We start from the raw sequence: 55,529 nt of genomic DNA on the forward strand, positions 1-55,529 counted from the left end.
CGCCGATGGTACTGCACTCGGGAGGGTGTGGGAGAGTAGGTCGCCGCCGGACATCTTTGTGGGAGTGGGAGTGAGCTTGAGATCCTTGCGGGTTTCGCTCCTCCCACTCCCTTTTTTCATGCCCGAAAACAGGCCTTGGTGACTGGCGGACGCTGCATCGAACCGAACCGGGGCCGTGACTGACCCCGGCTGGAGTGGGCCTGCGTCGCTCATGCCAGTGGGAGCGGAGTCCGACCGGAGCGAGGACAGGAGGCGGCCGGCACGCAGCGCATGCTGCCCGCGCTGAGTCAGTGCCGGCGGGTCCACGCCATCGAGTAGGTCCATGCCAGGAGATGCCGCAGAGGCGTGTGCAGCGCTGCCCTCACGGCGGTGGCGCGGAGGACTGCGAGGGGAGCGGAGGTCGGTCGACCGAGCACGGTGTTCGCTGCCGCGATCAGGCCGGCCGTCCGTGCCCGGCGCTGCACGGACCTCTCGAAACGGAGCCACCCACTCACCGTTCGCAGGTCTCGTGCATCGGTCACGACGTCGATACGTGCAGCGAGGGGCGCGAGGTCCAGAGCGTCCAACCAGGCCAGCGTCATCCCCTGCCCGCCGATCGGGCTGATCTCATGCGCGGCGTCCCCGATCAGCACGCATCGTCGGGTCACGAGACGGTCCGCAGCGCGCCGGCGCACGGTGAAGGAGCTCAGCATGCTGACGGTGTCCGGATCAGGTGCGTTCCCTGTACGCTCGCGCACCAGCTCGACGAGCTCGTCCGGGGAGTTCCCGCGGAGAACGCTGTTCCCGGTGTGCACGACCCAGCGGCGGCGTCGACTGGGCAAGGGGAAGGACTCGACCACACCCTCCTGCTCGAGATGCACTGCCGCGTCCCGATCCTGCCGGGCCGCTGTCGGATCGACGAAGTCGCCCATCAGGTACGAATCGGGATAGTGACGCCCGCGCGTGCAGAGATGGAGCATCTCGCGCACCCCCGAGCGTGCCCCGTCGGCGCCGACCACCAGCTCCGCCTGGACGCTCAGGCTGCTGCTGCGGCTGCCGGGGGATGCGGCCCGTAGAGGTTCAGGAGAGTCACTCGGAGCATTCTCCGAGGTATTGCGCACGCCGTCGTCGTCGGTGCTGCGCGTTCTTTCGTCGCCGGTGCGGCGCGGTGCGATGCGGCGCGCCGTGACGACGACTCCGTGCGCCGACTCCTGGAGTCCGGTCACCTCCCACCCTCGTCGCAGCGCTGACGGCGAGAGGGCAGCCAGACGTGCTTCCAGCAGGGCCTCGGTGGATGACTGCGGCAACGCGAGGACGAAACCGTCGGACGATGCCCGTGCGAAACGGAGCGCGCCGAGTCCCCGGCCCCGGAACCGCGCCTCTCCACCGCGAATCGGCTGCCCGGCGTCTGCTGCCTGTTGCGCGATGCCCACCTCGCCCAGCGCGTGCAGCGCCGACGGGTGCAGCCCGATGGCCCGGGAATCGGACGAGGGAGCGGTGCGACGCTCCAGCACCGCGACGTCCACTCCGTGCTGGGCCAGGAGCGCGGCCAGGAACAGTCCTGCCGGCCCACCGCCGACGATCAGCACCTCGCATCTGAGGGCAGGCTGCTCCGTCATGGCGGGGTGATGCTGCGCGGATCCAGGGTGAGCAGGAGCCGGAACTTCCCCCGCGTCCTCACGTCCCAGCGCGGTGGAACCTGTTCTCGTAGCTCGGAGGCCGTGTAGCTGCGCCGGATCGAGGTCAGGCCGTCCTCGCGGATGAAGGACCCGCGGAAGAACGGCCAGGTGCCTGCGGAGAACAGGGAATAGGCGAGACGTCCGCGCTGGATGTCGCTGTGCACCGCGGCATGTCGCGCGAGGCGCTCGGAATCGTCGAGCAGCCCCTGCAGCTGGTCGGCATCGAGATGGTGGAGCAGATGGTTGGAGACGACGAGATCGAATCGGGCACCCTCGGAGACCAGCTCCTCCGAACGGACGCGGCGGTAGCGGACGCCGTCGACGGGCGGCTGGCGGGATGCCCAGGCGTGTGCTCGTGGATCGGGATCGATACCGGTGACCGAGAGGGTGAAACCGTCACCGCGGGCCCATCGCGCGAGCGCCCGGGAGATGTCGCCGCCTCCGCAGCCCACGTCCAGCAGGGTGTTCACGCCCTCGCGCCGCAGATGCGGCCTGAGCACATGGCGATATGTGCTGCGCCATCCGGCGACCAGGGCGTTGACGGTGCGGAACGAGGCATAGGTCCGTGCCAGCCGCTGTGGGTCGCAACCGGGATCGTCCATCTCCTCGGTCGCGCCCACGTCCCTGGTTCCCAGCGGTGGGAGGATCACTGGCGCTCCGCGGAGGCGTCCTCCGGGAGGGGAGCCCCGATCGCGGTGAGCAGGGCGGTCTCCACGGTGAGGCCGGGTCCGAAGGCCATGGAGCACACCCGTTCGCGTCGGTCGGGTGTCGCCGAGCGCAGGATCTTCTGGAGGACGAACATGACGGTGGCGCTGGACATGTTCCCGTAGTCGCGGAGCGTCTCCCGGGCGGGGAGGAGCTGCGCTGCGGTGAGGTCGAGCTTCGCCTCCACCTTGTCCAGGATGCTCCTGCCACCGGGGTGGATGGCCCAGTGCTCGATATCGCGGTACGGCAGGCCCTCGAGGTCGGGATCGTGGGCGAGCAGCGGGGCGAGGGCCCCGGTGATGTGCTCGTCGATGATGTGGGGAACATACGTCCCCAGCACCATCTCGAAGCCGTTGTCGCCGATGTTCCATGCCATCGCCTCTTCGCCCACCGGGGTGAGGACCGTCTCGAACTCGTCCAGCTGGAGCAGGGGAGTGCTGGCAGGAAAGTCCCGTCCGGTGATGATCGCGGCGGCGGCACCGTCGGCGAAGAGGGAGGAGCCGACGATGGTGTCGGGGTCGTTCGAGGTGCGCACGTGCAGCGTGCAGAGCTCGACGGTGGCCACGAGCACCACGGCCTCGGGGTTGGCGCGGCAGATGGTCTGGGCTTGGCGCAGCGCCGGCAGCGCCGCATAGCAGCCCATGAAACCGAGGTGATAGCGCTGCACCGCCGGGTCCAGGCTCAGAGCGCGGACGATGCGATAGTCGGGGCCGGGGGCGAAGAAGCCCGTGCAGGAGACGGTGATGACATGGGTGACGTCGGCCGCGGCGATTCCCTCCGCAGCGTCGAGAGCGGCGGCGGCGACCCGGGTGTACAGCTCCGTGGCCTCGCGCGCGAAGACCCGGTTCCGGGCTCCGGTGGTCGGATTCAGGAAACGACCCGTCCCCGCTTCGAAGAACACCGGCTCCCCGTCGTCGGGCGGACCCTCCCATTCCGCGAGGGCGCTAAAGCGGCGCTCGATGCCGGAGGCATCGAATGCCGTCGCGACCAGGCGCTTGCCCAGTCGGTTGAGGTCCGGCTGAGCGGCGAGGAGATCACGGACCTCTTCCTGCCGCAGCTCAGTGGCAGGGACTGCGACCTCGAGGGAACGGAGCGTGACGGTCACGACTGCCCCTCCCGCTCCGTCTCGCCGGGCACCGAGCCGTCGGGGCCGTCGGCCGAAGACGTCGGGGGGCCGAGGTCCTGCACTCCGGGGATCGGCGTCGTCCCCGTGAAGTGGTGCTTCAAGGCGTCCACCCCTCGTTGCGGTGCGGCCCGGTCCAGCAGCTCCTGGCGCCGTCGTCGCACCTCGGCGGGATCGATGCCGAATGCCGCGGCGCGATGCGACTCCAGGGCCGGGTCGCCTTCACCATCGCGGTTGAAGGACCACATGAGCATCGGCGCCCCCAGCGGGAGCTCGTCCCCGCCACCGGTGTCGTGACGCCCGGTGTGCCAGGTGTGCCAGGTCTTCCCGTAGGAGTTGACCAGCTCGGTCATCAGCTGCTGCTCGGCGACGGCGGGGAGCCCGGGTGCGATCAGCTGCCCCGAGAAGACCTCATAGTTGTGCGGGTGCCAGAGGTCCTTCTCCTCTTCCGGCAACGTGGCGAAAAGGTCTCCGGAGACGATGTACTCGATGCCGATCAGGTTGGCCTCCGCGGTGTTGCCGTCGAAGAGAACGCACTGGATGAGATCGTCGTTGACGACCTTGCAGTAGTGATGGGCCTCCATCTGCATGTCCGGCTCGTCCTTCGCAGGATGGAACCCCACCAGGTAGGCGTCGAATCCGCGCAGCGGTGGGGTGGACTGCAGAACTTTCGCCCCGAGCGTCAGCGCCGTGAACCGGGGCCCTTCGGGTCTCCCGGCGGGACGCAGCGGGGCGGGCCGTGACGGGATTCCGAGTCCCATGATCTCTCCTGTCCAGGACGGCCGTCGCGGCAGGATCACGTGCTCTCGCCGCGGTCGCCGTCTCCTTGTCGTGCTCCCAACCTACGTCGGGGGAACGGTCACTGCTGCTGGTTGACCGATCGGGTTGCTCGGCACCGAGCTCGCGTCGGCCCGATCATCGGTCTGGTCGGGGTTCGTTCGCACGGTGCTCGACCGGTCGGACCGGTTCCTTGGCGGATGCTCCGGGCAGGGTCTAGCGTCGAGAGCACGAGCAGATGGATCTGTCGCTGACACAGGAGCCCGCAATGTCCTTCGCCCCCACTCGCGCCATCGTCGTCGGTTCCGACTCCGGGATCGGGAGAGCCACAGCTGTCGCTCTGGCCGAAGCCGGTATGGACGTCGGTATCACCTTCAACACCGATCAGGAAGGCGCCGAGGCCACCGCCGCCGAGGTCCGCAGCCATGGCCGCAGTGCATCTGTGGCACACCTGGACACCACCGATCTCCACGGCGCCGGCGGCGTGGTCGACGCCCTGGTGGACCAGCTGGGCGGGCTCGACGTGTTCGTGCAGTGCTCCGGTGCCGGGCACAGCACCCTGTTCCTCGAGACGACCCTCGAGACCTGGCGGGACGTGATGGCGGTCGATCTCGACGGTGCCTTCGTCTGTCTCCAGGCAGCGGCCCGGCACCTGGTGGATGCCGGCAATGGTGGTCGCCTGATCGGCGTCACCAGCGTTCATGAGCACCAGCCGAAGGTCGGCTCCTCCGCCTATGACGCGGCGAAGCATGGCCTCGGCGGTCTGCTGAAGACCATCGCCCTCGAGCTCGGCGAGCACGGCATCACCGCCAACTCTGTCGCACCCGGCGAGATCGCCACCCCGATGACCGGGCAGACCGATCAGGACCCGCGGGCCCCGCAGGCCGAGGAGCGGCCCGGGGTGCCGCTGCGGCGTCCGGGCGACGCGCGCGAGGTCGCGGCCGTGATCGCCTTCCTCGCCTCTCCGCAGGCCTCCTATGTCACCGGCGCCTCCTGGGTGGTGGACGGCGGCATGCTGCAGATGGGACCGCAGGGAGCCTCGGCGACGGCCGACGACTCCTGGCGCCGGCCCTGACCGCGCTGGACTCCGATCGACCGGGAGAGATCCGGACCCACTGAGAGAGGAAGCACCGACATGACACACCACGTCCGCCCGATGATGGAGACCCACCCGGACAGCGGCGGCATCACCGACCTCCAGACCTTGAGCGCCTGCATCGAGGCCTGCCTGGATTGCGCCCAGAGCTGCACCGCCTGCGCCGATGCCTGTCTTGCCGAGGACATGGTCGCCGAGCTGCGGTCGTGCATCCGTCGCAACCTCGACTGTGCCGATCTGTGCGCGACGACGGCCCGCGTGCTCGCGCGGCGCACCCCCGATCTCGCGGTCGAGCGCACGTTGCTCGAGGCGTGTCGGGCGGCCTGTGCGGCGTGCGCCGAGGACTGCGAGCGGCACGCCGACATGCATGAGCACTGCCGCGTCTGCGCGGAAGCCTGCAGGGCATGTGAGACGGCATGCGCAGAGCTGCTCGCGGTGCTCGCCTGAGCCACCCGGGCACGTCGGCGTCCCGGGCTGCCTCGGGCCGCTCGGAATTTCGGGGCGCCGGGCTGCTAGGACGCGCCCGGCGTGACGCCCCTACCGGGGCTCAACGGTCCGTCGGGCGCTGATCCCGCAGGTCGGGGCGTCCGCCCAGTCGCTGCACGGTCGCGGTGGCCGCGGCGCTGGCGCGGTGCGCGGCTCGTTCGGGGGATTCTCCGCGGCGCAGGCCGATGACGAGCCCGGCGAGGAAGGCGTCGCCGGCTCCGGTGGGGTCGATAACCTGTTCAGTGCCATGCGGCACCAGCTCCTCACCCCCTGGCCACGCCACGAGATCGCCGTCGGGGACCGAGAGCGCGACGAGTCCCGCCCCGACCTCGAGGAGGTGCCGGGCCGCGCGCCGGCCGGACGCGTGATCCGTCACCTCGAGCCCGGTCATCAGGCGGGTCTCGGCGGCGTCCATCCGCACCACATCGGCCGCCGCGACCAGCCGGTCGCGCGCCTCGTCCTCGACGGCGCCGTCCAGGACGAGCCGTAGCCCTCGGTCCATGGCCAGCTCCGCACCGGCGAGCAGGACCGGGACCGGCTGCTGCAACTGCAGGCACACCGTGTCGACCCGGTCCGCGGCGGTCGCCGCTCCGCGCACATCCTCGACGGTGAGCAACGACTGCTCGGACACGTGCTCGACCAGTCGCCGCGTTCCCTCCCCGTCCACGATGTCCATCAGCAGCGCGGTCACCCCACGGCGGACGACGACGGAGAGGTCCAGGTGATCGGCACGGGCCTGCGCCAGCACCGCCTCTCCCGCCGCGTCGGTCCCTGCGACGCCGAGCAGGATCACCGGGGCTCCGAGCTGTCGCAGCGCGACCGCCTGATTGGCACCCTTGCCGCCGAGCATCTCGCGCCGTTCGACGGCTCTGGCGCTGCCCCCGGCCGACGGCCAGTCCTCGACGCGGAGCACCAGATCGCGGGCGATCTGGCCGATGACGAGAACGCCGCGGTCGAGGGCGGAGGTGGAGGTGGAGGCGGAGTCAGGCGCAGGTGCGGGCGCAGGGGCAGCATCAGGCGTGGCGTCAGGGACTGTCATGGCATCGTCGTACCACGGGGAGACGGTGCAGGGAAAGCCGCGGACCGCTCGAGGCTGAGGCGAGCGCCCAAGCGTGCGCCCAGGCGTGAGCCCAGCAGTGCGCCCAGGCGTGCTGGCAGGGTCGGCCGTGCTGTGCACCTGCCGTGGCTCACCTCCCGTCGAACTCCGGGGCCCGCTTGCCGAGGAATGCCGCAGCCCCCTCGGCCTTGTCCTCCGTGGTGTAGAGCAGGGTCTGCGCGAGCTGCTCCAGCAGCAGGCCCGTCCGCTGGTCTGCGTCCGCTCCCGGCCCGACGACCAGCTTGGCGAGCCGGATCGCGAGCGGACCCTTGGCGAGGATGCTCGCCATGATCTCCGCCGCGGTCTCCAGCAGCTCCGCGGCGGGTACCACCGTGGTCACCAGGCCATATCGTTCCGCCTGCTCAGCGCTCAGGGCCCGGCCGGTGAGGATCATCTCGAGCGCTCGGCCGGCGCCCACCAGGCGGGAGAGGCGCTGGGTGCCGCCCGCGCCGGGCAGCACCCCGAGCCCCACTTCGGGCAGGCCCATGCTCGCGGTCTCCGCAGCGATCCGGATGTCGCAGCTCATCGCGAGCTCCAACCCGCCGCCCATCGCGACGCCGTTCAGCGCCGCGAGCGTCGGCTTCGGGAAGTCCTGGATCCGGTCGAAGAGGCGCTGCATCACTGCGGCCAGCCCGTCGGCCACATCCCAGGCCGCGAGCTCGGAGATGTCGGCGCCGGCGGCGAAGGCCTTCGGGCCGCTGCCGGTGAGGATCACCCCGCGCACGGCGTCGTCGGTCGCCCAAAGATCCAGCGCCCGGGAGATATCGGCCTGCATGGTCGCGGTGAGGGCGTTGCGCTGGTCCGGGCGTTCGAGCGTGATCGTCCCGACCTGGGCCGCCACTTCGGTGCGGATCGTCTCGAAGGTCGGGGGCTGCTGCTCGGTCATGGTCGCCTGCTCTCTGCTCGGGTGGTGGGGGATCGGAGCCCGGCCTGTTGAGGTGCCTGCTGCTCAGGCCATGGTGAGTCCGCCGGAGACGGACAGGGTCTGGCCGGTGATGTAGCTCGAGGCGGGGGAGGCGAGGAAGGCGACGGCGTTCGCGAGATCCTCCGGCTGCGCGAGGCGACGCAGCGGGATCGCGCGCTCGAGCGATGCGCGCAGCGTCGGGCTGTCCTCAGAGATCGAGGCGAACAGCGGGGTGTCCGCCGGGCCGGGGCACACCACGTTCGCGGTGATGCCGGCGCGGGCGCTCTCACGGGCGAGGGTCTTCGTGAACGCGACGATCCCACCCTTGCAGGCCGAGTACACGGCCTCGCCGCTGGAGCCGACCCGCGCGGCGTCCGAGGCGATGTTCACGACGGTGCCGTGGCCCTGCTCGGTCATCACCCGCACCACCGACTGGCAGCAGTGCAGGGTGCCATAGAGGTTGATGCCGATGATGCGATCCCAGAGCACGGGATCCTGCTCGAGGAAGGGCCCTACCTTGTCCCAGCCGGCGTTGTTGACCAGCACATCGATACGGCCGAAGCGCCCTGTGACCTGGGCGGTCATCGCCTCCACGCTCGCGCGGTCGGAGATGTCGACCGTGACGGCGAGGGCGTCGCCGCCGAGCTCCGCGGCGACCTTGACGGCCGCGGCCTCGTCGCGATCGGCGACCACCACGATCGCTCCGTCGGCCGTGAGCCGGGTCGCAATGCCCTTGCCGATGCCGCTCGCGGCACCGGTGACGATGCAGATCCGTCCGGTGAGGTCCTGGTCGTTGGTGGCGGGGGCAGGGGTCCGGGCCATGGCAGGCCTCCTTGGGGTGATCCTCGGGTCGGTCCTCGGGGCAGGTGGTGCGCTCACGGCGCGACCTCGCGGTCCACGCTGTGGCGGGCGATGACGAGCTTCATGATCTGGGCGGTGCCGTCACCGATCTGCAGCCCGAGCACGTCGCGCAGGCGCTGCTCGATCGGCCGGTCGGTGAGATAGCCGTACTGGCCGTGGCTGAGCAGGCACTGGTGGATGACGTCGTACGCCGTCTTCGGCGCCCACAATTTGCACATCGCCGCCTCCTTCGTATGCGGCAGCCCGGAGTCCTTCAACCAGAGGGTCCTCTGGCAGAGCAGCCGGGCGGCCTCCAGCAGGGTCTCCGCCTCGGCCAACGGGAACGCCACCCCCTGGAAGGAGCTCAGCGGTCGGTCGAAGGCCATGCGCCCGCTGGTGTACTCCCAGGTCTCCTCGAGGGTGACCTGGGCGGCGCCGATCACCTGCAGACCGATCAGGGCGCGGGAGAAGTCGAATCCCTGCATCACCTGGGTGAACCCAGTGCCCAGCTCGCCCAGCAGGTTCTCCTCGGGGATCCAGGTGCCAGTGAACTCCACCAGCCCGCGGCCCACGGCTCTGGTGCCCACATCGGGGGCGACGCGGCGCTCGACCCCATCACGGTCCAGCTCCACCAGAAAGGCGCTGATGCCGTGGCCGCGGCGCCCCACCTCGGTGCGGGCGAACACCACGGCGGCGCTCGCGTGCATCGCGAAGGACATGGACTTGGTCCCGCTGAGCACCCAGCCGTCGGCCCGGGACCTGGCGGTCATCGACGGGTTGCCGGCGTCGGAGCCGGCACCTGGTTCCGAGAGTCCGATCGCCACGAGGTCCTCGCCTTTGGTGATGCGTGGGACCCAGCGCGCCGCCACCTCGGGGCGTGCGGTGCGCGCGAGGATCTGGCCGACGAGAGACCCGATGACCTGCACGTACGCGACGGTGAGGTCGCCCCGTGCGATCTGCTCGGTGAGCATGCCGGTGGTGAGCGCGCGCTCGCCGCGGCCGCCGAGCGCCGTCGGGAGCTCCGGGGCGATGAGCCCGCGTTCTCCCATGTGGAGGCGCAGCTCCGGCTCGATGCTCCGGTTCTTCTCGCGCTGCGGATAGTCGGGGGCGATCTGGGCGGCGACCTCGGCGGCCGCATCGATATAGCCCTGCATCGCGTCGTCGATGACGAAATCCATGAGGCCTCCTGAGGGTGCGGTGGGGGAGAGGGGAGCTGGAGTTACGTGAGTGCGCCGAGAAGATCGGGGTAGCGTCCGCGGTGCTCCGGGTGGATCGCGGTGGAGAGCAGGAGCGCTGTCTGGGCGCGGAGGAACTCCTCGAACGTCATGCGCGGCGCGAAGTACCAGTGCTTCAAGGCCCAGGAATGGGCCACCGTCAGCAGGTCGTAGGCGAACAGCTCAGCATGGATCGGCCGCAGCAGCCCCTGCTCGACGGCGGCATCCACGGCGCTGCGCAGCGGGTCGACGGTGCGGATCTCCAGCTCCTTGACGACCTGGCGACCCGCCTCGTCCAGAGTGTTCGACTCGCGATAGGTCAGCATCACCGCCTGGCGGTTCTCCCGGATGACGGTGCAGTAGGCGGCGAAGGCGCCGGCGATCTGGCGGACCGGGTCGTCCTCCGGCTCCAGCGCCTCGGAGAGGAGCCGTCCCATGTCATCGAGCACCCCTTCGGTCACGGCCTGCACGAGCTCCTGCTTGCTCGCGAAGTACCGGTAGATCAGGCCGACGGAGACTCCGGCCGCCGCCGCGATCGACTGCATGGAGACCGCCTGCGACCCGCTCCGCTCCATCAGGGGGACGGCCGCGTGCAGGATCTGCCGGCGGCGCGCATCGGACCTCGCAGCGCGGGCAGCCTCGTCGGGAGCGACCACTGTGTCGGCGCGGAGCATGCCCTTCCTCTCCTGAGGTGAACGTCGCTCACGAAAAGTGAACGGTGGTTCATTGTCGAGTGTGGCCCGGTGCGCGGGGGCGCGTCAAGGGGTGGGAATGTCGGTGCCGCGGGGCCGGGGCGGCTCCGCGCGCGTGCATCGACACCCGTGCATCGTCGGGAATCTGGGGCGATCGGGAATACGCGGGAGTCGGGATTCTGGAGTTGGGGAAGGCCGGGAGCGGCAGGATCTCGGCATCTCGTGGGTCATCGTGTCTTGGGTCATCGTGCGCGCTTCCCCCATGGCCTGGCTGACAGCAGTTCGGAGGCGACCGCCAAAGGGTCGTTCCTCCACAGTGCAGGTCTATCCACACTTCTTTCCACATTTTGTGAAGGGCCGACGGGGTTATCCACAGCATTCAAGGGCGCGTAGATCGGCGATTCGAATCTCCCTACGATCGAGGTATGGATGCGATGACGCCGAACAGTGACGGGGGCAGCCCCGGCGGGGATGAGCCCCGCCGTGACGCCGCCTCTCCGTCGGCGGATGCACTGACCGCCGTCGCCACCCAGTACGCCGACATCGACGCGAGCGGACCGGCTCGCATCCTGCTGGCGCAGGTCCTCGCCGCAGCTCTCATGGCCTTCACCGAAACCCGCGCGGTGCGCGATCCGTTGCCCGAGACCGCCCCCGGTTCCGCAGAGGAAGCATTGGCCGTCCTCGCCGGGCTCGACCACCTGCGCGCCTCCCTCGCCGCGGTCGATGCCACCTGGCAGGTCGCCGCGGAGCAGCGGATCCGCGCATCCGACCGAGACCGCGGCCTCCCCGCCTCGAAGCAGGGCAAGGGGGTGAACCACGAGCTCGGCCTCGCGCGTCGGATCTCGCCCTCCGCCTCGTCCTTCTCTCTCGCCTCGGCGCGCCGGCTCTCCCAGCACATGCCGGGCATGATCGACAGCATGTGGGAGGGCTCCGTCGCCGAGCAGCAGGCGTCCGTGGTCGCGGGAGCTCTCAACGGGGCGAGCCCGGAGACCTGCGCACGGATCGACGAGATGATCCGGCAGGATCCCAGCATCCTGGAGGGGAAGGGCCATAAGCGTCTCCGCTCAGACATCGACGAGCTGATCCAGCAGCTTGAGCCCGAGAACTCGCGCGCACGGGCAGAGCGTGCCGCCCGGGCCCGTCACGTGACGATGACGCCGCTGGCAGACGGGATGGCGCGCGTGACCGCGGTGCTGCGCGGGATCGATGCCGCCGGCATGATGCATGTGCTGGCCGTCCACGCCAGATCACTGAAGGCTGCGGGGGAGCGGGCCCCTATGCCGGCGCTCGAAGCGGATCTGATGGTCGATGCCATCCTCCATCCACCCCAGCCCCAGCCCCAGCCCTCGCCGCTCGCGCCGCAAGGGCGTGCTCCCACGGAGTTCCAGGAGCAGAGCGCCTCCGAATCCCAAGAACGCAGCGATGACCGGTCTCCAGAGCGGGCGCCTTCTGCGCCGCGTCGACCCCGCCCGACCCCGTCTCTCGACATCGGAATCGTCATCAGCGACACCGCGCTCCTGGGCCGCGATGATGATGCCGAGAGCGCGCATCTCGAGGGCTACGGGACGATCCCCGCCCACATCGTCTCGGACACCCTGCTCGGCAGGCCTCCCGGCCAGCTGCAATCGGTCGATGAGCTCCATCCCGACGATGAGGTCTCCGCGGTGTTCCGTCGCCTCTACACCAGCCCTCGCACCGGCGAGCTGATTGCGATGGAATCTCGATCGCGGGCGTTCCCCGTCGGCCTGGCCCGGATGATCCGATGGCGAGACACCACCTGCCGCACCCCCTGGTGCAACGCGAAGATCCGCCAGAGCGACCACGTCATCCCGCACCACCGCGGCGGGCTCACCAGCTACGCGAACGGCCAAGGGCTGTGCGTGCGCTGCAACCTGCTCAAAGAGCACGGGCTGTGGGTGCTCACGGCACTCGCGCCGACAAACAGCGACGTCGACCCGAACCTGATCGAGGCCAGCTCCGCCGAGTCGGACCCTCACCAGCCGGGCACCCGACTGACGGCGAAGACGCCAGCATCCACGGGGCACAGGACTCCGACCCCACAGCCCCCGCCGGCCGCCTGGATCTGGACCAGTCCGCATGGAGCTCAGGGCATCTCGACGACGCCGCCGATGCTGGCCCCGCGCACCTCGCTGACAGAGGACAGACCCTCCGATGGAGACGACTCGGACCCGACCGAGGGCCAGGCCACAGAACCACCGGAAGAACCCGACCCTGGGTCACCGGTGTGAGTGCACGATGTCGTGAGCCGTGCCCAGATCGACCAGGATGAGAGGTCCAGTTCTCGCGCATCCGGCTGACCGATTCCTGGCCGAACGCGCGGTGCTCTGCAGCGCCTTCCGGCACACCTACCCGCCGACGTTCACGACTCCCAGCTCGTACGCCCGGATGACCGCTTGGACCCGGCTGGGCAGGTTGAGCTTGACGAGGATCCGACCGAAATGCGCTTTGACGGTGGATTCGCTCAGGTGCAGCGTCTGCGCGATCTCCGCATTGGTGAGTCCGCGACCCACCAGCAGGAACACCTCCCGCTCCCGCTCGGACAGCAGCGAGAGCTGGTTCCCGGCCTCGCGGCCCGCCGGCCCGGGTAGGTGGGGCGCGGCGAGCTCGATCAGCTTCGCCGTCACCCGTGGCGAGACCACCGCATCACCGGTTCTCACCGTGCGCACCGCGGCCACCAGTTCGTCGGGCCGGGTGTTCTTCAGCAGGAACCCGGCCGCACCGGCCTGCAGCGCCCCGAAGGCGAACTCGTCGCGATCGTAGGTGGTCAGCACCAGGACACGGACGTTCGGCAGCGCGGCGGAGAGCTGCTTCGTGGCCTCGATGCCGTCCATCCCCGGCATGCGCACATCCATCAGCACCACATCGGGCTGGAGCTGACGGGCAGCGCGGAGCGCCTCCGCGCCGTCGGCCGCCTCGGCCACGACCTCGATATCGGGTTGGGCATCGAGCACCAGGCGCAGGCCGTACCGGATGAGCTCCTGGTCATCGACCAACAGCACACGAATGCTCTCCGCCACGGCGGTCTCCTCTCTCATCACGCCTTGCTCACCGCTCCGTGGCGGGCAGGCGCACCGCCACCCGCCAGCCGCCGCCGGCGCGGGGACCGGCCGTGACGTGCCCATCGTAGAAGGCGGCCCGCTCCTGGATGCCGACCAGCCCGCGACCCGGATCGGTGGCAGGCAGGGCTGGCGCGGAGGTGTCCTCGACCAGGATCGTCACCTCGTCCGCCCCGATCAGGACTCGCACCAGCACGCTGCGCACCCCACGCCCGTGCCGCAGCACGTTGGTCAGCGATTCCTGCACAATCCGATAGACCGTCAGGCCGATCACCGCGCCCGGATCCAGCTGCCCGCGCCGCTCCAGGCGCACCGGCAGCCCTGCGGCCCGGAACTCCTCCACCAGCGCGGGAAGCTCCCGGACCCCGAGGGTCGCCGGGAGCGAGGACTGCCTGGAATCCACCTCGCCGCGCACCGGTGCGAGCAGCCGGCGCACCTCGCCGAGGGTGCGGCGCCCGGTCTCGGCGACGCGACCGATCGCTCGCTGCGACTCCTCGGGATCCTGCGCGGCGGAGGCCTGGGCCCCGTCGCTCATGGCGATCATCACCGACAGGCTGTGCGCGATGACGTCATGCATCTCGCGGGCGATGCGCTCCCGCTCGAGGCCCGCGGCGATGCTCACCTGCTGGTCCCGCTCGCGCTTCATCTGCTCGGCGCGCTCGACCAGCCCGGCGATGTGCCGCCGACGGTGGCCGATGTTGAGGCCCAGCAGCGCGGTGATCAGTGTGACGGCGAGGAAGAGGACCGAGAGGCTCGCCCAGTCCAGCGGCCAGTCCTCGACGGCGAATCGTGGGGCCAGGCCCAGCAGCGGCGGACCGAGCCGGACGCGCAGGGCGAGGATCAGCGCCGCGACCACCGCCACCCCCGTGGTGAGGCCGAAGACGGCCCACGCCTGTCGAGCGCCACGGACGACCCCGGCTCGATACAGCGCGGACAGGGCCAGCACCGCCTCGGCCATGCTGCCGAGCGCCGCAGAGAGCGGCAGCAGCGCCAGCCCTGCGGCCAGGGCCGCGGTGGGATGCCTCGGCCTGATCAGCAGGGTGGCGACCCCGGCCAGGCCCAGCAGCACGATCGCCCAGGCGGGTGAGCGCAGGGACGACTCGAGGGAGAGGAATCCCAGCGCGACGGCGAGCAGCAGGTAGCCCAGCAGCAGCACGACGTCGGCCCGACCCCACCGCACCACGGAGGTGGGGTGGGGCCGGGCGGCGTCCGCGCGACTGCTCATGCGTCGCGATTCTGCAGGGCGATCGCCCCCGCCGCCAGCGCGAGCACCACCCAGAGCGACACGATCAGCCAGCCGGCGGCGGTGCTGATGTGCCCGCTCCAGATGTCGAGGAACGGACCGCCGGGGCTCTCGACCCGCGCCATGGTGTCCCCGGCGTTGCCGAGCAGGACCACCCGGGCGATGCGCGAGATGAGGCTGTAGGGGAGCGCGGAGGCGAGGATCGGGCCCAGCAGGGTCGCGGCGAAGATGAGGATCGCGCCGACGGTGGTGGACCGCACCAGCATCCCGATGCCCACGCCCACCACCGCACACATCCCCAGATATGCCGCCGCGCCGAGCAGCGCCACCAGCACCCCCGGGCCGCTCAGCGGAGCCTCCAGACCGTGCTTCGCGTAGAAGGGGTAGGTCGCGGCCCACGCTCCGAAGACGGTCACCAGCGCGGTGCCGGTCACGGCGAGGAACTGCACGATCGCCTTCGCCCACAGCACCCGCAGCCGCGTCGGCACCGCCATCAGGGTGGTCTGGATCGAGCCGGAGGAGTACTCCGCACCGACGGACATGACGCCGAGGATCCCGGCGACGATCTGACCCAGCACCACCATCGGGATGGTCACGTCGCCGATCGTGCGCTCGAGCGAGGGGGTTGACGGGACGCCGGAGGATTCCAGGGTGGCGCCGAGGAACAGGCTGCCGCCGAGCCCGACGACGAGGATCCCGACCAGTGCCAGGACCGCCGAGGGCAGGCTCGCCAGCTTGATCCACTCCGAACGCAGGACGTCGCCGAAGGTCGGCCGACGGGTGGGGACAGCGGGGCGCGCGGTCGGGCCGGTCGCCAGGGCGGGGGTTGTCATCGCGCTGCTCCCTTCACTGCGGCGGTCATCGCACGGTACTCGGCGGCGTCCGCCGTGAGGGACAGGTAGGCCTCCTCGAGGGACCCTTCGCGGGTGGTGAGCTCGAACAGGACCACCCCCGCGGCAGCGGCGGCGCCGGCCACCTGCTCGGCGGTCAGCCCCTCGATCTCGACGGCGCCGTCGGCCGCGGAGGAGACGACGACCTCGACAGGGGCGTCGGCGGCGACATCGGAGAAGAGCACCGCGGCGGACAGGCCGTTCACGTCACGGGTGCGAACCCGGACCACAGTACGGGTGGCACCGGAGATGACCTCATGCATCGGCCCGTCGGCGAGGATCGCGCCGCGCCCGATGACGATCAGATGGTCAGCGGTCTGGGTCATCTCGCTCATCAGGTGGGAGGAGAGCATCACCGTGCGGCTCTCGGCCGCGAGCTGGCGCAGCAGTGCGCGGATCCAGAGGATCCCCTCGGGGTCCAGGCCGTTGACCGGCTCGTCGAGGATGACGGTCTGCGGGTCGCCGAGCAGCGCTGCCGCGATGCCGAGCCGCTGTCCCATGCCCAGCGAGAATCCGCCGACGCGCTTGTGCGCCACGGACTCGAGCCCGGCCAGCCCGATCACCTCGTGCACCCGAGCGGTGGGGATGCGGTGGGTGGCCGCGAGTGCGAGCAGGTGCTTGTATGCGCTGCGGCCCCGATGGGCGGCGCGGGCGTCCAGCAGTGCACCCACCTCGTGCAGCGGTGCGGTGAGGTCGCGGTAGGCCCTGCCGTTGACCGTCGCCGTGCCGCTGGTGGGCCGGTCCAGGCCCATGATCATCCGCATCGTCGTCGACTTCCCGGCGCCGTTGGGGCCGAGGAACCCGGTCACCGTTCCCGGCGCGATGGTGAAGTCGATCCCGTCGACCGCGGTCTTCCTGCCGTACTGCTTCGTGAGGGTCTGGACCCGGATCATGTGAGCACCTTTCGTCCCGGCCGACGCTATGGGCGCCCCCACCCCTCGCGCATCGGCCTGCGGTGCGGACTCCGGGCGCCCACCAGTACCTGGGTACACATGCACGGCGGCCTGCTCAGCAGGGAGCAGACACCACGGCCGCCTCGGCCGCCTCTGATTCCGCCGCGGCACTCGACTGCTGCCGACGGTGCACCAGGAATGACCAGCCGGCGATCCCGAGCCCCAGCACCGCGAGCACCACACCGGTCCAGGCCGGGGCGAGCAGGCCCCAGCCGGCGGCGAGCACGCCCGCGCCGAGCGCCGCGCCGAGGGAGTTGCCGATGTTCAGCGCCGAGTGATGCAGGGCGGCGGCCAGGGAGGGCGCGTCGGGCGAGGCGTCCAGCAGGAACAGCTGCAGCGAGGGGCCCATCATCTGGGAGGTCACGGCGACGGCGAGCAGCAGGAGGATCCCGGCGATCGGGTTCTCGGCGACGAGCGCGAACACCGCGAGGCTCACCGCCATCCCGATCAGGCCGAGGAAGATGGTGCCGTAGACGCTGCGGTCGGCGAGGCGGCCGGCGAGGAGGTTCCCCAGCGTCATCCCGAGGCCGAACACGAACAGCGCCACCGGCACCGCGCGCTCGCCGAGGCCCATCACGCCGGGCACGATCTCGCCGATGTAGCTGTACACCGCGAACATGCCGCCGAAGCCGATCGCGCCGATGCCGAGCGCGAACCACACCTGGACCCGGCGCAGGGCGCCGAGTTCTGCGCGGATCGAACCGCTGGCCCCAGCAGCCCCGCCGGCACTCCCACCAGCTCTGGCAGGGTTCGCGGGCTCGGGGACCAGGCGCCAGACGGCGAAGGTGGTGGCAGCGGCGATCACCACCACGATCACGTAGGCGGAACGCCAGCCGACGCTCTGGCCGAGCGCCGTGGAGGCTGGGACGCCGAGCATGGTGGCGATGGTCAGGCCCAGCATCACCAGGGACACCGACCGGGCGCGCTGTCCCGCCGGTGAGAGCCGCGCTGCGACCAGTGAGGCGACACCGAAGTACGCGCCGTGGGGGAGCCCGGAGAGGAAGCGGGCCGCGGCCAGCATGGTGAAGTCGAGTGCCATCGCGGAGAGCAGGTTCCCGAGCCCGATCAGCGCGATCAGCAGCACCAGCAGGCGCGCCCGGGGTATCCGCACCGCGGCGATCGTCACCAGCGGCGCACCGACCACCACGCCGAGCGCGTACAGGGTGATGAGCATCCCGGCCTGGGGGATGGACACCTCGAGGTCGCGGGCGATCTGCGGCAGCAGGCCCATGCTCGCGAACTCGGTGGTGCCGATCGCGAAGGCGCCCAGCGACATCGCCAGGATCACAAGGCGCAGCCGGCCGGGGGCCAGCGGCGAGAGGGAATGCGAGGTCATGGCAGCTCCAGCGCGGGGGTCGGGTGGGACTCGCTGCCGACGCTGGAAGCGGGAAGTACCCCACGATCGTAGAGGCGGGGGTAGGGACAGGGCCAGGGATGGTGAGCGACGCCGTCATGGGGGCGCGCCGGACGCTTCCTGCCCTCGTGAGTTCCCCGGGCCCCTGGACCTGAAACGTTCTGCACTGCCACGCTGGCCCGGAGTGGCGCGAGCGGGCCCGCACCGCCGAGGGGCGGGTCGAGTCGATCACCACGCAGGGCGAGCCCGCGTACGTCGCCGAGCGCGAGCTCTCGGTCGAGGTCCCGGACCACGGGCGGGTGGGATTCGACCTGGTGTGGAGCGGCGCCTACTACGCGATGATCCCGTCCGGCGCGCACGGCTTCGAACTCACGGCCGACGAGGAGATCGCACTGATGGCTTTCGGGGACGCCTTCGTGCGCACCGCCCGGCCAGGGCTGCGTCAGGAGCACCCGTCCCTCGGCGATGTGGGTCCGCTGCCGTTCGTGCACTTCATGGGCCGGGTGCGCACGCTCGAGGACGGCACCGTCGAGTCCCGCTCGGCGACGTACGTGCATCCCGGTGCGATCTGCCGCAGCCCCACGGGCACTGGCACCTCCGCCCGTCTCGCGCTGCTGGCCGGGCAGGGGGACCTCGGGCCCGGGGACACGCTGGAGACGATCTCCCCGCGCGGCAACCGCTTCGTCGGCACCGTGCTCGGGGAGACCATGGTGGGCGACTTCCCCGCCTGGGACTCGACGACCACCGGCTCGGCGCGGCTGATGGCGCGTTCGACGCTCACCGTGGACCTGGACGATCCACTGGTGGATGCCTCGGATCTGGAGGGGCTGCTGGGGCCATGAGGCGATGCTCGCTTCGCGACCGGGTGACACCGCGTCGAAGCGGACACGAAGAGGTCAGCATGCACTGTATAGTCAGTGCATGCTGACCAGAGCCTCCCGTCTTGATGTGATGAACCGGCTGGGCCGGGCGATGGCCGATCCCACCCGGTCCCGGATCCTGCTGTCGCTGCTCGAGGCGCCCGGCTATCCGGCCGCCCTCGCCGCGGAGCTGGACCTGACCCGCACCAACGTCTCCAACCATTTGGCATGTCTGCGCGACTGCGGGATCGTCGTCGCCGCCCCTGAGGGCCGACGCACGCGCTACGAGATCGCCGACGCCCACCTCACCGCGACCCTGGGTGCCCTGGTGCAGACCGTGCTCGCCGTGGACGACGGTGCGCCCTGCGTCGATGAGCACTGCACGGTCCCGCTGTGCTGCGATGCCATCGCCGAGACGGCAGAACCCGTCGAGCCCGTCGTGACCGCAGTGCCCGTCGAGGTGGTCTGATGAGCGACGACTGCTGCGGCCCGGTCGCGACGAAGGCGCCGCCTGCGCCTGTCATCGAGGACCCCTGCTGTGGGACCACCGCCGCGGCTGCCCCCTCCGATGTGCTCGAGGTCGAGCAGCCCACCCCCTGGTGGCGAGACTCCTCCCTGGCCCTCCCGCTCTCCGCCGGCCTGCTCTGGGTGACTGGCCTGGTGCTGGGCTGGGTGGGACTCGAGGTCGTCGCGCTCATCGCGCACGTGCTGGCGCTCGCCGCCGGCGCCTGGACCTTCGTGCCCGGCACCCTCCGTCGCCTGGTGCAGGGCCAGGGGCGCGGCCGACTCGGCGTCGGCCTGCTGATGACCATCGCCGCGCTCGGCGCCGTGCTGCTGGGTCACGTCGGGGAAGCCGCCGCGCTCGCCTTCCTGTTCTCCCTGGCCGAAGCGCTCGAGGATCGCTCGATGGACCGCGCGAAACAGGGCCTGCGCTCCCTGCTCGCACTCATCCCCGAGACCGCCCGCGTCTCCCGGGCCGCTGGCCCCGAGATCATCCCCGCCGTCGAGCTGCGCGCCGATGACCTGCTCCTGCTCGGCGCCGGCGACCGGGTCGCGACCGACGGCGTGATCGTCTCCGGCCGCTCCTGGCTCGACACCTCCGCGATCACCGGAGAGTCGATCCCCGTCGAGGTGGGCCCCGGAGACGCAGTGCACGCCGGATCCCTGAACGGCTCCGGAGCGCTGACCCTGCGCGCCACCTCCGACGGCCGCGACAACTCGCTCACCCAGATCGTGCGCCTGGTCGATCAGGCCCACGCCGCGAAGGGGGAACGAGCGCGCCTGGCCGACCGGATCGCCCGCCCCTTGGTGCCCGTCGTGCTCGTGGTCTCCGCGCTGGTCGCGCTCTTCGGTGTGCTCACCGGTGACCCCGGCCTCTGGATCGAGCGAGCACTGGTGGTGCTGGTCGCGGCCTCGCCCTGCGCCATGGCGATCGCGGTGCCGGTCACCGTGATCTCCTCCATCGGCTCGGCCAGCAGGCTCGGCGTCGTGATCAAGTCCGGGGTCGCCGTCGAGCAGCTCGGCACGATCCGCACCGTCGCGCTCGACAAGACCGGGACCCTCACCCGCAACCAGCCGCGCGTGGTCGAGGTCATCACCGTCGACGGTCGCCGCCGCGAGGAGATCCTCGCGCTCGCCGCCGCCCTGGAAGCCACCAGCTCCCACCCGTTGGCCACCGCCGTGCTCGCCGCGGCCGAGGCCACGGAAGGGGCCGCTGCGGAAGCCGTGGAGGTGCAGGAAGCTCCAGGACACGGCATTACCGGCCTTGTCGCCGGCCGAGAGATCCGGGTGGGCAGCCCGCGCTGGGTCGCCCCTGGCGCGCTCACCGGTCGCACCGAGGCGATGGCCGCACGCGGGATGAGCCTCATCGTGGTGGAGGAGGACGGCCTCGTGATCGGCGCGCTCGGAGTGCGTGACGAGCTGCGCCTCGACGCCGCTGAGATGGTCGCGGCGCTGCATGCTCAGGGCATCCGCACCGTGATGCTCACCGGCGACAACGCCCTCACCGCTCGTGCCATCGCCGAGGAGGCGGGCATCGACGAGGTCCACGCCGAGCAGCTGCCCGGCGACAAGGCCGCCCATATCCGTCGGCTGTCCGCGGAGGCGCCGACGGCGATGGTCGGGGACGGCATCAATGACGCGCCGGCCCTCGCCTCGGCGACGGTGGGGATCGCCATCGGCGTCACGGGCGCGGCGGCCGCCGTGGAATCGGCCGACGTCGTCTTCACCGGCACCGAGCTCCGCCAGCTCCCCGCCGCTCTCGCGCATGCCCGGCGCGGCCGACGGATCATGACGGGGAACATCGCCCTCGCGCTCGCAATCATCGTCGTGCTCTTCCCCTTGGCATTGTTCGGGGTGCTGGGCCTGGCCGCCGTGGTGCTGATCCACGAGGTGGCGGAGATCGTCGTCATCGCCAACGGCATGCGTGCGGCGCGCCTCCGGGGCGTGACCGCCTGACCATCATCGGCGCGTGGAAGCATCGGTGGTGGGAGAAGGCCTCCCGGTACTGTGCAGGTGAGCCGGTCGCAGCAGCCCGGCACCCGCACGTCCGAGCATCAGGCGAGCGGGTCTTCGACTTGAGGGGACCCACCATGGAAAAGATCACCGTCGCAGGCCACCCGGAGCCCATCCCCGCCTCTGCCGTCGCCGAGCGGCTCCTGAGGCAGCGCCTGGAGACCGTCCGTGAGAAGCGCGGCGCGGACGCGGCCGATGCCCTCGAGGTCCTGGTCGGTCAGCGCATCGGCACTCTGCTCGACGGCGGGATGCCCAGCATCGACATGGCGACCATGCGCTCGATCGTCGACTTCGTGGAGACCCCGGTCGAGGACGAGAGCAGCTCGGGCCTGGGCCGTGTGGTGCAGGGGCTCAAGGACAAGGCCGCCCAGCGCGGGAAGCGGACCATGAGCTGAGCGCGTTGCGCTCCACACGTTCATCAGGGGTTCTCCTTATGGGGCTCATAAGTTAGCGTGTTCGGCATGATCCTCACCGGGCTGTTCCTCGGCGCCGTGCTCGGCTACGTCCTGCAGCGTTCTCGGTTCTGCGTCACCGGCGCGTTCCGTGACCTCTATATGACCCGCTCGGCGCGCTACTTCACCCCCTTCCTCCTTGCGATCGCGATCCAGGCCATCGGCGTCGCCGCGCTCACCGGCGCCGGCGTCATCGCCCCCGAAGCCGCGTCGTTCGCACCGCTCGCGGTGATCGGCGGCGGCCTGCTGTTCGGCGTCGGCATCATCATGGCCGGCGGCTGCGCGACCGGCACCTACTACCGCGCCGGCGAGGGCCTGATCGGCTCCTGGGTGGCGCTGATCTTCTACATGCTGTTCGCAGCGGTCATGAAGTTCGGCCCGCTCGGCGGCTTCACCGAGGCGGCCCGCGCCCGCACCGTGGGCGATGCAACCATCCAGGAGACCCTCGGGGTCAGCGTCTGGGTGCCCACGATCCTCTTCTCCGCCCTCGTCGCCGTGCTGGTGGTGCGCCAGATGCGTGCGAGCGCGGCACGCCGTGCGGGCACGAAGAGCGTGCGCCTGCCCGCCCGCCGCAGCGGCCTCGGCCACTACCTCGCCGACATCCCCTGGAACCCCTGGGTGGGCGGCGTGCTGCTGGGCCTGATAGCGATCGCCGCCTGGGTGCTCTCCACCGCCGCCGGCCGCAATGGCGGCCTCGGCATCACCACCCCATCGGCCAAGATCATCACCTTCCTCACCACCGGGGACGTCACCCTCGTGGACTGGTCCGTGATGCTCGTGCTCGGCATTCTGGTGGGATCCTTCATCGCCGCGAAGCTCGCCGGCGAGTTCCGCTGGCGGGTGCCGGATGCCCGCACCATCCTCCACAGCGCCGGCGGCGGCGTCGCGATGGGCGTGGGCGCCGCGCTCGCCGGCGGCTGCACCATCGGCAACTCGCTCGTGGAGACCAGCCTGTTCAGCTACCAGGGCTGGGTCTCCTTCGCCGCGATCATGCTCGGCACCTGGGCCGCCGCCTGGTTCTTCCTGGTGCGTCCGCAGAAGGCCGCGGCGAAGAACCGACCCGCGCCCGTGCTCAGCCCCGCCGCCTGACCTCACCCATCTCCGACAGAACCTCACCCTCGATAGAGAGGACCTCTCATGCCTGCTTACACCCTCCAGACCAACGGCGCCGTCTGCCCGTTCCCGCTGATTGACGCGAAGAGCGCCATGGAGCAGCTGACCACGGGCGATGACCTGATCATCGGCTTCGACTGCACCCAGGCCACCGACTCCCTGCCCCAGTGGGCCGCCGAGGACGGTCACGAGGTGGTCGCCTTCGACCGCGTGGGTGAGGCGGGCTGGACGATCACGGTGCGTAAGGGGAAGTGAGGCCTCGGGTCACTTCGGCGACCCCGCCTCCTCCTCGCCCCACGACGACGGCGCGCGCACGAGCTCACGAGCTCGGGCGCGCGCCGTCGTCGTGCGCCCGTGGGCTGAGAGGGCGACCCTGTGCGGCGTGGGCCGAAGGGGGTTCGTCTGTGCAGACGGCTCCGGTTTGTGTTGACAAGCCCGTCCCACTCATCGGATGTTACCGATAAGTATGTTCGGTGAGTGGCGTCCGACATTTCGCCACAGCAGGCCCGGCGCGCCGTTGCACAGACTTCCGACCTGGGCTAGCGAGACCGTTCTGGGGAGCGAGCCAGCTGTTGACAGCCAGGGGATCGTGCGGCACTCTGGCGTGCGTAGCGATATACATCCCATGTCTGGACGGAGTTCTGCGACGGGGGTGCCCATGCGAGGAGCGACGACGCTCCTCCGCCTTCGAGGAGACGACCCATGACATCCGTGACGCGCCCCGCAGTGCCCCGCCGCACCGTTATCGCAGGGCTCAGCGCAATCGCTCCGCTCGCCTTCCTGTCCGCCTGCGGAGGTGGGGGAGGGGGCGACAGCGAGACCGCGAACACCACTCTCTACACCTGGGTCTCCAACGAGAATGACCGTGCGCAGTGGCAGGCCTTCATCGATGCGGCGAAGGAGGCGGACCCCGCCTTCGAGCTGACTCTCGAGGGTCCGAGCTTCGAGAACTACTGGACCAAGGTAAAAACACGGATGTCGTCCGGCGATGCGCCAGCTCTGCTGACCACTCAGGCTGCCCGCGCACAGGAGCTCGATGCTCTGCTGGCGCCGCTGGAGGACCTCGCCGACGCGGCAGGAGTCGATCTCTCCCAGTACAACGAGGCGATGCTGGCCGGCATGACTGTGGAGGGCACGCTCCGCGCGATCCCCTATGACGCCGAGCCGCTGGTGCTCTTCTACAACCGCAAGCTCTTCCGCGACGCAGGACTCGAGCTGCCGGGCATCACCTACAGCCAGGACCAGTTCCTGGAGGATGCGAAGGCGCTCACCTCCGGTGAATCCTATGGTGTGGCCCTCTCCTCGGGGCTCGTCCACCTCGGCATGGCCATCGGCTTCGCCAACGGCGGGCAGCCGGTGACCGACGGTGCGCTCTCGCTCACGGACCCGATGATCGTCGAAGGCCTGCAGTTCAGCTTCGATCTGGTCACCGAGCATAAGGTCGCCGCCGCACCCGCGGCGGTCGACTCCGAGCCCGCGGCCCAGCAGGCTCTGATGAACGGCCAGGTCGCGATGTATCTCGACGGGCCCTGGATGTATCAGGCGTACGAGGACGCCCTCGGTGAGGACCTCGGCGCATCGATCGTGCCCTCACAGACCGGCGAGGCGAAGGGCCTGATCCAGGGGTCCGGCTTCGGCATCGCGTCGAACGCGAAGGACCCCGGGGGCGCCTTCGAGACCCTCCGTGCTATCACCACGCCGGAGGTCATCGGTGCGGTCGCCAACGCGCGCGGCACCTTCCCCTCGATCGTCTCGGAAGAGAGTCAGTGGGCCGAGGGCAAGGCCGAGGACAACGTCGCAGCTGTCACGGCCATGGCGCACAACGGCGAAGCGCTGATCACCACGTCCACCTGGAACGAGGTCGGGTCGAAGTTCTCGCAGTACGCCACCGACGGCTTCCACGGCAATCGGACCGCAGAGGAGATCCTCAGCGAGATCCAGGACGCGGTCGGCTGATGTCCTCTCTTGCTCGCTCCCTCGCCGCTGAGGGGACCGCTGCCTCATCCGCACCTAGTGCGCGCCGCCATGGGGCGGCGCGCGGCCACTCCCGTGCGGCGGCTCTCTATCTCAGCCCAGGCATGCTCGGGTTCGCGATCTTCATCGTGGTGCCGCTGGTCATCTCGCTCGTGATCAGCTTCTTCGAGTGGCCGCTGTTCGGGGTCCCGGAGTTCGTGGGGCTCACTAATTACCGATACATGCTCACCGGCGACCCGGCGTTCTGGATCAGCCTTCGCAACACCCTGATCTTCGCGGTCCTCTATACCGCTGTGAATCTCACGGTTGCGCTTGGGCTGAGCTACTGGCTGATGAATCTCGGCGGGAGGTGGGCCTCGTTCTTCCGGGTGCTCTTCTTCATCCCGGTGGTCACGCCGATGATCGGCAACGCGCTGATCTTCCGGCTGATCCTCAACGACGACGGTGTCGTCAACCAGATCCTCGGTGTCGTCGGCATCCAGGGGCCGCAATGGCTCAACACCCCGTTCTGGGCGATGCTCTCCCTGGTCACCATGTCGCTGTGGCAGGGGATGGGCTACAACATCATCGTGCTCGGTGCCGGGATCGCGGGCGTGAACCCTAGCGTCATCGAGGCCTCGCGGATCGACGGCGCCGGGGCTGTGGCGAGGTTCTTCCAGGTGGTCTTCCCGATGCTGTCCCCGACGATCTTCTTCTGCACGATTATGACGGTCATCGGCGCCTTCAAGGTGTTCGCCCAGCCGTACGCCCTCACCGAGGGCGGGCCCGGCAACTCCACTAACACCTTGGTGCTGCACCTGTACCGCAACGGGTTTTCCTTCGACAAGCTCGGCTACGCGTCCTCGATCGCCTGGGTGCTGTTCGTGCTCGTCATGCTCGTCACCGCCATCCAGTTCAGTCAGCAGAAGAGGTGGGTCACCTATGACAGTTGAGATCGCTCCGCGTCCCCGGGCCTCGCTCCGCCTGCCCATGCTCGTCTCCCGCACGCTCATGTGCGTGGTGGGGCTGATTTTCCTCTTCCCGTTCCTGTGGATGATCGCCACGTCGCTCAAGCCCACCAACGAGGTCTTCGCGACCGGCACCAGTCTGATCGGCTCCCGCATCGAGTGGGGCAACTACCTGGTCGCCGCGACGGCGATCCCGTTCGGACGCATCCTGCTGAACAGCCTGGTGATCGCCTTCGCGGGCGCGCTCCTCACGGTGACCGTCTCCGTGCTGAGCGCGTATGCGTTCTCCCGGTTCAACTTCCGCGGCCGTGCGGCGCTGTTCGGAGTCTTCCTTGCCACGATGGTGCTGCCGCAGGAGGTGCTGGTCATCCCGCTTTACCTGATGATGCAGAAGGCAGGCCTAGTCAACTCTTATCCGGCCCTCATCCTGCCCTTCGCCTTCGGGGCGTTCGGGACCTTCCTCATCCGCCAGTTCATGCTCTCCCTGCCGCCGGACTACGAGGAGGCTGCGACCCTCGACGGTGCCGGACGGTTGCGCACCCTCGTCAGCGTGCTGGTCCCCCTGCTGCGGGCCCCGATCGCGGTGGTGTTCGTGTTCTCGTTCATCGAGTACTGGGGCAGCTTCCTGTGGCCGCTGATCGTGGTCAACGATGCCTCCATGGCGACCGTGCCGATCGGCCTGGAGATGTTCTCGGGTGAGCGAGGCACCGACTGGGGCCCGATGATGGCCGCCGTCACCCTCGTCGTCCTCCCGAGCCTCCTGATCGTGGTGCTGCTCCAGAAGCAGCTGCAGCAGGGGGTGTCGATGGGCGGCTTCGGCGGCCGCTGATCCCTTGCTTCTCCCATCGGCTGAGAGCCGACCCGTCACCCGATGCCACGACGCGCCGACGCGTCAGAAAGCGAGCACCTCCCCATGGCCGACACCTCGAGCACCACCCCCGAGAGCACCCCCTCAGGGATCCGCGATCCCGAGAAGTGGGATGCCCTTCCGCACCGCCTGCCCGACTGGTTCCGCGACGCCCCGCTGGGCATCTTCATCCACTGGGGTCCGTACTCGGTCCCTGCCTGGGCGGAGCCCACGGCGGAGCTGGGAGCCATCGACAGCGACCTCGGCTGGTTCGCCCACAATCCGTACGCGGAGTGGTACTTCAACACCATCCGCATCGAGGGTTCGCCAGCAGCGGAGCATCACCGCGAGGCCCATGGCGATGCTCCCTACGACGACTTCCTGGACCAGTGGGAGCCGTCCGCCTTCGACCCGTCGGCCTGGGCGGATCTCTTCCGCCGCGCGGGGGCCGATTACGTCGTGCCCACCACGAAGCACCACGACGGGATCACGCTGTGGGAAGCTCCCGGCACGGGGGAGCGCAACACGGTCCGCCGCGGTCCGCGGCGCGACTTCGTGGGCGAGATCGCCCGCGCCACGCAGGCGGCGGGGATGCGCTTCGGCGTCTACTACTCCGGCGGTCTGGACTGGCACGTCCGGCCGACGGAGCCGCTGATCAGCGGTGAGGACGTGCATGACCTGAAGCGCCCGCGGGATGACGAGTACGGCCGGTACTGCAGCGCCCACGTGCGGGACCTCATCGACCGCTATCAGCCGGATGTGTTCTGGAACGACATCGGCTGGCCGGACGAGAACTTCCACTTCGACGAGGGCGGGCTGGGCTCGCTGCTCGAGCACTTCTACGCCGAGCGTCCCGAGGGGCTGATCAACGACCGCTTCGCAGGGGCGCATCAGGACTACGTGACCACCGAGTACCAGTCCGGTGAGGTCCGTGACGGTCAGCCGTGGGAGAACTGCCGCGGCATAGGGCTGTCCTTCGGGTACAACCAGATCGAGGATGCGTCGCAGTACATGAGCGGCGCGCAGGTGGTGCGCCACGTGGTCGATGCGGTCTCCAAGGGCGGCAGGGTGCTGCTGAACATCGGTCCGCGGGCCGACGGGTCCCTGCACGAGCTGCAGGTGCAGGCTCTCGAGGAGCTCGGCGAGTTCATGGCGGTGCACAAAGCGCACCTGGCCGGCTCGCGCGGACTCGGCGAGCTGGAGGTCCCCGGGGCGAGCTGGGCCCGGGCGGTCGAGCAGGACGGGACGTGCTGGGTGTTCCTGACCGGCGACGAGGGCACGCTCACGATCGGTGCGGCGCAGCTGCCGGCGGGGTTCGACTGGCCGGCATCGGGCATCGAGGTCATGCTGACCGGCCAGAATGCGGCGCCGGTCTCCGTGTCCGCGCAGGCTGTTGGCGGTTCAGGTCGCTGAGCCAGGGCGCCGGTTCACCGGAGAGACCGCCCATTCGTCGCGCCCTCGCGCTACCGTTCGCCCATGACGACCACGACCACCGCTGCTGACCGCGCCGCCGGAGCCCTGCTGGGCCTTGCCTGCGGCGATGCCGCCGGCGTCCCGTACGAGTTCGCCTCCGCCCCGTACGACCCGCGGCGCGGGCCGGAGATGATCGGCGGCGGGCTCGGCCCGTATGCGCCGGGGGAGTGGTCCGACGACACCCAGATGGCGATGTGCATCGCGCGGGTCGCCGCCTCCGACGTCCCGATCGACTCTCCCGAGGGGCTCGATGCGATCGCCCAGGGCTTCCTGGACTGGCTGCAGGGCGGTGCGAGCGACGTGGGCACCCAGACCCGCCAGGTGCTCAGTGCACTGCACAGGGATGACGGCCACCCCGGTCTTGCCGTGCGGATGACCGCCGTCGCCGCGGAGCTGCACGCCCGCTCCGGCCGGACCGGCGGCAACGGCGCGCTGATGCGCACCGCCCCCGTGGCTCTCGCCTTCCCGGATGATCCCGGCCGCATGGCCCGCGCTGCACGGTCCATCGCCGAGCTCACGCACGCGGACCCGCTGGCGGGCGACTCCTGCGTGCTCTGGTGCGAAGCGATCAGGCGCTCCGTCGTCGACGGGGTGCGCGGCCGACCGGAGCACGGCCTCGAGCTGCTCCCGGCAGGACGCCGCGAGGCATGGGCACCGCTCGCCGACGGGACCTGGCGCTCGGGCGCTCCGGCCTCGCTGTCTCCCAATGGGTTCACCGTCACGGCGCTCTTTGCCGCACTGCACGCGGTGGAGCAGGCGGCGTCGGCCGAGGGGCCGACGGAGACCTTCCGTGCGGGCATCGCCGCGGCCGTCGCGCTCGGGGATGACACCGACACCATCGCCGCGATCACCGGCTCGCTGCTGGGGACCTGGACCGGCGCCGAGGAGATCCCGCAGGAGTGGGCCGACGTGGTGCACGGCTGGCCGGGGTACGACGGGCCGGGGCTCGTGACGCTCTCGCAGGAGATCGCCCGCTGAGAGGCTGAGCCAAGAAAGGCAGATCCATGACCATCGATCACCTGCTCGCCCCCGGCGCCCGTCTGGAGAAGGTCGCGAGCGGATTCACCTGGGCCGAGGGGCCCACCTGGATCCCGGCGCGCGGCGTGCTGCGCTTCAGCGACATCCCTGGCAACCGGGTGCTGGAGTTCTCGGAGGCCAGCGGCACCACCTCCGCGATCAGCGCCGACGCCGAGTTCACCAACGGCCGCACGCTCGGCCGCGATGGGTCGGTCATCGAGTGCTCACACGGCCGTCGGGCTCTCCAGATCGACCGCACCGCCTCCCAGGACGGGGCCCGCTATGCCCCGGAGATCCTGGTGGACCGCTTCGGCACCGCACGGCTGAACTCACCCAACGACGTGATCCAGAAGTCCGACGGGACGATCTGGTTCACCGACCCCTCCTACGGCATCAAGCGCCCTGACGAGGGGCATGCGGGGCAGGAGGAGTACGGCGACCGCTACGTGTTCCGCTTCGATCCGGCCGACGGTTCCCTGCGCCCCGTGGTCATCGATGTCGAGGCGCCCAACGGCCTCGCCTTCTCCCCGGACGAGTCCATCCTGTACGTCGCGGACTCCTCGCGCTCTCCGGCCGACCGCGACCACCCGAACCCCGCCCGGCCCCGCGGGCACTCGATCCACGCCTATGACGTGGTCGAGGGTCGGCATGCGAAGAACGGCCGCCCGCTGGTGGAGGTGAGTCCCGGCCTGCCCGACGGCTTCCGCGTGGACACTGCGGGGAACCTCTGGTCCTCATCACTCACGGGCATCCAGATCTTCACCCCCACCGGCGAGAAGCTCGGCGAGATCGCCGTGCCGGAGAAGGTCGGCAACTGCTGCTTCGGCGGGGCCGACGGGCGGACGCTGTACCTCTGCGCCAGCTCCAGCATCTACCGCATCGCGACCACGACCACGGACGCCGCAGCTCGGGGGTGAAGCGGTGTGGTCTGCGTCCTGTGTGGCAGGCTGGCGCGATGTCCCGTCCGATGCACGTCTCCGACAGCATCGAGGTCGCCGCCGACCCGATAACGATCTATCGCGAGGTCGCCGACCCCTCCCGGATGGGACGGTGGAGCCCGGAGAACCAGGGCACGGCCGAACCGAGCCGCGGGCCCCTGGGAGTCGGGGACGAGTTCGTCGGCCGCAACCGCCGTGGCCCCGGCCGCTGGTCCACCGCGTGCACCGTCATCGCGGCAGAGCCCGGCGAGAGGTTCGGCTTCCGGGTCCACCGGATCGGCCTGCGCAGTCCCCTGCTCCGAGGATCGATCGCGACCTGGACTTACACCTTCGAGCCGGTCGGCGAGGGGCGCACGCGCGTCACCGAGACCTGGCAGGACGACCGCACCGGGTGGTCGGACGCCTGGGCGGCGCGCTTCGACAAGCTGGTCACTCGCGGCAGCACCTTCGACACGTTCCAGGCGGGCAACATCCGCCGCACGCTCGCTCGTCTGAAGGCCGATCTGGAAGGCTGACCAGGTGAGCACCTCACGACCCCGCGGCGGCCTTCGTGGCGCTCGGCTGGCAGGGCGGACAGTGGCACGTGACCAACGCCCCGTCGGCCAACAGGCCCGGTCGTCATAGACTCGATTGGTGCCTGGCTCCTCTGCTTCCACCCCCGACTCTCCGCTGAATGATCGCCGCGAGAGCGCCGAGCTGACCGCGGAGGACATCGCCACTGCGTTGTGGGTGCTCCGGCACGCGCCGGCCATGCCGGACGACGATGTGGATCTCGTCGCCATCAAGCGCGCCTCCCGCAACTTCGAGAAGAAGCTCGCGAAGACCCGTCGCGGGGTGAAGACCTGGGCCCAGCGCAAGGAAGACCGCGCTGTGATCGCCGCGACCGCCACCGGTTCCCCGATGCGGATCGATGACGAGACCAAGGGGATCCCGCTGGTCTCGAACGCGCAGGGCGCCTTCGCCGGGGAGCTGAACAAGTCCCGCGGCTGCTACATCTGCAAACAGGACTACACCCTGGTCGACGCCTTCTACCACTGGCTGTGCCCGGAGTGCGCCGCGATGTCCCACGCCAAGCGCGACCAGCGCACTGATCTGACCGGCAAGCGAGCCCTGCTCACCGGCGGCCGTTCCAAGATCGGCATGTACATCGCGCTGCGCCTGCTGCGCGACGGCGCGCACACCACCATCACCACCCGCTTCCCCAAGGACGCGGCGCGGCGCTTCTCCCAGATGGAGGACGCGGCCGACTGGATCGACCGGCTGAAGATCGTCGGCATCGACCTGCGCGACCCCACCCAGGTGATCGCGCTCGCCGACGACGTCGCCGCCGCGGGCCCGCTGGACATCCTCATCAACAACGCCGCCCAGACGGTGCGCCGCTCACCGAGCGCCTACTCGGCCCTGGTCGAGGCGGAGGATGCCCCGCTGCCCACCGACCTCGCCCTGCCGGAGATGAGCGCCTTCGATCGCATCTCCCAGGCGCATCCCGCCGCGATCGCCGGCGTGCTGCAGAACGACGCCGTCCCGCAGCACGACGGGGAGTCGCTCGAGCATGCCCGCGCCGCGCAGACCGCCGCCTCGATGACGGCGCTCGCGCTGCGCGCCGGCAAGGCCAGCCTCCAGGAGCACCTCGCGGGTACTGCGGTCGATGCGGGCGGTCTGCTCCCGGATCTGCAGACCAACAACTCCTGGACCCAGACGGTGGATCAGGTGGACGCCCTCGAGATGCTCGAGGTGCAGCTCTGCAACGAGACGGCACCCTTCCTGCTGATCAGCCGCCTGCGCGCCTCGATGCGCGCCGCAGTGCAGGCCGGAGCCCGCCGCGCCTACATCGTCAACGTCTCGGCGATGGAGGGCCAGTTCTCCCGCCGCTACAAGGGTGCCGGCCATCCGCACACGAACATGGCCAAGGCCGCGCTGAACATGCTCACCCGCACCAGCGCGGGCGAGGCATTCGAGACCGACCGCATCCTGATGACCGCCGTGGACACCGGCTGGATCACCGACGAGCGCCCCCACCAGGACAAGCTGCGCATCGCCGCCGAGGGCTGGCACGCCCCGTTGGATCTGGTGGACGGCGCAGCCCGCGTCTACGACCCGATCGTGCGCGGCGAGGCCGGCGAAGACATGTACGGCTGCTTCGTGAAGGATTACAAGCCCAGCCCCTGGTGACGCGGTCCGGCGACCTGCTGGTCGCGGTGGGTGCGGCCGGTGACCTGCCGGCCCGCGGTGCCACCGGCCTTCTCTCCTCCACAGCGGTCGGTTGTCCACAATGCGCATCGTGCTGTGGTGCGCGGGCGGGGAGTCCTCCAGGCTCTGGGCATGACTGCCGACGCCACCGAATTCTTTGAGTTCGATGTTCCCCCACGTCAGAGCCGCCCTCTCCACTGGTGTCTCGCCGACGCCCCCGCCCCGATGAGCGAGCCGACGGACGAGGAGGGTCGAGCGGAGATGCTCGCCGAGCTCGACCGACTGCCCTTCCTGTTGGCGATCGATCAGGTGGTGACCTTCGTCGGGGAAGGTCGGCGGCTCACCAAGCAGGGGGAGTTGTTCGCGGTGGACCGGCGCCAGCTGGAGAGAATCCAGCCAGCAGTCGACGATCACCGTTCCTGGGAGTGGTACAGCAACAGCCAGATCCTCCATGTGGCCTGGAGCGTTCTGCTCAGCAGTGGTCTCCTCGTCAAGCGCGAGGGGCACGTGGAACCTGCAATGGGGCATGCCGGAGACGAGGAGAGCGCTGAGGGTGCGGAAAATGCGCTGCGGAGGGCACCTAGCCTGCTCGCGGCAGCCCTGGAGTCGTCCGCGACCAGCGCCGGGTTCGCCGACTGGAACGAAGGGCTGGATGAGGACTGCCTGGACGCGCTGCTCGTGGCGAGTGGCCCTGAAGGGTTGATGCTGCCCACAATCCCGCCTGACGGCGAGCTGATCCACTGCGGCGAGGTCGTGCAGTTCATGCTCCAGCTGCTGCGTCATCCCTACATCCGAGAGGTGCCGATCGACCGCAGGACAGGGCATCCGCTGGCTCGTGGACTGGGTGCGCTCGAGCGGCTCTCACGCACCATGGGACGGCTCCGCGACAGCGGGCTGCTCCTCCGGGAGGAAGAGCGTACGGATCGGGAGGGGGCCTTGGAGGGAGCTGACGATAGGTGGGCGGAGTACGGGCAGTATCCGGAGGACAGCTACCTCACGCCGATGGTGCACTATCGCGCTCCGGTGGCGATGCGTGGCGCGATCGCGATGGTGCGGGACCGACGCTCTGCGGCCCTCGCTGACCAGGATCGGGCAATCTCGCCCAAGACCGCGCGATGACCTGAGAGAGTCGCCTGTGTAGAGTCGGCGGCCACGAGTCAATGAGGGCGGCACCACTCCACCACAGGGAACGGAGCACCGATGAGACGACGCGACAAACGACATCGGTTCATCAGGGGTGACCTTCTGTCCGGGTTGCTGGAGTTGAGCGATGCGCTCGGGCTGGTGCTGAATGTGGTGGTGCGCATTCCGGTGCTGCTGGTGAAGCTCCTGCTCTGAGAGGGAATGGATCGCCCACGGTCATCGGCGGTTGACGTCTTCGACGACGTCGTGACGTCGTACAGCTGGCGACCGAAAGCGCAGAAAGTGCTGTCAGGCAGGCACGCCCCGTGGATGCTCAGCGCTTGAGCCCGGCTGCGAATCCTTTCGTGTACCCGTCGATCAGATCGGCGGCGAGTTCGCTCCGCATGTGCCGCAGCAACACCGGTCGCAGCTGGGCATCGAGGAGCGTATCGAGTACCGCTGTTCCGTCGATGGGGGCGAATGCCTCCGCGGCACGACGCGCATAGTGGTAGCTGGCTGCGGCGATGATGTCGTCATCGGTGGCGTCGAGCGCTGTGTGGTCTTCCCATACCTCGTCGACGAACGGGTCCTCGGAGAGTGCCGCGAGGATGACTTAGGACCTCTTCGGCCACTGGTACGTCAGTGCGTCCTGTGAGGTCGATCATCGCGTGTCACCGAAAAGCTGTGCACGTATCTCATCGAGCCGGGGATCGTCCTCGAGCAGCAGGTCCGCCCTAAGCAGCGGTCTGGGAGCGACGCCATCCTCTCCGTTCGGCGGAATGTTCCAGAAGGTCGGGCGGATCCGTACCGGGCCGTCCTGTGCTCTGCGCAGGCGCCCCTGGCGGATGAGGTCCCGTCGGGCTTCGGGAGGAAGATGAATGAGGGCCTGTGATGGCCGGATCGGTGCGCCGAGGCGTGCTGCGGCCAGTTCCGAGCCGAGCAGCGCTCCGTCGGGGAGCTTCTCCTTCAGGAGGTCCGAGGGGTTCTTCCAGACGTCGCTCGTGAACCGTTCCTCGGGCCACGTGCTGGGTTGCAAGGCCGTATAGGCCGCGACCCACTCGTCTTCGAGCGCGGCGGGGCGCAACACCTGGTAGTTCTTGTCGAGCATCGGGGGCGTGCGCTCGCGCAGAGCCCGAACGACACGGTTCACGGTGCCGATCGATGCCCCTGATGACGCTGCCAACTCGCGCTGCAGTACTCGATGCTCCTGCTGGTTCGCGACGAGTACGGCGAAGGTGACAGGCAGACCCGCGCGCGAGAAGGGAGCTGCGGTGGGTGCCCTTCGTTCTTCGGCGTCGCTCTTGCCTGCGATCTCGATGAGAAGTCCCGGTGACCTCAGCGACGCGTTGCCCGCCGAATCCGCGTATCCACCCCAGCCTCGTGAGGCGAGTGCCTGTGCGCGTGCGGGAGTGATACGGCTGGTCAGCAGGACCGTCTGCTCGTCATGAGGCAGCAGGGTGAGCCCGGCAGGGCTGACAGTCGCGCTGGCCACGGCCGGGAACTTGTGCACGCCGGTTCCGTCGTCGAGCAGGAGAGTGCCGGTGCAGATCCGGTCCTCAAGATTCTCCTCGTACCGCCAGTCTGGTCTGATGCCCAGCTCGGCGAGGTGGTGAAGCACGTCCTTGATGACGGCGCCCGTGGCACTCCTCGGAAGTTCAATCGAGTCCATGTGTTCAACATACTGGAATTCTAAGGAAAATTGAACATCGCCGGCCTCCTCCGGACGGCGGGGGAGCGGTCATCCTCGTCGTTCAGTCCGCATCGCCGGTCAGGCTTGCCGCTGGCAGCCAGTCCGCCCCGAGCAGCTGCGCCACGTCGGTGAGACTCGCGGTGTCGCCGCCCACGGTGTCGGAGGCGGCGGCGATCCGTTCCACCATCACCTTGCTGACCTGCTCCTCGACGGTGCTCTCGGCGTAGGCGATGTGCCAGGGGGAGACCTGGTGGTCGCGGTGGGTGCGGCCGGTGACCTGTCGGCCCGCGATGCCGGAGAAGCGGGCCTGGTGGAACACCCCGACCCGCGGCTCGGTGCTCGCCTGGTGGCCGCCTTCGAGAGTCTCGCCGGCGTGCAGGCTGATCGAGGCGACCGTGGTGAGGACGCAGACCTTCGCCTGCCCGGTCTGGAAGCGGAGCCGCTCGGCCTCGGCGTCGAACCGGCCCTGACCATAGATCGTGGCGACCTCGAGGCCGGAGTCCCGCAGCCGCTCGGCGATCGGATCGGCGGCGGTGCCGACGAACTCGACCGAGCACGCCACCTGCCGCTCAGCCTCGACCTGCTGGGAGATCCAGGCCACCGTGGAGTCCACGCGGATCAGTCCGGCCTTCTGCCGGAAGCGCAGCAGCGCCGCGCGCCCTTTGGCCGTGTTCCTACCGCGCCGGGCGATGTCCATCTCGCGGCAGAACTCGCCCCACTCCGCCTCATACGCGTCCCGTTCTGTGGGCGTGAGCGTCACCGGCATTCCGGAGATCGGCACCGACCCCCACGGCGCTGCACGGTGCAGCATGGCAGGTGGTTGTGCGTCCTCGAGCCAGCCGCGCACCAGCGCGAGATCCGCGGCCCGGCGGGCAGGGTCGGTGGTCCAGGACGCGCCGTAGCGGCCCTTGTCCACGCCGACCCCGTGGCGCTCGAGCGCGGTGGTGAAGGTGGCGGCGGGCTGGGTCGCCGTGAGCCACTCCTTCATCGGCTCGTCATGCGCCTGGGCGTAGGCCGGCGCGAGATAGGGCAGCTCGAGCGGCGTGTGGCCGGGCGTCGCGGTCGTCGTGATCACGAGCGGCGCCTGCTCGTGCGGCTGCCGGTGGCCGGCGATCTGTGCCCAGAGCTTCCACCGCTTCGTGGTGGTGCGGCGCAGCGCGTGGGCTTCATCGGCGATGATCACGTCCCAGTCGTAGCCCGTGACCTTTTCCAGGCGGTCCCAGGTGATCACGACCCATTCCAGGCCGCTGTCGCCGAGCGCGGTGATGGTGCGGCACCAGTGCCCGATGGTGATCGCGGCGGGCCTGTCGGCGACCACGAGCACGCGCTGCGCTCCGCGGAGGTCGCCCACTGCACTGGCTCCGAGCACGGCGGAGATCGTCTTGCCGACGCCCGGTTCGTCGGCCAGCAGGAACTGTCGCCCACCGGCTGCGGCGCGTGCCGCGATCGCGTCGGCCGCCTCGTACTGGTTCTGGCGGGGCTCGAGGTCCTCGGCCGGCTCGGGGTTCGGCGTCGGATCCTCGGGGTTCAGGGTGTTCTCGAGGAATCGCCCGAGGGTGTGCGGAGCGGGAGCGTAAGGCGCGAGGTGCGCGGGGAGCGTGCGGCCGACGTGCAGGTGCATCTTCACGGCGGGATGCCAGGCGGCGCCCTCGACCTGGGTGCCGTAGGGGACGTCCAGCACCCAGGTGCGCTCGCCGGGGCCGACGAACGGCAGCTCCCGCATCACCTGGCGGGTGCCCTTCCTCCGGGAGGAGCCGCCTCGCCGACGGGTGCTGGAGCGTCGACGGGTAGCCATTCCGCGAGGGTATCGAGCACGCGCAGCGGATCGGGGGACGGCTCGCCCGCGCCCGGTGTGACGCAGGAGAGCGAGACCTCGCCCGTGTGCACGGTAAGAGCTTGCTTAGCTAGGCTACGTACGTGCGTGAGGTCGTCCGGGACCGGCCGCCGCACGCCACAGGGGCCGGGCCCCACGGGCCGGGGCCCGCCACCGCCAACGAGAGCAGGGACAGATGACCAGCATCTGGTGGATCCGGGATGACCTCCGCCTTCACGACAATCCGGCCCTCCATGCCGCCGCGGCCGATGGTGAGGTCCTCGCGGTGCACATCGACGAGGAGATCAGCGGCGTGCGCCCGCTGGGCGGCGCGGCGCGCTGGTGGCTGCACCACTCGCTGAGCGCCCTGGCCGCGGCCCTGCGCGAGCACGGGGTGCCGCTGGTCCTGCTCCGCGGGGATCCCGAAGAGCAGATCCCCGCTCTGGTCGAGGAGGTGCACGCGACCGCGGTGCTCTGGAACCGCCGCTATCACGAACCCAAGCGGGCCGTGGATGCGCGCCTGAAGGCGTCTCTGCGCACGCGGGATGTCCGCGTGGAGAGCTTCGACGGGTACCTGCTGAACGAACCGTGGACCATCACCACCCAGAGCGGCGGACCGTACAAGGTCTACTCCCCGTTCGCCCGCGCATGCCGGGAGAGCAGGCCGCCGCGTGAACCGCACGGCCTGCCCGATCATCTCGCCGGCCCCCAGGAGCAGGTCCGTGCCGGCGGCCACGAGGTGCGCAGCTGGTTGCGCACGGAGACCTTCGAGCAGGAGCTGTCCGGTCGCGGATGGCTCCCGACGGCGCCCGACTGGGCCGGCGGGCTGCGCGAGAACTGGACCCCCGGCGAGGCGGGAGCTCGGGAGCGGCTCGCGCAGCTCGGGGACCTGCTGACCGACTACGCCGAGGATCGGGAGCGGCCGGGCACCGCGGGCACCTCGAGCCTCTCGCCGCACCTCCGCTTCGGCGAGGTCTCTCCTCACGAGGTCTGGCACCACAGCCTGTCCGCGGGGCGCGGAACGGGCCCGGAGACTTTCCGCTCCGAGCTGCTGTGGCGCGAGTTCGCCTGGCACCGGCTCTTCCACCTGCCCGACCTCGCGACCCAGAACGTCCGGCCCCAGTTCGACGCTTTCGAGTGGCGCGAGGATGACGACGCTCTGCGAGCCTGGCAGCAGGGGCGCACCGGCATCGACCTGGTCGACGCGGGGATGCGGGAGCTGTGGGCGATCGGCTGGATGCACAACCGGGTGCGGCTGGTCGTCGCCTCCTTCCTCACCAAGAATCTGCGCCTGCACTGGCGGCTCGGCGAGGAATGGTTCTGGGACACCCTCGTCGACGCCGACGACGCCTCGAACCCGTTCAACTGGCAATGGGTCGCCGGCACGGGCGACGACGCCGCCCCGTACTTCCGCGTCTTCAACCCCGAGCGCCAGCAGGAGCGGTTCGACCCCCAGGGCGAGTACGTGCGCCGGTGGGTGCCCGAGGTGGACGACGAGTCCGCGGAACGGGTGGCGCCGATCGTCGATCTGAAGGCCTCGCGACGGGAAGCGCTCGCGGCCTACGCCGCCCTCAAGGGGCAATGAGGAGGCTCACCTCACCCGTCCGCGCGCAGCCCCACCCCGAACCCGTCCGCCGGATCCGCCACGGCCACAGCCAGCGTCGTATCGGACTGCCCGTAGTACGAGAACCACTTCCCGCGGAACTTCACGAGTCCTTCGACGAAGGTGACATTGGAGATCAGCCCGTGGGTGTCCTCGTAGGTCTGGGGGCGCAGCCAGGGCTCCTGCAGTCTGGCCATGACCGTGGTGGGCGCGGCGGGGTCGATGAGGATCTGGCCGCAGCGGTAGTCGACGTCCACGGTGCCGTCCTCGTGGACCTCGCGGGTGGCGCCGTTGGTGAGCATCAGCAGCAGGCCGTCGTCGGTGAGGACGGGGGAGGTGCCGATCTCCACCAGCGCCTCGTCGAAGGTGCCGGGGGTGGGGAGGTACATCGGAGAGTCGTCCGTGGTACCGGGGGTCCAGTGGATCAGATCGTCGCTGGTGGCCCAGTAGATCCCGCCCTCGCCGAAGTACATCCACCACGTCCCGTCGATCTGCTGCGGCACGATCACCGCCGGTCACACCACCTACCAGGCCGAGGAGAGGCCGCGCGCCACCGCCGTGTGGACCTACGCCGACCGCGCAGAGGACGGCACCTTCACCCGCATCGGCGGCGGAGATCTCGACGCCGCCACCGGCCACTGGTCCCAGGGCGCCTACAACGCCGACGACATCTCCCGCACCGCCATCGTGTTCCTGCGCGCCCACTCCGCATTCAGGGACAACGCCGATCTGGCGACCGCCCGGGAGCTGCTGCGCACCCTCACCTACCTCCAGGTCACCTCCGGGCAGAACGCCGGCAACGTGGTGCTGTGGATGCAGCCCGACGGCGCCCTGAACCGCAGCGCGATCCCCATCGAGCCGCCCGACCCCTCGGATTCCGACGAGTCCTACTGGCTGGCCCGCACCGTCTGGGCGCTCGGAGAGAGCATCGCCGTGTTCGCCGCGGTCGACCCTGACTTCACCGCGTTCCTGGTCGAGCGTCTGCACCTGGCGCTGACCGCGCTCGAGCGCGCCTCGCTGGGCAGATACGGGCAGTGGGATTCGGCCGACGGGGTCCCCGTGCCCGGCTGGGTGATCGCCGGTGGTGCCGACGCGACCGGCGAGGCCGTGCTCGGGCTCGCCGCAGCCCTCACGGTGCGACCCGACGACGAGCGCGTCGCCCAGGCCCTGGACCGCTACGCCGAGGGTATTGAGGCGATGCCCTCCGGCGCCGTGAGCGTCTGGCCCTTCGGTGCGATCATGCCGTGGACCGGCTCGCAGAGCCTCTGGCACGCCTGGGGCGGCCTCGCCCCGGCCTCGCTCGCCGCAGCCTCTGCGGTGACCGGCCACGGACTCGATGCTGCGGTGGCCGACGTGGGCGTGTTCACCCCGCAGCTGTTCACCTCCGGCGGCCCGCACAACGCCTGGTCACCCGTACCGGGAGAATCCCAGATCGCTTACGGCGTGCAGAGCCGCATCGAGTCCCTGCTGCGCACGGCCGATGCCACCGGTGGCGAGGGCCTGCGGGAGCTGGCCGCACTCGTCGCCGGCTGGTTCTTCGGCGCGAATCCGGCGGGAGAGCCCGTCTACGATCCGGCCACCGGCGTGACCGTCGACGGGATCGAGCCCGACGGGACCATCAACCGCAACTCCGGCGCCGAGTCCACGATCCACGCCCTGCTGGCGATGATCGCGCTGGACCAGGACCGGGAGCTCGCGCGGACTGCGCAGAGCCTGGTCGGCACGCCCGAGGTGCACGGCATGCAGTGGCTCCCGGCAGAGTCCGCGCAGCTCAGCGGCGACGCTGCGGTCGTGGCGCCCGAGAGCGCATGGACGGGCGAGTCGAACTGGCGCGGATCCTCTGTGCTCGCCGGTGACGGGGGCACAGTGCGCTTCATGCTGGATGCCGAGGCGCTCGCCGCAGTCTCCGCCGGAAGCGCGACGGCGCATCCGCTGATCCACCGGCTCGCCGAGGACGCGGGTGTGGCGCACTGGAGTGCGATCGACGCGGCCGGAGCACGGACAGTGCTGGGCACGCTCGAGCTGGGCGGTGCCGGGGATCCGGGCGTGACCGAGTGGGACGGGGTGCTCAGGCCCGTGCGGCTCGACGTCCCGATCCCGGCGGGCGCTGTGGCCATCGAGGTCATCGCCGAGGGGAGGCTCGAGCTCGACGAGCTGATGCTGCTGCCGGCGGTGACCACAGCGGAGCTCGCGGTGGAGCGGGGAGATTCGCTGACGCTGCACGTGGCGTCGGCTGATGCGAAGCTGGCGCTCGTGCCGGGGCAGACGGGCAGCGTGTACCGGGCCGACGGAATGCGAGTGGGCCCTGCGAACCGCGGGCGCAGGAGCGTACCGGCAGGAGCCTTCGCGATCACCCGGCGGTGAGCGCGGCGACCGGCTGCACTTCCTCTTTCACAGTGCTGCGACCCTGGGGAGAGGAAGCCCGCGCCCTCGTCGTCCACATCGCATCTGTACTAGAACTAGTATTAGGCGTACCGTGGTCCCATGGCTGACGTGACGCGCACCGAGCTGAACCAGCAGACCGCCCGGGTCCTCGCGCGAGTGCAGGAGGGGGAGGAGGTCACCGTGACGGACCGTGGCCGCCAGATCGCCCGCATCACCAGGGTCGAGTCTGATCGGCGCTCCCGGCGCCTCGCCAGCGGTGCGCTGCGGCCCGCCACCGAGAGCGGGATACCGACGGTCGCCTCACCGATCCACGGCTGGAGCACCGAGCAGATGATCGAGGACATGCGCGGGGACCGCGCATGATCTACCTCGACACCTCGGCGGCCTACAAGCTCCTCAGCCGAGAACCGGGGGTGGTCGAGGTCGAGGCCCTCTTCGCGGGAACGACGGAGCTGCTCTCCTCGCGGCTGCTCGAGGTCGAGCTGCACGCGACAGTGGATCGCCGTGGCGGTTCTCATGCCGATGTCGACGCGATCCTCGCCCGGACCGGCCTCGACGCGGTCGACGACGAGGTGATCGACCACGCCCTCTCCCTCGGCTCAGGTCTGCGCGCCATGGACGCACTGCACCTCTCCACGGCCCTGCTCTACGGGGACGCGATGATCGGATTCGCGACCTTCGACCGTGAGCTCGCGCAGGCGGCGCAGCGGTTCGGGCTCGAGGTCGTGGCAGGGAGCAGGTGAAACAGGGTGCTCGGGCCGGGAGCGGGGCGAGGTGCACGGTGGACCCTGCCGCACGTCGGCTGAGAGGCGCGTCGGCCGCGGGTCCTCGCTGAGCGCTGCGCGACGACGCGATGCCCCGCCGCTCAGCGGTGGGGGTACTCGCTCTCGCGATCCTGGAACTCGACGATCGCGGGATTCCTGATCACACCGTCCTGGATCTCGATGGCGTGATCGATGACGGACTCGGCGGCCCAGGCCGCGGGCCCTGCCATGACGGTCTCGACGAAGGGGAGCAGCGCGGAGCTGTTCTCCCAGCTCGCGGAGTTCCACAGGTACGAGGGGCTGTGGTCCACCGCGTAGTAGTGGATGTCGTGGTCCAGTTCGATCATCGGCGCCTCGAAGGTGGTCGGGCGCGCCCAGGAGAACCCCATCCCCTCGTCGCAGGAGACATCGACGATCAGGCTCCCGGGCCGGAACCTCGGCAGATCGCTCTCGCGCAGGTAGAGCAGCGGGGCGTTGGGATCCTGCAGCGTGCAGTTGACCACCACGTCGCTCTCGGCGAGGAACGGGGCCAGAGGCACCGCCCCGTCCTCGGTGACGACCTCGCTGAGGTAGGGGCCCTCCTCGTGACCGAACTGGACGATCTCCACCGAGTGGATCGGGGAGGCGACCGCGGCGACCGCGCGATTGGTCAGCACCCGGACCCGGGAGATGCCGTGGGCGCTCAGCGCCGTGATCGCGCCGCGCGCCGTGGCCCCGAAGCCGATCACCGTGGCGGTGAGGCGCCGTCCGTAGTTCCCGGTCGTGCCCCGCAGCTGCAGGGCGTGCAGCACCGAGCTGTAGCCCGCCAGCTCGTTGTTCGCGTGGAACACGTGCAGCGTGAAGGAGCCGTCGGGTCCCCAGTGGTTCATCGCCTCGAACGCGATCAGGGTGAGGCGCTTGTCGATCGCCAGCTGCGTGAGCTCACGGTCCTGCACGCAGTGCGGCCAGCCCCAGAGGATCTGTCCCTCGCGCATCGCGCGGATGTCCTCGTGCTGCGGCTTCGGCAGCACCAGCACGTCGGCCGCGGCAAACACCTCCTCGCGGGTGCCGACGCGACCCACCAGCTCAGCGATCTTCGCGTCGGACATCCCGAAGGGGAGCCCGTATCCCTCCTCGACCAGGATGCGGCGCCGCAGGTGCTCGGGAATGCGGTCCAGATGCGCGGGATGCACCGGCACCCGGCGCTCGTCCGGCTTGAGGGAGCGCCCGATCAGTCCGAGGGTGAGTCCTGAATCGGTGACCGATCCGTTGTGGCCGTTCTGGGAAGGCTGCACGTGTGTCCGTTTCCGGGCGCCTGATGGCCCCCTGGTTCCTGACGATAGAGCATGGCCCCGCATCCCGACCTAGCAGGCCGATGGAGGTGGTGGTCTGGCCTGCGACCTTCACTGGTCGCCGCCGGACGCAGGCGGGCTTGCTTGTGTGGCCCACACCACCGGCCATTCTGCGGACTCGCCTATACATGTTGCGAACTATGAACGACCATTAGGGCACCTTAGGTCCGGGTGGTTCACTGCGGTCATCCGCTCCGCACCATCCGGGCATCACGCCCCGTCGCTCCTCGAGGAGTCCCGCCATGCCTTCCGTTTCTCGTCGCTCCGCTCTCGCTCTCGGTCTCGGTCTTCCCGCCCTGATGACGCTGGCCTCCTGCGGCAACGGGAGCAGCGGTAGCGACGGCGCCGCGGCCGGCGAGCCCCAGCAGGGCGGCACGCTCACCTACCTCGAGCCGCAGACCTGGACCACCCTGTACCCGCCGGCTGGTGGCTTCTACCCCAACGGCGGCCTGATCAACAACCTCACCGACCGCCTGCTCTACCAGAACCCCGAGACCCTCGCGCTCGAGCCGTGGATCGCCACCGCCCTGCCCGAGGTCAACGAGGACGCCACCGAGTACACGTTCACGCTGCGCGAGGGTGCGAGCTACTCCGACGGCACTCTGATCGACGCCGAGAACGTGGTGAAGAACTTCGACCTCTACGGCATCGGCGATCCCGAGCGGGCGCTGACCGTCTCCGAGGCGATCAACAACTACGACCACGGCGAGGTCGTCGATGCGACCACGGTGAAGTTCTTCTTCTCCGCTCCGTCGCCGGGCTTCCCCCAGGCCGTCTCGACCATCAACTCGGGCCTGCTCTCGAGTGCGACCCTGGACCGCTCGGGCGAGCAGTTCGGCCCAGGCAACGCGGCGGACCTCATCGCCTCGGGGCCCTTCGTGGTCTCGGCCGAGGAGATCGGCACCCAGATCACCCTCGCCGTCCGCGAGGACTACGACTGGGCCCCGGCCTCCCTCGGGCACGAGGGCCGCGCCTATCTCGACGAGATCGTCTACCTCGTCGCCTCCGAGTCGAGCGTGCGCGTGGGCACCGTGACCTCGAACCAGGCCCACATCGCGCGCCAGATCGATGCGCCCGACGAGGCCCAGTTCGAGGCCGACGGCCTGGTGCTCTACGCCGCGCCCACCAATGGAGTGAACAACTCCCTCAGCTTCCGCTTCCGCGATCCCGCGCTCGAGGACATCGCCACCCGCCAGGCGCTGATCGCCGCGATCGACCGCCAGGCGATCGTGGACACCCTGTTCACCGCGAACTACCCGCTCGCCACCGGCGCCCTCGGGGCGAAGGCGCTGGGCTACGTCGACACCTCCGAGCACTACGCGCACGACCCCGCGCTGGCGGCCACGCTGCTCGACGAGGCCGGGTGGGTGGCGGGGGCCGACGGCACCCGTGCGAAGGACGGCGCACCGCTGACGCTGACCTTCAACGAGGCGCTCCCGCAGCCGCGCTCGCGCGAGGTCGTCACCCTGATCCAGGAGCAGCTCGCCGAGCTCGGCATCGACGTGCAGCTGCTGCCCGGTGACCAGGCCACCCAGGACGCCGCACGCGCCGAGCCCGGCAAGGTGCAGGTCTATCACTCGATGGTCGCCCGCTCGGACTACGACGTCATCAAGTCCCAGTTCTCCTCGGACAACCGCAATGCGCTGCTGAACGGCCACCCCGACGGCACCGTCGGTGACGAGGAGCTCGACGCACTCTTCGCACAGATCGCCTCGACGCCCGACGAGGAGGGCCGCGCCGAGGCCTCCGCCGCCGCGCAGGCCCACCTCGCCGAGCAGGCGCTGATCCTCCCGCTGTTCGAGGAGCCGCAGGTCTACGGGCACGTCGACGCGGTGCAGGGCTTCTCCACCGAGTCCGTGGCGCGCCCGAGCTTCTACGACACCTGGCTCGCGGGCTGAGGCGCTGACATGGCCTACGTCCGGCGCCGCATCGGCGGTGCGCTCCTGGTGCTCGTGCTCGCCTTCATCGCGGCCTACATCCTGCTCGCCGCGCTCCCGGGGGACGCGGTCCTGGCCCGCTACGGCAACCCCGATCTGGGGCTGACCGCTGCGCAGCTGGCGGAGATCCGCGCCGCCTATGGGGCGGACCGCCCCCAGCTCGTGCAGTTCTTCGAGACCGCCGGCTCCTTCCTGCGCGGGGATCTCGGGTACTCGATCCAGAGCGGTGCGGCGGTCTCCGCACTGCTCGCCGAGGCCCTGCCCTCGACGCTGACCCTCGCCGCCCTCGGCCTGGTGAGCGCCGTGGCGCTCGCGGTGGCCATCGCTATCACGGCCACCCATCCCGGGCTGCGCGGCCACCGCGCCGCCCGCGCTCTGCGGAACCTGCTGCGGGGACTGCCGCCGCTGATGGTCTCGCTGCCGGTGTTCTGGATCGGCATCGTGCTGATCCAGGTGTTCTCCTTCCAGCTGGGACTGGTCCCGGTGCTCAACGCCGGCCCGATCGAGTCGCTGATCCTGCCGGTGGCGACCCTCGCGATCCCGATCGCGGCCCCGCTCGCCCAGGTGCTGATCCGCTCGATCGACGAGGTCCTCGCCCAGCCCTTCGTGTCCGTCGCCCGCGCCCGCGGCGCCACGAACACCTGGCTGCTGAGCCGCACCGTCGCCCGCAACGCGGTGCTGCCCGCGCTGACCATGGCGGGACTCCTGTTCGGTGAGCTCGTGGGCGGCGCGGTCGTCACCGAGGCGGTGTTCGGGCGGATGGGCGTCGGCCAGCTCACCGCGCAGGCCGTCGCCGCCCGCGACACCCCTGTGCTGCTGGCCGTGGTGGTCATCTCCACGGTCGTCTTCGTCCTGATCAACCTCGTCGTGGACCTGCTCTACCCGGTCCTCGACGCAAGACTGCGGCGCTCGGACGCCGCCGCCCCGACCCGCAGAGCGGCGGTGGCCGTCCGATGAGCGCCCAGACCCTGACCCCTTCCGGAGCCCCGGCCGGCTCCGGCGCTCCGGCCCGCGCCCCGCGTCTCTCCGCCCTGCGTCCCGGTGTCGTGCTCTCCGCCCTGGTGCTGCTGACCGCGCTCGCCTGGGCGCTGCTGCCGGGGGTGTTCACCGCCCAGAGCCCGACGGCCTCCGTCGGCGCCTCCCTGCAGGCCCCGAGCGCCGAGTTCTGGTTCGGCACCGATGCGACCGGGCGCGACGTCTTCGCCCGCGTCGTCCACGGCGCCTCGCACTCGATCACCGCGGCCGTGGTCGCGGTCGCCGTCGGACTCGTCGTCGGCACCACCCTCGGCGTGATCGCAGGTTCTGTCGGCGGTTTCGTCGAGGAGGCGCTCATGCGCCTGGTCGACATGCTGCTCGCGATCCCCGGGCTGCTGCTGTCGCTGTCGGTGGTGATCCTGCTGGGCTTCGGCACCACCAACGCGGCCATCGCCGTGGGCATCACCTCGATCGCGACCTTCGCGCGGCTGAGCCGCTCGCGGGTGATCTCGGTGCGCCGCAGCGAGTACGTCGAAGCGGCCTTCGGCTCCGGCGGCACGCTGCCGGCGATCCTGTGGCGCCACATCCTGCCCAACTCCGCCGCCCCCGTCATCGCGCTCGCCGCGCTGCAGCTGGGCTCGGCGATCCTGCAGATCTCCACCCTCGGCTTCCTCGGCTACGGTGCTCCGCCGCCCACCCCCGAGTGGGGGCTGCTGATCGCCGAGGGCCGCGACTACGTCGCCACCGCCTGGTGGCTCACGCTGCTGCCGGGCCTGGTGGTCGCCGCCGTCGTACTCGCCACCAACCGCCTCAGCAGCGCCATCGGACAGGGGGAGAGCGCATGACCACCCACCACGAGACCTGGACTCCGGAGCAGCTCGAGCACCCGGCACGGCCCGAGAGCGCCGCGCATACCGAGCAATCCGGGCAGTCCGAGCACTCCGCACAGCCCCAGCCGTTGCTCGACGTCACCGGGCTGCGCATCGCCTACCGCACCCGCCGCGGTCAGGTCGAGGCCGTGCGCGGGATCGACCTGAGCGTCGCCCGCGGCAGCGTCACCGCGCTGGTCGGTGAATCCGGCTCCGGCAAGTCCAGCGCCGCCCAGGCCGTGATCGGCCTGCTCGCCGAGAACGGCGCCGTCACGGGCGGGTCCATCGCGCTCACCGGGGCCGACGGCGTGCGCGAGGAGCTCGTGGGCCTCCCCGAACGGGCCTGGCGCGAGCTGCGCGGCACCCGCATCGGCCTGATCCCGCAGGATCCCACCAGCTCCCTGGACCCGGTGCGGACGATCGGCGCGAGCGTCGGTGACCCGCTGCGGATCCACGGCTGGCGCGATCGGGAGCGGATCGAGGCCAGGGTGATCGAGCTGCTCGAACGCGTGGGCCTGGATGATCCCGCGACCCGCGCCCGCCAGTACCCGCATGAGCTCTCCGGCGGCATGCGCCAGCGCGTGCTCATCGCCGCCGCCCTTGCGCTGGAGCCCGAGCTGCTGATCGCCGACGAGCCCACGAGCGCCCTGGACGTCACCGTCCAGGCCACCGTCCTGGATCTCATCGACGAGCTGCGCGTCGCCACCGGCGCGGGCGTCCTGCTGATCACCCACGACCTCGCCGTCGCGGCGGACCGCGCCGACACCCTCGTGGTGCTGCGCGGCGGAACGGTCGAGGAGGCCGGGCCGACGGGGAAGGTGCTCGCGGCCCCGTCGGCCGAGTACACCCGCACCCTGCTCTCGGACGCCCCCTCGCTGCGGCAGATCGTCGACCGGGCGCCGCACCGGCCCACCGCCGGCGAGGCACCGCTCGTGCGGGTCCGCGACCTGCGCCAGGAGTTCCACCGTCGCGGCAGCGGCGAGCCCTTCGTCGCCGTCGACGACGTGTCCTTCGAGATCCCGCGCGGTACCACCCACGCCCTGGTGGGGGAGTCCGGCTCGGGCAAGACCACCACCGGCCGCGCGATCGCGGGCTTCCGCGCCCCCACCGCGGGCAGCGTCCTGGTGGGCGACACGGAGGTCACGCAGCTCGGCACCGGGAAGCGGCTGCGGGAGTTCCGCAGCACCGTGCAGCTGGTCCACCAGAACCCCTTCGGCTCGCTCGATCCGCGGCAGTCGATCTCCGCGATCCTCGAGGAGCCGCTGCGCAACACCCGCCGCGGCAACCGTGCCGAGCGCCGCTCCGCCGCCCTGCACCACCTCGAGCTGGTGGCCCTGCCGCTCGAGGTCGCGAGCCGTCGTCCCCGGGAGCTCTCGGGCGGGCAGCGCCAGCGGGTCGCGATCGCTCGCGCGCTGATCCTGCAGCCCGAGGTGGTGGTGCTCGACGAGGCGGTCTCCGCGCTCGACGTCACCGTGCAGGCGCAGATCCTGCGGCTGCTGGCCCGCCTGCAGGACGAACTGGCGCTGACCTACGTGTTCATCTCGCACGATCTCGCCGTGGTCCGGCAGGTCGCCGACACCGTCACGGTGATGCGCCGAGGCCAGCAGGTCGAGAGCGGGGAGGTGGGCAGGGTCCTCGAGGACCCGCACCACGAGTACACCCGGCAGCTGCTCGCCGCGATCCCCGGCACCGAGCGTGCCTGGGGCCACCACCACCGTGCCACGACGGACCGAGCGGAGTCCGGCCGCAGCACGCCGGTTCCTCACGAGTCGGCCCCTGGCGGGCACCGCCGCACCGCATCCTCCGAGGAGATCACCGCATCATGACCCGACCCCGTCTGGGCCTGTTCACCCGCCTGCTCGAGGAGGCGCCCGCCGCGGACCGCTACCGCTTCGCGCTCGAGCAGATCGCCCGCGCCGACGAGCTCGGCTTCGCTTCCGCCTGGGTGGCCCAGCACCACTTCGGAGAGCACGAGGGCGGGCTGCCCTCGCCCTTCGTGCTGCTCGCCGCCGCAGCCCAGCGCACTCGGCGCATCGCCCTCGGGACCGCCGTGGTGACCCTCCCGATCGATGACCCGCTGCGCGTCGCCGAGGACGCCGCCGTGCTCGATGCCCTCAGCGGCGAACGGGTCCAGCTCGGTATCGCCGCCGGCGGCACCCCAGGCTCCTTCCCCGCCTTCGGCCGGGACCCGAGTGCGCGCCGGGAGCTCTTCGCCGATCATCTCGAGGTGCTGCGCGACGCCCTCGCCGGGCGCGGGGTGCGCGGCACCGACTCGAGGATCTACCCCGCTGCCGGTGACCTGGGGCAGCGGATCTGGCAGGCCACCTTCTCGGTCGACGGTGGCAGGCGTGCCGGGGAGACCGGCGACGGCCTGCTGCTCTCCCGCACTCAGCCCCGCCCCGAGGGTGAGCACGACCGTCCCCTCCACGAGCTCCAGCTGCCCATCATCGAGGCCTATCGCGCTGTGCTCCCGGACGGTGCGGCTCCGCGGATCCTCGCCTCCCGCACCGCGCTCGTCGTGGACCCCGCGGACCGCCCCCGCGCCCTCGAGCTCGCCGAGCCGGGCCTGCGGCAGCTCGCCGCCCTCCAGCCGGGCTTCGACGCCGCGGGCGCCACCCTCGCGCAGCTCATCGCGGTCACCGACACCCATGTCGGCACAGTCGAGGAGGTCGCCGAGAGCCTCGCGGCCGATGCGACGCTGCCGCAGGCCACCGACGTGTCCTTCCAGGTCCACTCGATCGCCGCTCCGCACGAGATGACCCTGCGCAGCCTCGAGCTGCTGGCCACCGAGGTCGCCCCGAGGGTCGGCTTCGCGACCGGGGTCGAGGCTGCCGAGGCCCTGCGCACCGCCCACCGCGACCTCTCGTCGGCGTCTCCCACCGACCTCGCCACCTCCACCCCGAAGGGACCAGCCGCATGAGCGAGCCTGTTGTCGACGCCGTAGATGTCATCGACCACCTCGCCGGGGAGGGGGAGGGCGGGCAGATCGCCCGCCTGCGCTCCCTGCGCCCCCAGGCCCGCGAGAATGCGCAGCGCAGCTACGAGGCGCTGCTGGAACCGGCCGATCCCGGCAGTGTGCCGCTGCGCGAGCGCTACGCCGTGGCCGCCTACGTGGCTCAGCTGCACGGCCCCGGCCCCGCCGCCGAGCTGTACCTCGAGAACCTGCGCGATGAGGACGAGGACCTGGCGGAGCTGATCGCCGCGGGCCGCTCCACCGGTGAGCAGCACCTCGACGCGGGGCTCGCCCACGCCGAGCTGCTCGTGCAGCGCCCACGGGAGGCCGCACCGGCCCACCTGCGCGCCCTCGGAGCGGCCGGCTGGGACGCCGACGGGATCGTGACCCTCTCCCAGCTGGTCTCCTTCCTGACCTTCCAGCTGCGCGTCGCCCACGGGCTGGCCGTCCTCGCCGAGAACCCTGCACCCGAGAACCCTGCGCCGGCCACGCGCCCTGCTTCGGCCACGCACCGCGCCCCGACGACGGAGGAGACCCGATGACCCGCCCCGAGACCTTCACCCAGGACAGCCTCGGCTGGGTCCCCTGGGTCGAGCCCGTCGAGCGCGAGGACCTCACCGCGGAGCAGGACGCCGCGCTGCTGGACGACTTCCGCCGCGCCTCCCCATACTTCCGCCTGCTCGCACGGGATCCGCAGGCATTGCGCGCCCGCACCCTCACCGACCAGGACATCTTCTTCAACACCGAGGGCGGGGCCGGCCGCGCAGAGCGGGAGCTCGCGGCGACCGCGACCTCCCGCACCAACGGCTGCATCTACTGCGCCTCCGTGCACTCGGCCGCCGCGACCCGTGAATCCGGTCGCCACGATGACGTGCAGCGCCTGCTCGACGAGGGCGTCGGCGCGGAGCTGGGCTCCGAGGCGTGGAATGCGATCGCCGAGGCCGCCGACGTCCTCACCCACCTCCCGCTCGACTTCGGACCAGCGCAGATCGAGCGCCTGCGCGCCGCTGGCCTCAGCGATGCCGAGATCGTCGACGTCATCAACGGCGCCGCCTTCTTCAACTGGGCCAATCGCCTGATGCTCTCCCTCGGGGAGCCTGAGGTGCCGACGAGGAAGAAGAGTCGTTCCTGAGCTGACCTGCCCGGTCGAGCCAGGCCGTCGCGCGTGCGTCCGCCGACCTCGACGACGAGAACCGGCAACATCGTGTGCGCATGTCGCTACGCAGGCGCCCCGGGCCTGTCGACGCGGTCGGCGGTGGGTCGCCACGGCTCGTGCACGTGCGCGAGCCAGACCTCCTCTGCCGGGAAGCAGCTCGAGCTCGCCGTCGACCGGCACGTACTGCAGCCGGGGAGCGTCGACCCCCTCGTGAATCGAGTAGCCGTCCTCGCTGTGGGCGTCGTCGAGCTCCTGCTCGTCCAGAGGGTGGAGGAGGGGGTCGAAGGCGGCGACCACCGCCGGGTGCCGCTCCGTCATGCCGGTGTCGACCAGGATCCTGCCCTCGGGGTGGTCGCTGACGTGCACGCAGACGGGCATGATCTCGCCCTCGACGTGCAGCTCGGCGACCGCTTCGACGAGGCGAGCATCGCTGGCGCCATGGCCGACGGCACTGCGGTCAGGCTCGCTCGCCGAGATCGACCACGTGCTCGGGCAGGCGCTCGTTGCTGCCGTACATGAAATGGTTCGCCATGTTCTCGGAGAACCGGCTGGCCGCCGGGGTGCGGCCGACGGCTTCGGCGACCTCGCGGATGTGGATCGGGGCGGCGCCGCAGCACACGCCCAGGTAGTTCACGCCCAGCCCGAAGGCCTCCTCGGCGAAGGCCCGGATCTCGTAGCGATTGGCGAGCAGGGGGTCCAGGGCCGTGGGGAAGGTGCGTCCGTGCGGGGAGGGCACGGTCGCCGCGACGTCCGAGAGGTTGAAGAACGTCGGCTCCGCCTCCGTCGTCCGGTAGGGGATCGGCAGCGCGCCCACGTGACAGGAGACCGCCTCGCGGATCTGCCGCAGCCACGGCATCAGGGTCGCCGGGCCCCGGAAGCAGTTCAGCCCGACCACGTCGGCCCCGCCCTGCTCCAGGCGTTGGGCGGTCTCGACGATCCCTGCCCCGTCGGCCATCTCCTGGAACGCCATCGGCGCGAGCGTGAGCACCACGGGCAGCCCGGAGGCCTTCGCCACCTCGAGCGCCGCGAGCGCCTCGCCGGCGTAGTAGAAGGTCTCGCCGATGATGAGGTCCGCGCCCTCCTCGACGGCCCAGCCGACCATCTCCTCGAACATGCCGCGCACCTCGGACTGCCGGGCGGGGTCCGCCGGGTCCCAGATGTTCGAGTTCGAGATGTTGCCGGCCATCAGGTTCCCGGGCACCGCGTCGGCGACCTCACGGGCGATGCGCAGCGCGGAGCGGTTCAGCGGCTCCAGCAGCTCCTCCTTGCCGATCACTCGCATCTTCTCGCGGTGGCCGTTGTAGGTGAATGCCTCGACGATGTCGGAGCCGGCGCGCTGGAAGTCCACGTGCAGGGACCGCAGGGCCTCCGGATGCTCGAGCGCGACCTCGGGGACGAATTCGCCGGCGGTCAGGTAGCCGCGGCGCTCGAGCTCGAACAGGAAGCCCTCCGCGCAGATGACGGGGCCGGCGTCGAGGCGCTCGGTGAGGATGTTCTGGGACATGGTCGGTGCTCGGCTCTCGGAAGATGGGCGGACGGTCGAACGGGAATCTACCGAGTCGCCGGAGTCGCCGACCCGAATGTGGCGCGGAATGAACGCGGGTGATGGCGTGCCGGGGGCCGGTGGATTCCCGATCGGAGTGCCCGTCCCCTCCTGCTCACGTCATCCACGGCTCTGCCTCGACCCGCACGGTGGCCGGCTCGGCGGCGTCGATCGCCAGGGAGATGGCCTGATCCTGACAGGCCTCCGCCAGCGGGTACGGACCCGGCCCGGCGTCGGCCCCGGCGGTGACGCGCCGGGCCCAGCTGCCGCTCTCGGCGACGATCTGTGCCACGGCGATCTCGTCGTCGGAGAAGCGTGCCCCCTCGAAGGGGCTGCGGAACAGCACCTGTCCGTCGAGGCTCACGGACGTCGTGTCCGCGCCCTCGAGGTTCATCCCTCGCCCCGTCGCCGCACGGTGCAGTCGCGAGGTGACCACGGTCCTGGGATCTGCCATGCGCACGAGCGTCCCGTCCCGCAGCTCCCCGTGGGTGCCGCGCACGGTCAGGTGATCCGTGCGCAGCGGATTCCACCACTGGTTGTCGGTGAAGTCGTAGAGACCGGTGCCGATGCCGTCCAGGTCGATCGTCGCCAGGGTGGTCGTCCTCTCCACCGGCTCGACGCTTCCCGTCCAGCCCTCGGGGGTGAGCGGATCCAGCACTCGCGCCCGTCGACGGTGCGTGCGCACCGTCACCGGCGCGGTCCCCGCGCCCAGCAGGCCGCGGATCATCGAGACGGCATGGTAGCCGTGGGTGGAGGAGACGTGCACCGAGGTCGGGGTGCCGAGCAGACCGGAACGCACCACGCTCAGGGCAGCGGCGTTCTCGGGCATCCGCAGATACTGCTCGGCCACCTGCACGAGTCCGGAGGAGCCGACGCGCTCCCAGAGCGAACGGAGTCCGTCCAGGTCCGGAGCAGGCGGGGTCTCCGCGAGGACCGGCACGCCGCGGCTCACGAGAGACTCGATCCACAGCGGCACAGCGTCCTGGGAGACGCACACGATGACGAGATCGGGCGCGGGCCTCAGCAGCTCCTCGATGTCGGAGACGAGGGGTGTGCCGGCCCCGAGCCGCTCCCGCGCCGTCTCGGGCCGGCGCACGAGCACGCCGGTCAGCGCGAACTGGTCCGGGAGTGCGCGGGCGAGGTCTGTGAAGATGCGGGAGCGCCAGCCGGCGCCGATCAGGGCGAATCGGGTGAGCTCAGGCCGGTCGACGCCGTTGGTCCTCGTCGCAGGGTTCGCCCACGGCGCGCGCGGATCGATCCTCATGAGCCGGTGCGCTCTGCTGCGTCGACCCAGTGCTCCGGGCCCGGCCGCAGGCTCTCCAGCTCCTCCCAGAGGTCATCGGGAACCGGACGAGCGGCCGCCTCGAGCGTGCTGGTGATGCGCTCGGGTCGGCTCATCCCTACGAGGGTGCAGTCCACCAGCGGCTCTCGGAGGGAGGCCTGCAGAGCGGCCGTGGCGAGGTCGACCCCGTGGCGCTCGCAGGCGGCGGCCATCGCGGCGATGGCGTCGAGCACCTCTGGGGACGCTTCCCGATAGGCGTACGTGGAGTGTCGGTCGGGGGCGGCGAGGATGCCCCCGCCGTAGATCGCGGCATTGAACACGACCATGCCGCGCGAGGCGGCGTCCTGGACGAGGCTCTCGGCGCTGCGGTCCACGAGCGTCAGCCGATTGTGCACGAGCACGGCATCGAAGACGCCGAGCTCCACATAGCGGGCGCCGGTGGGGGCATGGCCTCCGGCCACTCCGATCGCCCCGATCTCGCCCCGGTCCCGGAGGTCCACCAGGGCTTCGACCGCACCTCCCGGTCCCGTGAGCTCGTCGAAGTCGTGGAACTCGGGATCATGCAGATGCACGAGCGGGAAGTGATCGATCCCCAGGCGCCGGCGGCTCTCCTCGACGGACGCGCGGACGCGGTCACCGGAATAGTCGCCGCCCTCGGCATCGACCTTGGTGATGACCAGGGTGTCGTGGGCACCGGTGGCGGCCAGGGCTCGTCCGATCCTGCGCTCGCTCTCACCGCCGCCATAGCCGTTGGACGTGTCGATGACACCGATGGGGCTGGTCAGCACGGAGCTGACCAGGTCGACCGGGCCGTCCTCGGAGCCCTCGGCCCCGGACCCTCCGGGCATGCCGCCCAAAGGGGATCCCCCGAACCCGACAGCCGTGAGAGGCAGGGCGATCCGACCGGCGGAGCGCGTCCAGGCTGCGCCCCCGGGGGCATAGGCAGGGGCGTCGGTGCGTGCAGAGTTCATGGAAGGTCCTTTGTCGATCGTCCCGAGCGGCGACGCGGTCGCCTCGCGGGTCACGGCACATCTCCGTGCTCCCCGACCTACGGTATTCACCTCCCGCGGCGGTGGCTACCAGATCCGTGCTCTCTTCTGCGCGGGTCAAGGCCCAGGATGGGCGCCCTCCACCGAGCCTCGAGGGCGCGTGGACCTCACCGTCACCGCCCCTGGCGCCGATACTCCCGCGGCGTCATCCCGCACGCCGCGCTCGCGTGCTCGTAGAAGCTGCTGAGCGAGCCGAACCCTGCGGCCTCCGCGATCTCGGTGACCTTCATCGGCGTGGTCAGCAGAAGCCGCTGCGCCTCGGCGACCCGGCACATCGTCACGTAGTCACCCAGGGTCACCCCGGCGGTGCGACGGAAGACCGTCATCGCGTGCGAGGGAGTGAGGTGCACGGAGGCGGCGATGTCCGCGATCGCCAGCGGGGAGCGGTGGTTGTCCCGCACGTGCTGCGCCATGGCGCTGACCTGCCGCAGCCGGGCGGCCGGGACGGAGCCCGCGCCGTCGGCCGGCGGCTCCGGGTTCGCGAGGGAGGAGGCGCGCAGGATCCGGCGCACCGCCGCCTGGATCTCCAGCAGGGCGATCTCGGCGCTGTCGTCGTCGCCCGCGTCGTCACCGGTTCCGTCACCGGGCTCGCTCCCGCCCACCTCCTCGCCCCAGCGCTCTGCG

Annotated in this window: 52 protein-coding genes (1 of these 52 running past the window's edge); 30 read left to right on the forward strand and 22 right to left on the reverse strand. The window is 70.5% G+C overall.

The annotated features are described in order from the left end of the window. Positions 1-287 precede the first annotated feature (287 nt). From Q0937_RS16025 to Q0937_RS16040, 4 genes are read right to left on the reverse strand one after another with little or no spacing between them, the layout of a single operon-like run. Entirely contained in the window at positions 288-1,598 is a 1,311-nt protein-coding gene (locus Q0937_RS16025; protein ID WP_299305737.1) for an NAD(P)/FAD-dependent oxidoreductase, read from the reverse strand. Next, positions 1,595-2,308, reverse strand: a complete 714-nt coding sequence (locus Q0937_RS16030; RefSeq protein WP_299305739.1) for a class I SAM-dependent methyltransferase — start codon at positions 2,306-2,308, stop codon at positions 1,595-1,597. Before Q0937_RS16030 ends, Q0937_RS16025 begins: the two co-directional genes overlap by 4 nt. After that, entirely contained in the window at positions 2,305-3,468 is a 1,164-nt protein-coding gene (locus Q0937_RS16035; RefSeq protein WP_299305741.1) for a type III polyketide synthase, read from the reverse strand. Before Q0937_RS16035 ends, Q0937_RS16030 begins: the two co-directional genes overlap by 4 nt. Continuing rightward, on the reverse strand, positions 3,465-4,247 hold the full coding sequence (locus Q0937_RS16040; RefSeq protein WP_299305744.1) for an OBAP family protein: 783 nt from the start codon (positions 4,245-4,247) through the stop codon (positions 3,465-3,467). The genes Q0937_RS16035 and Q0937_RS16040 overlap by 4 nt, the downstream gene beginning before the upstream one ends. Before the next feature lie 284 nt (positions 4,248-4,531). Between Q0937_RS16040 and Q0937_RS16045 the strand changes: the two genes are divergently transcribed. Together Q0937_RS16045 and Q0937_RS16050 are read left to right on the forward strand one after the other, a co-directional pair. Beyond that, positions 4,532-5,338 carry an SDR family oxidoreductase gene (locus tag Q0937_RS16045; RefSeq protein WP_299305746.1) on the forward strand — a complete coding sequence of 269 codons (807 nt, stop codon included), beginning with the start codon at positions 4,532-4,534 and terminating at the stop codon, positions 5,336-5,338. 60 nt (positions 5,339-5,398) lie between these two features. Then, positions 5,399-5,806 carry a four-helix bundle copper-binding protein gene (locus tag Q0937_RS16050; protein ID WP_299305748.1) on the forward strand — a complete coding sequence of 136 codons (408 nt, stop codon included), beginning with the start codon at positions 5,399-5,401 and terminating at the stop codon, positions 5,804-5,806. Between the two features lie 100 nt (positions 5,807-5,906). Here the strand turns inward: Q0937_RS16050 and Q0937_RS16055 are convergent, their stop codons facing one another. The 5 genes from Q0937_RS16055 to Q0937_RS16075 form a co-directional block, all read right to left on the reverse strand. After that, positions 5,907-6,884: a PfkB family carbohydrate kinase gene (locus Q0937_RS16055; protein WP_299305750.1), complete on the reverse strand. Its 978-nt coding sequence runs from the start codon at positions 6,882-6,884 to the stop codon at positions 5,907-5,909. A gap of 148 nt (positions 6,885-7,032) precedes the next feature. After that, a complete protein-coding gene (locus Q0937_RS16060; protein WP_299305751.1) occupies positions 7,033-7,827 on the reverse strand; it encodes an enoyl-CoA hydratase/isomerase family protein in 795 nt (264 codons plus the stop codon). A 63-nt stretch (positions 7,828-7,890) separates the two neighbouring features. Then, on the reverse strand, positions 7,891-8,667 hold the full coding sequence (locus Q0937_RS16065; protein WP_299305752.1) for an SDR family NAD(P)-dependent oxidoreductase: 777 nt from the start codon (positions 8,665-8,667) through the stop codon (positions 7,891-7,893). 53 nt (positions 8,668-8,720) lie between these two features. Further along, entirely contained in the window at positions 8,721-9,863 is a 1,143-nt protein-coding gene (locus Q0937_RS16070) for an acyl-CoA dehydrogenase family protein (RefSeq protein WP_299305753.1), read from the reverse strand. Positions 9,864-9,904: 41 nt separating this feature from the next. Then, entirely contained in the window at positions 9,905-10,573 is a 669-nt protein-coding gene (locus Q0937_RS16075) for a TetR/AcrR family transcriptional regulator (protein ID WP_299305754.1), read from the reverse strand. A 452-nt stretch (positions 10,574-11,025) separates the two neighbouring features. Between Q0937_RS16075 and Q0937_RS16080 the strand changes: the two genes are divergently transcribed. Further along, positions 11,026-12,840, forward strand: coding sequence for an HNH endonuclease (locus Q0937_RS16080; RefSeq protein WP_299305756.1), 1,815 nt, complete (start codon positions 11,026-11,028; stop codon positions 12,838-12,840). A 117-nt stretch (positions 12,841-12,957) separates the two neighbouring features. Here the strand turns inward: Q0937_RS16080 and Q0937_RS16085 are convergent, their stop codons facing one another. From Q0937_RS16085 to Q0937_RS16105, 5 genes are all read right to left on the reverse strand, one after another. Beyond that, on the reverse strand, positions 12,958-13,629 hold the full coding sequence (locus Q0937_RS16085) for a response regulator transcription factor (protein ID WP_299305758.1): 672 nt from the start codon (positions 13,627-13,629) through the stop codon (positions 12,958-12,960). A 28-nt stretch (positions 13,630-13,657) separates the two neighbouring features. Beyond that, positions 13,658-14,893, reverse strand: coding sequence for a sensor histidine kinase (locus Q0937_RS16090; protein WP_299305759.1), 1,236 nt, complete (start codon positions 14,891-14,893; stop codon positions 13,658-13,660). Further along, positions 14,890-15,744: a hypothetical protein gene (locus Q0937_RS16095; protein ID WP_299305761.1), complete on the reverse strand. Its 855-nt coding sequence runs from the start codon at positions 15,742-15,744 to the stop codon at positions 14,890-14,892. The genes Q0937_RS16090 and Q0937_RS16095 overlap by 4 nt, the downstream gene beginning before the upstream one ends. Beyond that, a complete protein-coding gene (locus Q0937_RS16100) occupies positions 15,741-16,694 on the reverse strand; it encodes an ATP-binding cassette domain-containing protein (protein ID WP_299305763.1) in 954 nt (317 codons plus the stop codon). The genes Q0937_RS16095 and Q0937_RS16100 overlap by 4 nt, the downstream gene beginning before the upstream one ends. 115 nt (positions 16,695-16,809) lie before the next feature. Beyond that, positions 16,810-18,090 carry an MFS transporter gene (locus tag Q0937_RS16105; protein ID WP_299305764.1) on the reverse strand — a complete coding sequence of 427 codons (1,281 nt, stop codon included), beginning with the start codon at positions 18,088-18,090 and terminating at the stop codon, positions 16,810-16,812. A gap of 179 nt (positions 18,091-18,269) precedes the next feature. On the opposite strand from Q0937_RS16105, the gene Q0937_RS16110 reads away from it, so the two are divergent. The 16 genes from Q0937_RS16110 to Q0937_RS16185 all read left to right on the forward strand — a co-directional run bounded on the left by Q0937_RS16110 (position 18,270) and on the right by Q0937_RS16185 (position 33,771). Beyond that, a complete protein-coding gene (locus tag Q0937_RS16110; RefSeq protein WP_299305896.1) occupies positions 18,270-18,950 on the forward strand; it encodes a proline racemase family protein in 681 nt (226 codons plus the stop codon). Positions 18,951-19,029: 79 nt separating this feature from the next. Next, positions 19,030-19,437: a helix-turn-helix transcriptional regulator gene (locus tag Q0937_RS16115; protein WP_299305766.1), complete on the forward strand. Its 408-nt coding sequence runs from the start codon at positions 19,030-19,032 to the stop codon at positions 19,435-19,437. Next, on the forward strand, positions 19,437-21,425 hold the full coding sequence (locus Q0937_RS16120) for a cation-translocating P-type ATPase (protein ID WP_299305768.1): 1,989 nt from the start codon (positions 19,437-19,439) through the stop codon (positions 21,423-21,425). The genes Q0937_RS16115 and Q0937_RS16120 overlap by 1 nt, the downstream gene beginning before the upstream one ends. A 134-nt stretch (positions 21,426-21,559) precedes the next feature. Beyond that, positions 21,560-21,877 carry a hypothetical protein gene (locus tag Q0937_RS16125; protein ID WP_299305770.1) on the forward strand — a complete coding sequence of 106 codons (318 nt, stop codon included), beginning with the start codon at positions 21,560-21,562 and terminating at the stop codon, positions 21,875-21,877. Positions 21,878-21,943: 66 nt separating this feature from the next. Continuing rightward, positions 21,944-23,023 carry a YeeE/YedE family protein gene (locus Q0937_RS16130; RefSeq protein WP_299305772.1) on the forward strand — a complete coding sequence of 360 codons (1,080 nt, stop codon included), beginning with the start codon at positions 21,944-21,946 and terminating at the stop codon, positions 23,021-23,023. A 48-nt stretch (positions 23,024-23,071) separates the two neighbouring features. Next, complete coding sequence (locus Q0937_RS16135; RefSeq protein WP_299305774.1) at positions 23,072-23,302, forward strand: sulfurtransferase TusA family protein; 231 nt, start codon at positions 23,072-23,074, stop codon at positions 23,300-23,302. Between the two features lie 447 nt (positions 23,303-23,749). Next, on the forward strand, positions 23,750-25,003 hold the full coding sequence (locus Q0937_RS16140) for an ABC transporter substrate-binding protein (protein WP_299305775.1): 1,254 nt from the start codon (positions 23,750-23,752) through the stop codon (positions 25,001-25,003). Then, a complete protein-coding gene (locus tag Q0937_RS16145; protein ID WP_299305777.1) occupies positions 25,003-25,953 on the forward strand; it encodes a carbohydrate ABC transporter permease in 951 nt (316 codons plus the stop codon). Before Q0937_RS16140 ends, Q0937_RS16145 begins: the two co-directional genes overlap by 1 nt. Next, the gene (locus Q0937_RS16150) at positions 25,943-26,797 is read left to right on the forward strand and encodes a carbohydrate ABC transporter permease (protein WP_299305779.1); all 855 of its coding nucleotides are present in this window, start codon (positions 25,943-25,945) and stop codon (positions 26,795-26,797) included. Before Q0937_RS16145 ends, Q0937_RS16150 begins: the two co-directional genes overlap by 11 nt. Positions 26,798-26,881: 84 nt before the next feature. Then, a complete protein-coding gene (locus Q0937_RS16155) occupies positions 26,882-28,228 on the forward strand; it encodes an alpha-L-fucosidase (protein WP_299305781.1) in 1,347 nt (448 codons plus the stop codon). A gap of 63 nt (positions 28,229-28,291) precedes the next feature. Further along, on the forward strand, positions 28,292-29,266 hold the full coding sequence (locus tag Q0937_RS16160) for an ADP-ribosylglycohydrolase family protein (protein WP_299305783.1): 975 nt from the start codon (positions 28,292-28,294) through the stop codon (positions 29,264-29,266). A 26-nt stretch (positions 29,267-29,292) separates the two neighbouring features. Beyond that, positions 29,293-30,222 carry an SMP-30/gluconolactonase/LRE family protein gene (locus Q0937_RS16165; RefSeq protein ID WP_299305785.1) on the forward strand — a complete coding sequence of 310 codons (930 nt, stop codon included), beginning with the start codon at positions 29,293-29,295 and terminating at the stop codon, positions 30,220-30,222. Positions 30,223-30,260: 38 nt separating this feature from the next. Beyond that, a complete protein-coding gene (locus tag Q0937_RS16170) occupies positions 30,261-30,758 on the forward strand; it encodes an SRPBCC family protein (protein ID WP_299305787.1) in 498 nt (165 codons plus the stop codon). 235 nt (positions 30,759-30,993) lie between these two features. Further along, positions 30,994-32,415 (forward strand): SDR family NAD(P)-dependent oxidoreductase, encoded by a 1,422-nt coding sequence (locus tag Q0937_RS16175; protein ID WP_299305897.1) that lies wholly within the window; start codon positions 30,994-30,996, stop codon positions 32,413-32,415. A gap of 150 nt (positions 32,416-32,565) precedes the next feature. Beyond that, entirely contained in the window at positions 32,566-33,552 is a 987-nt protein-coding gene (locus tag Q0937_RS16180) for a hypothetical protein (RefSeq protein ID WP_299305788.1), read from the forward strand. Positions 33,553-33,633: 81 nt separating this feature from the next. Beyond that, entirely contained in the window at positions 33,634-33,771 is a 138-nt protein-coding gene (locus Q0937_RS16185) for a hypothetical protein (RefSeq protein WP_299305790.1), read from the forward strand. A 445-nt stretch (positions 33,772-34,216) separates the two neighbouring features. Here Q0937_RS16185 and Q0937_RS16190 read toward each other — a convergent pair whose 3' ends face one another. Both Q0937_RS16190 and Q0937_RS16195 read right to left on the reverse strand, forming a co-directional pair. Then, positions 34,217-35,224, reverse strand: coding sequence for a type IV toxin-antitoxin system AbiEi family antitoxin (locus tag Q0937_RS16190; RefSeq protein ID WP_299305792.1), 1,008 nt, complete (start codon positions 35,222-35,224; stop codon positions 34,217-34,219). An 82-nt stretch (positions 35,225-35,306) separates the two neighbouring features. After that, positions 35,307-37,040, reverse strand: coding sequence for a helicase (locus tag Q0937_RS16195; protein ID WP_299305794.1), 1,734 nt, complete (start codon positions 37,038-37,040; stop codon positions 35,307-35,309). Positions 37,041-37,254: 214 nt separating this feature from the next. Here Q0937_RS16195 and Q0937_RS16200 point away from each other — a divergent pair, with 214 nt between their 5' ends. Next, positions 37,255-38,643 (forward strand): deoxyribodipyrimidine photo-lyase, encoded by a 1,389-nt coding sequence (locus Q0937_RS16200; RefSeq protein WP_299305796.1) that lies wholly within the window; start codon positions 37,255-37,257, stop codon positions 38,641-38,643. Between the two features lie 11 nt (positions 38,644-38,654). On the opposite strand, the gene Q0937_RS16205 is transcribed toward Q0937_RS16200, so the two are convergent. Further along, a complete protein-coding gene (locus Q0937_RS16205) occupies positions 38,655-39,170 on the reverse strand; it encodes a hypothetical protein (RefSeq protein ID WP_299305797.1) in 516 nt (171 codons plus the stop codon). Between the two features lie 49 nt (positions 39,171-39,219). On the opposite strand from Q0937_RS16205, the gene Q0937_RS16210 reads away from it, so the two are divergent. From Q0937_RS16210 to Q0937_RS16220, 3 genes are all read left to right on the forward strand, one after another. Then, complete coding sequence (locus Q0937_RS16210) at positions 39,220-41,025, forward strand: hypothetical protein (protein ID WP_299305798.1); 1,806 nt, start codon at positions 39,220-39,222, stop codon at positions 41,023-41,025. Between the two features lie 120 nt (positions 41,026-41,145). Continuing rightward, positions 41,146-41,409 carry a type II toxin-antitoxin system Phd/YefM family antitoxin gene (locus tag Q0937_RS16215; RefSeq protein WP_299305800.1) on the forward strand — a complete coding sequence of 88 codons (264 nt, stop codon included), beginning with the start codon at positions 41,146-41,148 and terminating at the stop codon, positions 41,407-41,409. Next, entirely contained in the window at positions 41,406-41,789 is a 384-nt protein-coding gene (locus Q0937_RS16220) for a type II toxin-antitoxin system VapC family toxin (protein ID WP_299305802.1), read from the forward strand. Before Q0937_RS16215 ends, Q0937_RS16220 begins: the two co-directional genes overlap by 4 nt. Positions 41,790-41,911: 122 nt before the next feature. Here the strand turns inward: Q0937_RS16220 and Q0937_RS16225 are convergent, their stop codons facing one another. Next, entirely contained in the window at positions 41,912-43,084 is a 1,173-nt protein-coding gene (locus Q0937_RS16225; protein WP_299305804.1) for a N(5)-(carboxyethyl)ornithine synthase, read from the reverse strand. 299 nt (positions 43,085-43,383) lie between these two features. Between Q0937_RS16225 and Q0937_RS16230 the strand changes: the two genes are divergently transcribed. Genes Q0937_RS16230 through Q0937_RS16260 form a run of 7 tightly spaced genes read left to right on the forward strand, consistent with a single transcriptional unit; the run spans position 43,384 to position 51,007 of the window. Continuing rightward, on the forward strand, positions 43,384-45,039 hold the full coding sequence (locus tag Q0937_RS16230; protein WP_299305806.1) for a TIGR04028 family ABC transporter substrate-binding protein: 1,656 nt from the start codon (positions 43,384-43,386) through the stop codon (positions 45,037-45,039). Between the two features lie 9 nt (positions 45,040-45,048). Next, on the forward strand, positions 45,049-46,035 hold the full coding sequence (locus Q0937_RS16235) for an ABC transporter permease (protein ID WP_299305808.1): 987 nt from the start codon (positions 45,049-45,051) through the stop codon (positions 46,033-46,035). After that, positions 46,032-46,898, forward strand: coding sequence for an ABC transporter permease (locus Q0937_RS16240; protein ID WP_299305809.1), 867 nt, complete (start codon positions 46,032-46,034; stop codon positions 46,896-46,898). The genes Q0937_RS16235 and Q0937_RS16240 overlap by 4 nt, the downstream gene beginning before the upstream one ends. Continuing rightward, entirely contained in the window at positions 46,895-48,748 is a 1,854-nt protein-coding gene (locus Q0937_RS16245; protein WP_299305810.1) for an ABC transporter ATP-binding protein, read from the forward strand. Before Q0937_RS16240 ends, Q0937_RS16245 begins: the two co-directional genes overlap by 4 nt. Next, on the forward strand, positions 48,745-49,842 hold the full coding sequence (locus Q0937_RS16250) for a putative FMN-dependent luciferase-like monooxygenase (protein ID WP_299305812.1): 1,098 nt from the start codon (positions 48,745-48,747) through the stop codon (positions 49,840-49,842). The genes Q0937_RS16245 and Q0937_RS16250 overlap by 4 nt, the downstream gene beginning before the upstream one ends. Then, positions 49,839-50,417, forward strand: a complete 579-nt coding sequence (locus tag Q0937_RS16255; RefSeq protein ID WP_299305814.1) for a CMD domain protein — start codon at positions 49,839-49,841, stop codon at positions 50,415-50,417. Before Q0937_RS16250 ends, Q0937_RS16255 begins: the two co-directional genes overlap by 4 nt. Beyond that, the gene (locus tag Q0937_RS16260) at positions 50,414-51,007 is read left to right on the forward strand and encodes an alkylhydroperoxidase domain protein (protein ID WP_299305816.1); all 594 of its coding nucleotides are present in this window, start codon (positions 50,414-50,416) and stop codon (positions 51,005-51,007) included. Before Q0937_RS16255 ends, Q0937_RS16260 begins: the two co-directional genes overlap by 4 nt. A 481-nt stretch (positions 51,008-51,488) precedes the next feature. Here Q0937_RS16260 and Q0937_RS16265 read toward each other — a convergent pair whose 3' ends face one another. The 4 genes from Q0937_RS16265 to Q0937_RS16280 form a co-directional block, all read right to left on the reverse strand. Beyond that, complete coding sequence (locus Q0937_RS16265) at positions 51,489-52,535, reverse strand: homocysteine S-methyltransferase family protein (RefSeq protein WP_299305818.1); 1,047 nt, start codon at positions 52,533-52,535, stop codon at positions 51,489-51,491. A gap of 154 nt (positions 52,536-52,689) precedes the next feature. Then, positions 52,690-53,838, reverse strand: a complete 1,149-nt coding sequence (locus Q0937_RS16270; RefSeq protein WP_299305819.1) for a Gfo/Idh/MocA family protein — start codon at positions 53,836-53,838, stop codon at positions 52,690-52,692. After that, on the reverse strand, positions 53,835-54,827 hold the full coding sequence (locus Q0937_RS16275; RefSeq protein ID WP_299305821.1) for an aldo/keto reductase: 993 nt from the start codon (positions 54,825-54,827) through the stop codon (positions 53,835-53,837). The genes Q0937_RS16270 and Q0937_RS16275 overlap by 4 nt, the downstream gene beginning before the upstream one ends. Positions 54,828-55,018: 191 nt before the next feature. Beyond that, positions 55,019-55,529, reverse strand: partial view of a helix-turn-helix domain-containing protein gene (locus Q0937_RS16280; protein WP_299305823.1) — the 3' portion only. Its footprint extends 371 nt past the window's final position; 511 of the gene's 882 nt are visible here — the last part of the coding sequence; its start codon lies off the right edge, out of view; it ends in the stop codon at positions 55,019-55,021.

It is taken from the genome of uncultured Brachybacterium sp., assembly GCF_947500705.1.
Taxonomy (GTDB): domain Bacteria; phylum Actinomycetota; class Actinomycetes; order Actinomycetales; family Dermabacteraceae; genus Brachybacterium.

What these genes read in the sequence shown, in the direction of transcription:
- Q0937_RS16220 (WP_299305802.1), top strand. Translation starts at nt 41,406, where the DNA reads ATGATCTACCTCGACACCTCGGCGGCCTACAAGCTCCTCAGCCGAGAA.
- Q0937_RS16265 (WP_299305818.1), bottom strand. Translation starts at nt 52,535, where the DNA reads ATGTCCCAGAACATCCTCACCGAGCGCCTCGACGCCGGCCCCGTCATC.
- Q0937_RS16080 (WP_299305756.1), top strand. Translation starts at nt 11,026, where the DNA reads ATGACGCCGAACAGTGACGGGGGCAGCCCCGGCGGGGATGAGCCCCGC.
- Q0937_RS16065 (WP_299305752.1), bottom strand. Translation starts at nt 8,667, where the DNA reads ATGGCCCGGACCCCTGCCCCCGCCACCAACGACCAGGACCTCACCGGA.
- Q0937_RS16150 (WP_299305779.1), top strand. Translation starts at nt 25,943, where the DNA reads ATGACAGTTGAGATCGCTCCGCGTCCCCGGGCCTCGCTCCGCCTGCCC.
- Q0937_RS16195 (WP_299305794.1), bottom strand. Translation starts at nt 37,040, where the DNA reads ATGGCTACCCGTCGACGCTCCAGCACCCGTCGGCGAGGCGGCTCCTCC.
- Q0937_RS16135 (WP_299305774.1), top strand. Translation starts at nt 23,072, where the DNA reads ATGCCTGCTTACACCCTCCAGACCAACGGCGCCGTCTGCCCGTTCCCG.
- Q0937_RS16045 (WP_299305746.1), top strand. Translation starts at nt 4,532, where the DNA reads ATGTCCTTCGCCCCCACTCGCGCCATCGTCGTCGGTTCCGACTCCGGG.
- Q0937_RS16040 (WP_299305744.1), bottom strand. Translation starts at nt 4,247, where the DNA reads ATGGGACTCGGAATCCCGTCACGGCCCGCCCCGCTGCGTCCCGCCGGG.
- Q0937_RS16160 (WP_299305783.1), top strand. Translation starts at nt 28,292, where the DNA reads ATGACGACCACGACCACCGCTGCTGACCGCGCCGCCGGAGCCCTGCTG.
- Q0937_RS16260 (WP_299305816.1), top strand. Translation starts at nt 50,414, where the DNA reads ATGACCCGCCCCGAGACCTTCACCCAGGACAGCCTCGGCTGGGTCCCC.
- Q0937_RS16055 (WP_299305750.1), bottom strand. Translation starts at nt 6,884, where the DNA reads ATGACAGTCCCTGACGCCACGCCTGATGCTGCCCCTGCGCCCGCACCT.
- Q0937_RS16230 (WP_299305806.1), top strand. Translation starts at nt 43,384, where the DNA reads ATGCCTTCCGTTTCTCGTCGCTCCGCTCTCGCTCTCGGTCTCGGTCTT.
- Q0937_RS16215 (WP_299305800.1), top strand. Translation starts at nt 41,146, where the DNA reads ATGGCTGACGTGACGCGCACCGAGCTGAACCAGCAGACCGCCCGGGTC.
- Q0937_RS16175 (WP_299305897.1), top strand. Translation starts at nt 30,994, where the DNA reads ATGCCGGACGACGATGTGGATCTCGTCGCCATCAAGCGCGCCTCCCGC.
- Q0937_RS16245 (WP_299305810.1), top strand. Translation starts at nt 46,895, where the DNA reads ATGACCACCCACCACGAGACCTGGACTCCGGAGCAGCTCGAGCACCCG.
- Q0937_RS16095 (WP_299305761.1), bottom strand. Translation starts at nt 15,744, where the DNA reads ATGACAACCCCCGCCCTGGCGACCGGCCCGACCGCGCGCCCCGCTGTC.
- Q0937_RS16155 (WP_299305781.1), top strand. Translation starts at nt 26,882, where the DNA reads ATGGCCGACACCTCGAGCACCACCCCCGAGAGCACCCCCTCAGGGATC.
- Q0937_RS16125 (WP_299305770.1), top strand. Translation starts at nt 21,560, where the DNA reads ATGGAAAAGATCACCGTCGCAGGCCACCCGGAGCCCATCCCCGCCTCT.
- Q0937_RS16100 (WP_299305763.1), bottom strand. Translation starts at nt 16,694, where the DNA reads ATGATCCGGGTCCAGACCCTCACGAAGCAGTACGGCAGGAAGACCGCG.
- Q0937_RS16060 (WP_299305751.1), bottom strand. Translation starts at nt 7,827, where the DNA reads ATGACCGAGCAGCAGCCCCCGACCTTCGAGACGATCCGCACCGAAGTG.
- Q0937_RS16145 (WP_299305777.1), top strand. Translation starts at nt 25,003, where the DNA reads ATGTCCTCTCTTGCTCGCTCCCTCGCCGCTGAGGGGACCGCTGCCTCA.
- Q0937_RS16090 (WP_299305759.1), bottom strand. Translation starts at nt 14,893, where the DNA reads ATGAGCAGTCGCGCGGACGCCGCCCGGCCCCACCCCACCTCCGTGGTG.
- Q0937_RS16170 (WP_299305787.1), top strand. Translation starts at nt 30,261, where the DNA reads ATGTCCCGTCCGATGCACGTCTCCGACAGCATCGAGGTCGCCGCCGAC.
- Q0937_RS16270 (WP_299305819.1), bottom strand. Translation starts at nt 53,838, where the DNA reads ATGAGGATCGATCCGCGCGCGCCGTGGGCGAACCCTGCGACGAGGACC.
- Q0937_RS16200 (WP_299305796.1), top strand. Translation starts at nt 37,255, where the DNA reads ATGACCAGCATCTGGTGGATCCGGGATGACCTCCGCCTTCACGACAAT.
- Q0937_RS16235 (WP_299305808.1), top strand. Translation starts at nt 45,049, where the DNA reads ATGGCCTACGTCCGGCGCCGCATCGGCGGTGCGCTCCTGGTGCTCGTG.
- Q0937_RS16255 (WP_299305814.1), top strand. Translation starts at nt 49,839, where the DNA reads ATGAGCGAGCCTGTTGTCGACGCCGTAGATGTCATCGACCACCTCGCC.
- Q0937_RS16120 (WP_299305768.1), top strand. Translation starts at nt 19,437, where the DNA reads ATGAGCGACGACTGCTGCGGCCCGGTCGCGACGAAGGCGCCGCCTGCG.
- Q0937_RS16250 (WP_299305812.1), top strand. Translation starts at nt 48,745, where the DNA reads ATGACCCGACCCCGTCTGGGCCTGTTCACCCGCCTGCTCGAGGAGGCG.
- Q0937_RS16190 (WP_299305792.1), bottom strand. Translation starts at nt 35,224, where the DNA reads ATGGACTCGATTGAACTTCCGAGGAGTGCCACGGGCGCCGTCATCAAG.
- Q0937_RS16275 (WP_299305821.1), bottom strand. Translation starts at nt 54,827, where the DNA reads ATGAACTCTGCACGCACCGACGCCCCTGCCTATGCCCCCGGGGGCGCA.
- Q0937_RS16050 (WP_299305748.1), top strand. Translation starts at nt 5,399, where the DNA reads ATGACACACCACGTCCGCCCGATGATGGAGACCCACCCGGACAGCGGC.
- Q0937_RS16115 (WP_299305766.1), top strand. Translation starts at nt 19,030, where the DNA reads ATGCTGACCAGAGCCTCCCGTCTTGATGTGATGAACCGGCTGGGCCGG.
- Q0937_RS16180 (WP_299305788.1), top strand. Translation starts at nt 32,566, where the DNA reads ATGACTGCCGACGCCACCGAATTCTTTGAGTTCGATGTTCCCCCACGT.
- Q0937_RS16025 (WP_299305737.1), bottom strand. Translation starts at nt 1,598, where the DNA reads ATGACGGAGCAGCCTGCCCTCAGATGCGAGGTGCTGATCGTCGGCGGT.
- Q0937_RS16075 (WP_299305754.1), bottom strand. Translation starts at nt 10,573, where the DNA reads ATGCTCCGCGCCGACACAGTGGTCGCTCCCGACGAGGCTGCCCGCGCT.
- Q0937_RS16185 (WP_299305790.1), top strand. Translation starts at nt 33,634, where the DNA reads ATGAGACGACGCGACAAACGACATCGGTTCATCAGGGGTGACCTTCTG.
- Q0937_RS16140 (WP_299305775.1), top strand. Translation starts at nt 23,750, where the DNA reads ATGACATCCGTGACGCGCCCCGCAGTGCCCCGCCGCACCGTTATCGCA.
- Q0937_RS16105 (WP_299305764.1), bottom strand. Translation starts at nt 18,090, where the DNA reads ATGACCTCGCATTCCCTCTCGCCGCTGGCCCCCGGCCGGCTGCGCCTT.
- Q0937_RS16165 (WP_299305785.1), top strand. Translation starts at nt 29,293, where the DNA reads ATGACCATCGATCACCTGCTCGCCCCCGGCGCCCGTCTGGAGAAGGTC.
- Q0937_RS16070 (WP_299305753.1), bottom strand. Translation starts at nt 9,863, where the DNA reads ATGGATTTCGTCATCGACGACGCGATGCAGGGCTATATCGATGCGGCC.
- Q0937_RS16240 (WP_299305809.1), top strand. Translation starts at nt 46,032, where the DNA reads ATGAGCGCCCAGACCCTGACCCCTTCCGGAGCCCCGGCCGGCTCCGGC.
- Q0937_RS16130 (WP_299305772.1), top strand. Translation starts at nt 21,944, where the DNA reads ATGATCCTCACCGGGCTGTTCCTCGGCGCCGTGCTCGGCTACGTCCTG.